Here is a 57,671-nt window from a genome sequence, read left to right on the forward strand (position 1 = left end):
ATCGCCGATGGTAGTGTGGGGTTTCCCCATGTGAGAGTAGGTCATCGTCAAGATTAAATTCCGAAACCCCAATTGCGAAAGCAGTTGGGGTTTTGTTTTGCCCGCAGGAAAGTTTTTGCTCGCGTCAGCGAGCGCGTTGATGGCTACCATGAGCTTTCGTTCAACAGGAGACTCGCAATGGAGCTCAAGTTCAGCCACGTAGATGTACTGGTCAACAATCTCGAAGATGCCTGCGCTTACTACGCGCAGATTCTCCAAGCCAGGATTTCCCGGACACACGTCTGGGAGCGGGGAGGCTTGCATGTGCGGTACGCGGTTGCGTTAATCGGTCAGGAGCGTTTCATGCTGGTTCAACCGCTGGCCGGAAATCTGCGTGAGCTTTTGGACAGCGCAGGTGAAGGCATGATTTATCGGCACTGTTATTCGACACCGGATATCGAAAAGGCCTATGACGAACTGCTGGCCAAGGGCGTACAGCCGGAAGACGAGAACGGCAAACCGCTGACTCGCGAACACCTGCAATCGCCGTCCGGGACGCGCATCATCTGGCTGCCCAAGCGTTTCGGACACTTCTCGATCGAGATTCTCGAGGAGCGTTCACTGGAGGCGTTCATCGCCGACAGTTTTTCTGCTTGTGATTCGTACTGACTACCCCTTATAAAAACGACTTTCACTTGCGAAAGATAAGGGTGCACGAATGAGCAATGCCTGGAACGAGGGGTATTTCACGGATGAAGGCTACACCTACGGGTATAGCAAGGAAATCAATCCGGTTTTCCAGCGTTATTGTTTGCTGCTGCGTGGTTTTTCCACGCTCGAAAGCACCGACGGCTATCACTGCGAACTGGGTTTTGGTCAGGGCGTCTCGATCAATATCCACGCGGCGGGTAATCCGGGATCTTATGTCGGCACCGACTTTCACCCTGGACAGGCGTCCCATGCCATTGGGCTGGCAAGTGACTGGGGCAGCGATGCGCGACTGTATGACGACAGTTTCGAGCAGTTGCTGGCCCGCACTGACTTGCCACAGTTCGACAGCATCAGCCTGCACGGCATCTGGACCTGGGTCAGCCGCGATAACCACAAGCTGATCGTCGAATTCGTCCGCCGTCACCTGAAACCCGGTGGCTTGCTGTATATCAGCTACAACTGCTTCCCGGGCTGGTCGCCGATGGCCCCGCTGCGCCAATTGTTCAGCTTGCACGACCGGTTCGCCACCCAGGCTTCTGCGCGGCCGGATCAGCGCATCGATGAGGCACTCCAGTTTTCCGCAGCACTGCTGGCGGCCAATCCCAAATATGCCCACTCGGCGCCGGGGCTGGAGGCCAAGCTGCTCAGCATCAAAGACCAGAACCGCCAATACGTTGCCCACGAATACTTCAATCGCGACTGGAATTGCATGTACTTCACCGACGTGGTCGATGCCCTGGCGCCGGCCAAGCTCGACTATGCGACGACAGCCGTGCCGCTGGACTCGGTGGACCCGCTCAACCTGACGGCCGAAGGCATGGACTTCCTGGAGGGAATCGAGCATCCGGTCATGCGCGAGCAAGCACGCGACTATTTCGTGAACCAGAATTTCCGCCGGGATCTGTATGTCCGTGGCGCGAATAGGCTGTCCGCTGCCGAGCACCGCGAGCGCATGCTCAGTACGCGCTTCGTGCTGTTGCAAGCTGCCGACAGCGTGCCGGGGAGTGTCACCGGTCCGGCAGGCGCGGCCACGTTGCAGGCCGAGATCTACGGCCCGGTGCTTGCGGCACTGGCTCACGAAGCCTGTGGGCCGAAGAGCCTGCGTCATTTACTGGATCTGCTGCCGGAGTTGAGCTACGCAGATGTCGAGCAAGCCCTCAACGTATTGATCGGTATGAGCGCCGTGGCACCTTGCCAAAGCGAAGCGGCAGAGAAACTGGTGCAGGCACGCTGCAATACGCTCAACCTGCAACTGTGCAAGCGTTCGCTGTACGGCCCGAAAGTCCAGGTGCTGGTCAGCCCGGTTACCGGTGGCGGCGTAACGGTCAGTCGTTTCCAGCAGTTGTTCCTGATCTCCATCAAGCAGGGCAAAAAGCACCCGGGCGAATGGGCGCAACTGGCATGGGGCATTATCGGCGGGCAGGGAGAAGGGCTGCTCAAGGACGGCAAGGTGCTGACCACCGCCGAAGAAAACCTCGCTGAACTGACCGTGCAGGCCGAGGTGTTTGCCGAGTCGTCGCTAGTGATACTCAAGGCGTTGAAAATCGTGCAGGCGTGACTGAGGACGCTTCCACGTTTGATGGCGCCGCCTCGGGCAGCGCCCTCCCGGTTTCTGGTTGTATCTGGGTGGATCGAATGGAATTATCTGATCTTCAGCACGAAAAGGATGCCTCCATAGAGGAGCAGGTCAACACTGATCGATTGCATCAGTTGTTCCGCCAGTCCGTTTCAGCAGTCATTGGCAGCTATCTGGCAGCGCTCATGTTATGTGGGTTGTGCTGGGATCGTTTTGAACAAAGCTGCATTTTCTGGTGGCTCGGCCTGCTGACGGGGTCCACGCTGCTGCGCATTTCGATGTTTGTAGCCTGGTTTCGTTGCAACGAAAGCGAGCGCACACCCAAGCGCTGGGAGCGAAAATACTGGACGACTCTGGTGCTCTCTGCGGGAATCTGGGGCGTGGGGGCATTGCTGATCATGCCGGCCAACGATCTGTTGGCGCAGGCGCTCGTAATGCTGTTCACGGTCGGAATGTCGGTCAGCGCTGTGTCGTGCTACTCGGCTTATCGCTACATGACGCTGGTTTCAATGGGACTGGTGCTGCTGCCGTGTACATTCTGGTTGCTGTTTCAACCTTCGGCCATGCAGGCAGGCATGGCGTTGGCCGTTCTGGTTTTTGCTTCGTTCGTGGTCCGTGCCACGCGCAAAATGTCCGATGCGCTGGAGGCGGCTTTTCGCCTGACCCGGGAAATGGAGCGGGCGCACAACATTTCACGGCTTGCCGCACAAACCGATGAGCTGACGGGACTGAGAAACCGGAGGGCGTTTTTCGAACGCGCGCAACAGCTGTATGACCAGTGTCGAAAGAACCAGCAGAGCCTGTGCGCCGTGATGCTGGACATGGATCATTTCAAACACATCAATGACACCTATGGCCATCAGGTCGGTGATCGCGTTCTACAGCAAATGGGCAGCATCATTTGCAGCTGTTTTCGCGACACCGATGTCCATGGCCGATTGGGCGGTGAAGAGTTCGCCATTCTGTTGCCGGATACATCGCTCGAGGTTGCGGTGGCATTGCTGGAGAACCTGCTTGTCGCCATGCCCAAAGCCATGACCGGGCCGGTGCATCGCATCACTGCAAGTCTGGGCGTCGCCTCGATGAGCAGCGACGACGCAGACTTGCATAGTTTGATGAACAATGCCGACAAGGCTTTGTATCGCGCGAAGGCGCTTGGGCGTAATCAGATTGCGGTAGCCGAGAAGGCCTGGCCGTTATCGTCTGAAGGCGACAACAGGCCAGCTTTCACTAGCCGGTAACGCATCCTTGCGGTGTTTTGCCGGCAAAGCTGTCGACCAGACTCGCCACGACCATTTCCCCCATTCGTGTGCGTGTCTGAAGGGTTGCGCTGGCTCGGTGAGGTTGCAGCACCACTTGTTCGCTGGCAAACAGGGTTTCGGGCACGTTGGGCTCGTCGACAAATACGTCCAGCGCCGCCCCCGCAATCTCGCCGGCCGTCAATGCTGCTACCAGATCGTTTTCATTGACCAGCTTGCCCCGTGCCACATTGATCAGATAACCCTCTTTGCCCAGCGCCTGCAGTACCGATGCATCAATGATCGCCTCCGCCTTGTCGGCAGCAGCGGCGAGAATCAGCGCATCGCTGTCGCGGGCCAATTGCGTGAGATCGGCAATGAACGTGTGGCTGACATCGCTCATCGGTTGCAGATCGGTGTAACTGATCGGGCAACCAAACGCGGCGGCGCGGGTTGCGACCGCGCGACCGACCCGGCCCATTCCGACGATACCGATACGCATGCCCGACACCTGACGTGCCAGGGGCAGGGGGGCCAATGGCGTCGGACTTTGCGGCCACTGCCCCGAACGCACATAGCGGTCACTGGTGCACAGACCCCGGCACACGGCGATCAGCAAACCGATGGCCAGGTCGGCGACATCTTCGGTCAGCGCGCCGATGGTTGCGGTCACACGGATTCCGCGATCCCTGGCATAAGCCAGATCCACCGCATCGGTGCCCACGCCGTTGACGGCCACCACTTCCAGGTTGGGCATCTGCGCCATCAGTGCCTGGCTGATACCGGTGTGTCCACCCGTGATCACGCCGCGAATGTTGGCACCGTGCGCCTGCATATACGCTTGTTTGTCAGCCTGCTGGAAATAGCGCCGAACCGTGAACAGTTCATCGAGGCGCGCGTTGATCTCGGGAATCAGGATCGGGCTGAGCTGCAAGACTTCTGGTTTCATGTAAACCTCACTTGTGCAAAAAGGAACCGCTCAACCACGGCCGGCAAACGGCATGTTCGTTGCCATGACCGTCATGTTCAGGACGTTGGCCGCCAGTGGCAGCCCGGCGATATAGCGCACGGCGTCGGCGACATGCTTGACGTCGACCATCGGTTCCACGGCGATGGTGCCGTTGGCCTGGCGCACACCTTTGGTCATGCGCACCGACATTTCGGTCAGGGCATTGCCGATATCGATCTGGCTGCAGGCGATATTGAATTCACGACCGTCCAGCGCCAGTGATTTCGTCAGCCCCAGCACCGCATGCTTGCTGGCGGTGTAGGCGCTGCTGAACGGGCGCGGAGTGTGGGCCGAGATCGAACCGTTGTTGATGATTCGCCCCCCTTGTGGTTGCTGACGGCGCATCAGTCCGAACGCGCCACGGGCACAGAGAAAGACCCCGTTGAGGTTGGTGTCGATCACGTTGCGCCATTGCTCGAACGTCAGTTCATCCAGCGGTACGGCGGGGGCATTGACCCCGGCGTTGTTGAACACGACGTCGAGGCGTCCGTAGACTTCAGCAATCGTTGAAAACAGTACATCGACGCTGGCTGGGTCGCGTACGTCAGTGGGGACTGCCAGTGCTTCGTGGCCTTCGCTGGCGGCCAGTTCGACCAGGGCCTGCAACGGTTCGGGTCGGCGTCCGGCCAGGACCAGAGTGTAACCGTCGGCCATCAGGCCAAGAGCCACGGAGCGACCGATTCCGCTGCCGGCGCCGGTGACCAGCGCAACTTTCAGAGGTTGAGTGCTCGACATCTTGTTGTTCTCCTGTCTTCGAATCACTTAAAAGTGTCAACCGCGTTCAGGGCCGTGGGCCGACGCGCATTTTGAGTTGCCCGATGCCGTCGATCCCGGCACTGATGAGGTCGCCTGGCTGCAATACGTCAACGCCTGCCGGGCTGCCGGTCATGATCAGATCACCGGCCTTGAGCGTGACTGACCGGGAAATCCGGCTGATGACTTCACTGATGGACCAGATCTGACTGTCGAGCCTGTCACGCTGGCGTTCTTCGCCATTCACCTTCAGCCACAGTTCGCCGTCGAGGCGACCGGCCCGGGTTACCGGGACAATGGCAGTCATCGGCGCGGCGCCGTCGAACACCTTGGCACCTTCCCACGGCAAGCCGTTGAGCTTGGCCTGCCGTTGCACGTCGCGACGTGTCAGATCGAGACCGGCGGCATAACCCCAGACATAAGCCAGTGCTTCGCTTTCCGGGATATTCGCGCCGCCTTCGCCGATGGCCACGACCAGTTCGATTTCATGAGCGAACTCCTCGGACATTGGCGGGAAGGCCACTTCACCGACAGCGTCCACCACGTTGTTCGCCGGTTTCATGAAGAACACCGGCGGCTGGCGCGGCTGGCCCTGGGTGTCTGGCCACGGGTAATTTCGGCCGACGCAAAACACCCGGCCGACGGGAAAGCGTTGCTCACTGCCGACCACGGGCAAGGTCACGGGCAGATCCGGGGTAAAAACGTATTCGGTCATGTTCATCCTGCTGCAAGTCCTGTTGGTTAGGTCAGGGTACGGCGGCATTCGCTGACGAAGTTGGACGAAAGCCGCCTCGGATTGGAGAAAACGGTGGTTCTGATCTCAGCGTGTTTTCAGTTCGATGCGATACAGACGACCGAGCAGCAACGAGTAGGAGAGGGTGCCGATCAACGCCACGCCGCCAATGAACCAGAAGGCCCAGGCGAACGAACCGGTCGCGTGGACAATCGCGCCAATCACGATCGGGGTGACGATGCCGCCAATGTTCGCGGCCAGGCTGGTGATCCCGCCGGTCAGTCCGATCAGTTCCTTGGGGGCGACTTCCGACACTGCCGCCCAGGACGAGGACGCAATGCCTTGAGCGAAGAAAGCAATCGTCAGCACGGCGATGCAGATCATGTTCGAGTCGGTGAAATTCACCAGAACGATGGACATGCCCAGCATCGACCCGACCACCAGCGGCAACTTGCGGGCGAAAGACATCGAATAGCCGCGACGTATCAGCAAGTCGGAAACGATGCCCGCAAGCAGGATGCCGACCGTCGCACCCACGAACGGCATCACGGCGAAGATCCCGGCCTTGATCGTGGTCAACTGGCGCTCTTCGATCAGGTAGGTGGGAAACCAGGTGAGAAAGAAATACAGCGCCGAAGTACTGGCGAACTTGCCGATGCAAATGGCCCAGACCTGACGATAGCTGAACAACTCCGCGATCTGCCGCCAGTTGAACCGGGTGCGCTCCTGGCTGCTTTTGACCAGTCCGCCGCCGGCCTCGATGTACTGCAATTCTTCCTTGCTGACTTTCTTGCAGTTCAACGGATCGCGATACAGGTACAGCCACGCAATACCAAACACGATGCCCAGTGCGCCGGTGCTGTAGAAGACATGGCGCCAGTCGAAAGTCGTGGCCAGCCACAGCAGGGCTCCGGTGAACATTGCCGTTCCCAGATACTGCCCGCAGACGTAAATGCTGCTGGCCAGTCCGCGTTCCCGCGCCGGGAACCACACCGTCACCGCCCGACTATTGGCGGGGAATGCCGGCGCTTCCATCGCACCGACGGCCAGCCGCAGGCCGAACAGTGAAGCGAATCCCGAAGCGAATCCTTGAAACACCGTGACGGTCGACCAACTGATCAGTGATACGCCGTAAGTGAAGCGAGAACCGAAACGGTCGGCGATGAACCCGGCCGGCACCAGAGCGAGTGCGTAAGTCCAGGCGAAGGCGGAAAAGATCAGGCCCATTTCGATCTTGTCCAGGCTCAGGTCCTTGGCCATGAACGGCGCTGCAATCGAGATGTTCACCCGGTCGATGTAGTTGATGATCGTAGCAATCAGCAGCAGGGACAGCATGAACCAGCGTCGCCGCGATGGCAGTCGCTGGGGGATTGCAGCTTCTCGCTCCGGGGCGATCAAGGGCGGGGCGGTCGTTTGCGAGGTGTGAGAATTCGACATGAGTGGACCTCATTATTGTTAGAAGTGTCGAGTGGTTTGCGGACAGCCGAAGTCATTGCCCGCAGTGTCCGGGGCAAAGCTGTTGAGACTGAAACGGGCCGGCGTCAGACGTTCAGGTACGTCTTTGCGCAGACATCATCGAGGGAAGGTCGGGTGGGGCGGGGAGAGGACGAAGCGGATTCATGACGTGCGCACCTTTGTTTTTGTGATAGAAGATGGGGCTGCATGAGAAGTACAGTGGTCGTACAACATGTTTTAATCAATCCGCTGGTTAGATCGTTTTTTCCGCTGAGACGGCAATGAGAGAAACCTGTCCAAAAAATTCAATCTGATGGATGGGTCTATTTTTCTCGGTTTCTAAATTTATCTATCTGTTTTTTATAGAAAATATTCGAAATTTCGCTTTTTTTCTTTTTGGACAGACGTCCCCTGCGTTGAGGATACAAAAAACGTTTTAGATCCATGTCATCGTATGACTGCTTGATGACGCAGCGACGAACCCTCAAGATGAACCTCGCCGCCACCCCGGCAACGCCAGGACAACCTGCCCACGTACCTGTCGAGGTTCCTCTACACATGTCGTCTCAATGCCGTGTTCCCACCTACGTCATGCAGCAACGCAGCGAAATGATGGATTTCTACATTCGTGACAAAATGGGTCGCCGCGCCGAAACCAGTCCGCATCGACACGAGTATTTTCAGATTCAGATCAACCTCGGCGGCGATACGGTGCAGCACATCGGCAGCGCCGTACGTCCGTTCCCGCGCAATGCACTGGCCTTCATCCTGCCGCATCGCGTGCATGTGATTCCGCATCCGGCGGACAGCAATTTCATGGTGATCAATTTTTCCCAGACCTTTCTGTTGCCGCATTTGCAGTGCGATCCGATGGATCTGGAGGAGGTGTCGATTCTCCTGGCCCCCGAACTGTCGCCGTTCCGCTTTCAGGAACATCTGGACTTCATTCTGGGAGACGAGGACTTCAGCAAGGTCTGCGACCTGATCGAGCAGATGCGCACCTTCGACGAGAACCGTCAGTTTGGAACCCGCGAGATGCTCAAGGGCTTGTTGTTACAACTGGTGGGGCGTGTTTGTCTGCTGTATGCCGAGCCCCTCAAGCGCCTTGCCGAGGAAAATGCGGCGCAGGCCAGCCGGCGTGATGCGTTGAGCAGGATGTTCGAATATCTGCGCAAGAACATTGCCGACCCCGATCTCAATCTGATCAAGGTCGCGGCGGCGACCTACCTGTCGCCGACCTATCTCACGCACTGGTTACGCAAGGAAATTGGCAAAACTTTCACCGAACTGGTGCTCGAACGCAGAATGCATGCGGCACGCAATTACCTGCTCAATGGCACACGGCCGGTGGGTGAGGTGGCAAGGCTGTGCGGCTTTGCAGATGAGGCCTATTTTTCCCGGCGCTTTCGTCAGATCCACGGCCAGCCGCCCGGGCAGTTTCGTCGTCGGCAGCTGGATCCGGACACCCCCCAATCGCCGATAGACCCGTAAGGTTTGTCTGCAAAGGAGCAACGTGCGGGTTTTCAGCGCCGTGACCGGGTGCAGAGGCCCCTAGTGCGACGAAACATAGATCGAGGCGGTGGTGGGGGCGGGTAATGCGTAGGTGGCCTTCATCCATTCGATCTCTGCCTGCGGCGTCCTGCCGAAGAAACGTTTGAACTCACGGCTGAATTGCGACGCGCTTTCGTAGCCGACGCTGAACGCTGCGGTCGAAGCGGACATGTCGTTTCGCAACATCAGTAATCGCGCCTGATGCAGGCGCGTCGACTTCAGGTATTGCATCGGCGAGGTGTCCGTCACGCTGCGAAAGTGCAGGTGGAAGTTGGGCACACTCATGCTCGCTTCTCGGGCGAGCTGCTCGACGTCCAGACGCTCTTGATAGCTGCTGTGGATCTTGCGGATCGCCCGCGTCACCTTGCCGAAGTGTCCCTGACGATTGAGCGCGGCGCGCATGGCGCCACCTTGCGCGCCGGTCAGGATGCGGTAGTAGATTTCCCGCAGCAGTGACGGTCCCAGTATCTGCGCCTCGCCCGGCTTGCTCATCGCTTCCAGAAATCGCAACGTGGAAGCGCGCAACGCATCGTCCATCGGTGAGGCGTACATGTGTCTGGGCTGCGACTGGCTCGGGCCGTGGACTTCATCGACTTGCAGCATCAGTTCACTGGCCAGCTGAAAATCCAGCTGCAGGTAGATCGCGAGCATGGGTTCGTCTTCACTGGCGTCGGTTTCCATGGTGAAAGGCACCGGAACCGACACCACCAGGTAGTGTTGGGCGTCGTAAACGTAGATCTCGTCGCCCAGATAACCGCGCTTCCGGCCCTGGCAGAGAATCACGATCCCGGGGTCGTACAACACAGGCGTGCGGGCCAGTGGCCGATTCGAGCGCAGGAACCGCACGCCTTCCAGCGCGCTGAGGTTGTAGCCCTCGACAGGCGCGAGGGTTTCCATGAGACGCACCATGCGCGCGGTGTCCGGATCTGGCTGACTCATCGTGTTTACCCGTTGACTGCTCAATGATCGGTGGAGCGGGTCAGAGTTTCCCACGCGTCCATCTCGTTGAGGGAGCGTTGCAGTTTTTCCCGAACCAGACTCAGAGCGTCACTGCCCAGGAGCAAATGGGCGGGCGGATTGGCGCTGGCGATGATCTGCAACATCGCTTGCGCGGCCTTTTGCGGATCACCGAGTTGCTTGCCGCTCTTTTCCTCTCGTGCCTTGCGCACCGGGTCGAAGCTGGCGTCATAGTCGGCGATGCTGCGTGGCGTGCGTTGCATCGAGCGACCGGCCCAGTCTGTCCGGAACGAGCCCGGTGCGACCGCAGTCACGAAGATGTTGAAGGGCGCCAGCTCTTTACTCAGGGTATCGGAGATGCCTTCGAGCGCAAATTTGCTGGCGCAGTAGTACGCGATGCCAGGCATGGTGATTGTGCCGCCCATCGACGTGATATTGAGAATATGGCCCGCTCGCCTCTGGCGAAAGAACGGCAGAAACGCCTTGGTCACGGCGACCGCGCCGAACACATTCACATCGAACTGCCGGCGCATGTCTTCAAGCGGCGACTCCTCGAAGATGCCTTCGTGACCGTAGCCCGCGTTGTTCACCAACACATCGACCGGGCCGTGGGTTGCCTCGGCGGTTGCGACGACGCTGTCGATCCGGGCGAAGTCGGTGACGTCCAGCACCACGCCATACGCGTTGTCGATGGACAGCGCCTGAAAGGCTTGCAGGTCGGCTTCGTTGCGCACGGTGCCGATGACGCGGTGACCGGCTGCAAGGGCTTCCCTGGCCAACGCATTGCCGAAACCGCTGCTGGCGCCGGTGATGAAGAGGATTTTCGTATTGTTCATGACGAGCTCCGCAATTCAGGTGTGGCGTCATGGTATCGATCGGCAAAACGCGCACCTATGTCGGTTTGTCTTGCAGCGTTGCCTATTCCTATCAATCGCGGTGAACTTTTAGTGCAGCTTTGCGCATCCAAGCAGATACAGAGCAGACAGCTGACATCAGACAGGGACCGACGATGACATTCCTGATATTCCTTCTAGCCTGCGGGGCTGCGGCAAGCGGCGGGCTTTTTTTCAAACCGGGCGACTGGTACGAGTCGCTGGTCAAACCTGCTTTCACCCCACCCAAATGGGCGTTCCCGATTGCCTGGACGATCATCTATCTGCTGCTCGCTTGGGCTGGCTATCGTCTGACCCTGCTGAACGATAGCGAAAGCGTACTGGCGTTGTGGGCTGCGCAGATCGCTCTGAATACGCTCTGGACGCCGGTATTCTTTGGTGCGCGGCGTATTTTCGCGGGGATGGTCATCATCACTTTGCTATGGCTGGTCGTTGCGGCAATGGTGGTTCTGGCCTTGCGACTGGACCTGATCACCGGGTTGATTCTGTTTCCCTACCTTGCATGGCTGTGTGTGGCGGCCGCGTTGAATTTTTCGATCCTGCGCAGTAATCGGTGAGATGAAACCTCAAGTAAACAAACTCGCAACGTGGTCGGTGGACGAACAGGCACTGGAGCAGATGCGTGACTTCAATCGCAAGCTCGCCCGTTTGCCGCGCTTTCGCATTCGTAATCGCGTCATACCCCGAGTGATTCAGGCGCTGCTGCGCGTCGGGCAAATCGCGGGGGGGCTAAAACTGCGCAAACACGGACTGGTAGCCGAGACTTCCCGCCGGCACTGATGTTTGCCGGTGAACTGGATCCGCTCAGGGATGACACGCTTGAGATGGCTGCGCGCTGGGGCCGGTCAGCCGAGGTAGACGTCAAGCTTCTGCCGGAATGTGCACACGGGGTCATTCATTTTCCGACTGCAATGGCTGACAGCGTGCTTGCGCATAGTCATGCGTGGATTTCGGGCCGGATCAAGCTTGCCCCGGCAGTGCCGGCACAGGCTTGATCCGGAAAACATCGTGAGCCTCGCTCACGCCTGATCCATCGCCTCAATCACCCCCTGATCCTCCCCGAGAAACCCGCCACTCTGATGCTGCCACAACCGCGCATAAGTGCCGTTTCTTGCCAGCAGTTCAGTGTGCGTGCCTTGCTCGATGATCCGTCCTTCATCCATGACAATCAGACGATCCATGGCCGCGATTGTCGACAGTCGGTGGGCGATGGCGATGACGGTCTTGCCCTGCATCATTTCATCGAGGCTTTCCTGAATGGCCACTTCGACTTCGGAATCCAGGGCGCTGGTGGCTTCATCCAGCAACAGGATCGGCGCGTTCTTGAGCATCACCCGGGCGATGGCAATGCGTTGGCGCTGGCCGCCCGACAGCTTGATGCCGCGCTCGCCCACCAGCGTGTCGTAGCCGGTATGGCCTTGTTTGTCGCTCAACTGATTGATGAAGCCGTCGGCCTGGGCGTTGGCGGCGGCCCGCTGGATCTGCGCATCGGTGGCGTCCGGGCGGCCGTAGGCGATGTTGTCGCGGATCGAGCGGTGCAGCAGCGACGTATCCTGCGTGACCATGCCGATGACGCTGCGCAGGCTGTCTTGTGTCACGTGAGCGATGTTCTGCCCGTCGATACGAATCTCCCCGCTATCCACGTCATAGAACCGCAGCAACAGATTGATCAGCGTGGATTTGCCGGCACCGGAACGCCCCACCAGACCGATTTTTTCACCCGCACGGATATTCAGACTCAATCCGTCGATGACCTGGCGTTCACCGTTGTAGTTGAACCCGACATTGTCGAAGGTCACCGCGCCGCCGGAAGGCACCAGCGTGGCGGCGTCCGGGGCGTCTTGCACCTTGGGGCCACGGGTCAGGGTGTCCATGCCGTCCTGCACGGTGCCGATGTTTTCGAACAGTGAAGTCATCTGCCACATGATCCAGTGCGACATGCCGTTGATCCGCAGTGCCATGGCCGTGATCGCCGCCACGGCCCCGGTGCCGACTTCGCCCTGATGCCACAGCCACAGTGCATAGCCGCCTGCGCCCATGATCAGCCCGACCACCAAGGCCTGATTGACGATCTCGAACTGGCTGACCAGACGCATCTGGCGGAAGCCGGTCTGCTTGAAATCCTCCATTGCGGCACGCGCAAAGTGCGCTTCGCGCTTGGAATGCGAGAACAGTTTCACGGTGGTGATGTTGGTGTAGGCGTCTGAAATTCGCCCGGTCATCGACGACCGCGCATGAGCCTGTTCCTGCCCGACTTGCCCCAGACGTGGCACGAAATACACCATGGCCAACCCGAACAGCACGACCCAGGCAATGAATGGCAGCATCAGTTTCAGGTCGAAGCCGCCGGCCAGGGCGATGATCGCAATGAAATACACGCCAATGCCGGGGGCAATCTCGATGACGGTGAACAACACTTCGCGTACGGCCAGCGCCGTCTGCATCACCTTGGTGGTGACCCGACCGGAGAACTCATCGGAGAAGAATGAAAGACTTTGCCGCAGCATCAGCCGATGGAAATCCCAGCGCAGGCGCAGCGGCAGATTGATCGCCAATACCTGGTGCTGAACCATGGTGCGCAACGCCACTAGCCCGATGCTGGTGAGCAACACGATGCCGATCCCCCACAGGACGCGACTCTCCTGGCCGTTCGTATCGCCGCCGGCCTGCCAAGTGGAGAGCAGGTCCACGACTTGTCCCAGAAAGGAAAACAGCCAGGCTTCGTAGATCGACACACTGGCGCTCAGCAGCGCCAGCGCGAGCACATAGCCGCGGGCGCCACGCGTGCAGGCCCAGAGGAATCGCCCCAGGCCGACCGGTGGTGGCGGTAATTCGTCGGGAGGGAAGGGGTCGAGTCTTCGTTCAAACACGCGAAGCATTGTGGGTCTCCGAAATCGTCAGGTTGAGGGGATTCTGCCATTTAACGACGGCCTTGAGGGTTTGCAGGTTCCCGGGAATGCCCTCGTTGAGGGAAAACCCTCATTGCCGGCACTCCGTCGCGTTACTAGCATGAGTCTCGGCAATCGACCCATTCGATGGAGAGCACCATGGCTACCACGCAGACTGACGACAAACGCCCAACCCCCGATCCGGCCGAGGACAACGCGTTTTTCCCTTCGCCGTATTCCCTCAGCCAGTTCACTTCGCCCAAATCCGATCTCAGTGATGCCGAGTACCCCAACCGCTACAAGGGCGGGCGCTGGAAGATCCTGATGATCGGAGCGGACGAGCGTTATCTGTTGACCGACAACGGCACGATGTTCTCCACGGGAAATCATCCGGTTGAAACCTTGCTGCCGATGTATCACCTGGACAAGGCCGGTTTCGGCTTCGATGTCGCGACGCTGTCGGGCAATCCGGTCAAGTTCGAATTCTGGGCCATGCCTTCCGAAGATGCCGAAGTGAAGGGCTTCTACGAGCAATATCGCGACCAGTTCAAGCGTCCACTCAAGTTGTCGCAGGTGATCGAAGAAGCGCTGGGCGAGGACTCCGACTACATCGGCGTGTTCATCCCCGGCGGCCACGGTGCGCTGATCGGCCTGCCGGAAAGCGAGGATGTAAAAAAGGTCCTGCAATGGGCCGTCGCCAAGGACAAATTCGTCATTACTCTGTGCCACGGCCCGGCGGCGTTGCTGGCGGCCGGCCTCGGTGAAACAAAAGACTCGTGCATCTTCAATGGCTACCGGATCTGCGCGTTTCCCGATGCGCTGGACGCGACCACTCCCGATATCGGCTACATGCCCGGCCACCTGACCTGGAAGTTCGGTGAGCAGTTGCAGGCACTCGGTGTGGAAATTACCAACCAGGGGATTTCCGGGGCCACACTTCAGGATCGCAAACTACTGACCGGTGACAGTCCGCTGGCGGGCAACGCGCTGGGCAAACTGGCGGCGGCCGCGCTTCTGAAAGCGGTCACCCCGGAGTGAGCCTCGGGCCTGTCGAGACACTCTTGCGCGCCGCCCTCGACATCGAGGCGGCGTCCACGCTGGTGGCGATCCAGAAGGCCGTTCGCAGTTTCACCGTGGCCTATGGTTACGATCGATTCGTTCTGTTCTCCGCCACCTCGGCGTCGGAGGACGTGGTCGAGCGCATTTATTGGGTGGAAGGCGACTGGTTCGGCGACGGCATCGCTGTCGACGCCCGGACCTACGTTCAGCGCTGCCCCGTGACTCGCCACCTGCTGGACAGTCGCGAATCCTTCTTTTGGAGCAAAGTGCAGGAGGAGAGCGGCGAACTCTATCGGGTGGTTCGCGTCCCAAGTGGGCCTGGCGTGCATGGGTTGCAGATCCCGGTCTTCGGCCCGCAGGGGCTTGAAGGTGCCATGAGTCTGGGAGGTGAGCAGATCGACACTTCTGCGCGGATTCGCCTGGCGTTGGGCATGCTCGCCACGGTGGCGTTTTACTCCGCAAGGCGATTGCTCGAAGCGCCGGTGGACGAGACGGCCGGAAAACTCTCGACCCGCGAGCGCGAAGTGCTGACGTGGGTCGCTGCCGGTCGGCGGCAGGCCGACATCGCCGCCACGCTCGGCTTGTCCGGGCGCACGGTGGAGAATCACCTGCGTTCGGCCCGCCGGCACCTGGGCGTGGCAACCACCGCCCAGGCCGTCAAGATTGCCATTCGCAAGGGTGAAATTAAGGGGTGAGGTTCTCACTCTGGCAGTGTCGTGCTTGAACGGGCGTGCAAAACTCCTATGATGCAAAGGGCCTGCGCCGGCTGACTGCAACCGGTGCCGCCCCCTACGTTTTTTAGAGAGATCGATCCTCGTGGAGTCTTTTCCGGACGCATTGCACGAATCACTCACGACCCAATTCGTTTTCGGTCCGTTCTGCGTCTATCCAGGCAAAAGACTGCTGACCCGAAACGGGGTAGCGGTCGACATCGGCGGGCGGGCGCTGGATCTGTTGATCGCCTTGCTCGAGCAACCGGGGCGCGTGCTGTCCAAGTACGACCTGATCGACAAGGTCTGGCCTGACAGCGTGGTCGCCGAAGGCAGCTTGCGCTTTCACATGACCGGCCTGCGGCGGATCCTCGGCGATGGCGAAGAGGATGCGCGGTACATCGCGACCCAGGTGGGCGTGGGTTATGCCTTCGTCGCGCCGCTTGAGAGAAAACAGACAGGTGTCCAATCGACGCCCGTCGCGGCCCGTGCCGCCGAGGGTGTATGCAGTTTACCGCCACGGGCAAAACTGATCGGCCGCGAAACCGATCTGCAACTGGTCATCGACCATATGCAACACCCGAGGCTGGTCACCATCGTCGGTCCCGGTGGTGTCGGCAAGACCAGCCTGGCCATCGAAGTGGCGCATCGCATCGCCGCCCAGGGTTACGAGCGAGTGTATTTCGTCGATCTGGCCCAAGTGGAAGACTGCGCGCTGGTGCCGTCGGCACTGGCCAGGTCGCTGGAAATCCCGGTGCAGGCTGAAGATCCGATGTTCGTCCTGCTCGCGCATTTGCGTGAGCTGAAACTGATGCTGGTGATCGACAACTGCGAACACCTGATCGACGCGGTGTCGATCATCCTTGAACAGATCAGTGAAGCTGCACCCGATGTTGGTGTTCTGGCGACCAGTCGCGAGCCGCTGCGCGTGCGTGGCGAGTACGTTCACTGGCTCAATCCGCTGGAGTTTCCGAGAGAGCCCCGACACCTTTGCGTGGAAGAATTGCTGGCATTCCCGGCAATCAAACTGTTTGTCGAGCGGGCATCGTCGAGTAACGCCGCGCTGTTGCTGGAAGCAGGCGGCGGACAAATGATCGCGGACATTTGCCAGCGCCTGGAGGGCATGGCGCTGCCGATCGAACTGGCGGCGATGCGGGTCGCCAGCCACGGCCTGAAAGCCACCCATGCGTTGCTCGGTGAACGGTTTTCACTGGGCTGGTCGGGCCGCAGGACGGCGGTGCCGCGGCATCAGACGCTGCGGGCGATGCTCGACTGGAGCTATGACTTGCTGTCGCCGCCGGAACGTCTGGCGCTGGAGCGGCTCTCGGTGTTCGTCGGGCCGTTCTCTCAGGAGGCGGCGTCCCAGGTCATTGCCGATTCCCGACTCGACAGCGCTGTGGCGGCAGCCATTCTCGATGATCTGGTGTTCAAGGGACTGGTCGCGGTCGATCACAGCGATTCGACGGACTCATATCGTTTGCTGGAAATGACCCGTGCCTACGCCAGGGAAAAACTGGCGGTGCGGGGAGATCCCGAGGTCAATGCCCTGGCGTTCAGGCACGCGGCGTTTTACATGGACCTTCTCGGGCATCTGGGCATTGCCCCCGACGAGATCTTCCGCAATTCGGCGCGCCTTGCCAGTCAACTGGGCAACGTACGCAGTGCGCTGGAGTGGAGCTTCGGGCCGCAGGGGGACCCTGGTCTGGCGTTGCCTCTGGCCGCAGCGAGCGCGCCGTTGTTCCTGCATTTTTCATTGCTGGTCGAGTGCCGGACCTGGTGTTCCCGGGCAATGGAGCTGCTTGAGCTCGGTTATTACGGCACACCCACCGAAATGGAGTTGCAAGCCGCACTGGGGCTGGTGCTGATGTTCACCCGAGGTAACAGTGAAGCCGCCGAAAAAGCCTTGCTCCGGGCGCAGGACATTGCCGTTGCATTGAACGACTACGGCTCACAGCTGAGGTTGCTGGGCCGGTTGCAGATTTTCTACGAACGTATCGGCGATTTCCCTTCATCGCTGGCCTGGGCGGAACAGGCGGCCGTGGTCGGCAACATTTTGAACGAGCCGGCCGCCATCGCGATTGCTTCGTCACTGACCGGCATCTCCCATCATTTGCTGGGCAATCAGCGTCTTGCCCGTCAAGAGCTGGAAAGCTCTCTGCGCAACAGCTTGCCATCGCATCCCAGCAACACGATTTACTACGGCTTCGATCACCGCAATCGCACCGGCCTGGGATTGGCGCGCGCACTGTGGCTGCAGGGCTATCCCGATCAGGCCAGGCACTGGACCGGGCAGATAGAGAGCGAAGCTTCGGCGTTGCAGCATCCTGTCACTTACTGCATCGCGATGGTCTGGATCCTGTGCATTGATATCTGGACCGGTGATCTGGAGAAGGCGTCAGCCAGTCTGGAACGGTTCAGCGCCATCGCCGAAACCAACGCGCTCGACCCCTACATTGCCGCCGCACATGGATTGCGAGCGGCTATCGCGATCCGTGCCGGGCAGCCGGGGGATGCCGTTGTCATGCTGGAGCAAAGCCTGGCGCGGCTGCGAGGCATGCGCTACGAATTGCTCACGACGTCTTTTGAAATTTCGCTGGCCGAAGGCCTGATTCTGGAGGGGCAACACGCAAAGGCTTTGGCCCTGCTGGACCGCACCATCCACCATTGCCGGCAAAGCGGTGATGCCTTCGCGTTGCCGGAGCTTTTACGCATCAGGGCCGGGACGCTCAAGGCCATCAATGGCGACGATGTTCAGGCAATCCAGGTCATTCTCGAGGAATCCATCGCGCTGAGCCGGGAGCAGGGCGCATGGGCGTGGGAGCTGAGGTCATCGATGGATCTGGCCAGACTCTGGCTTGAACAGGGGCATCCGGATCAGGCCAGGACCTTGCTTGGTGCCTGCCGCGATCAGGCTTCGGAGGGTTTCGACACCCTTGATCTGCGACGGCTGGAAAGCTTCTGGCAGAGTCTGCCCGTCAAGCACGGGTAATCAGGGCTGCCATTTTCACCAGCTCTGCCAGCGAACGGGCTTTCATCTTGCGCATGACCTTGCCGCGATGGGCCTTGACCGTGATCTCGCTGATATTGAGATCGGCGGCAATCAGTTTGTTCAGACGCCCGCTGACGACCGAGGCCATGATTTCCTGTTCACGGGGCGTCAGGGTCTTGTAGTCCGCGAGCAATGAACGAAGGTTCTTTTCGCCTTCCAGCGCAGCGCGGCTGCTTTCAAGCGCATCGGCCATGGCGGTGAGGATCACATCGTCGTTGAAGGGCTTGGTCAGAAACTCCACGGCCCCGGCCTTGAAGGCCCGAACCGTGCGCGGAATGTCACCGTAGCCGGTGATGAAGATGATCGGCATGTTGTAGCGTTCATCCGCGAGAGATGTTTGCAGGTCTAGGCCGCTCAGGTCGGGCAGATTGATATCCAGCACCAGACAACTGGGCACCAGCACCCGGGGCGTGTCGAGAAAGTCCTGTGCAGACTCGAATAGCCGTGGCTGCCAGCCAGCGAAGCGGATCATCAGTTCCAGCGACTCGCGCACGGAAATGTCGTCGTCTACAACGAAAACGACGGGCGTGACATCACTCATCGGTAATGCTCCGTGTGAAAGGGCCAATGCGTCGTTCGAGTTCAACATGTCGATTCCTTTTTTGTTCGGCTTCACGCTCAATCCAGAGGCAGGGCGGCGCTCAGGGCCTTGAGCAGTTGCGCTTCGCTGAAAGGTTTGAACAGGCACTCTATCGCACCGTGACTCAGCAGCTTCGCCTGTTCGCTGGCATCGCTGTGAGCGGTGATGAAAATGACCGGAATGCGGTAGCCGCGACGCAGCAATTCCCTGTGCAGATCAGGCCCCGACATGCCCGGCATGGCCACGTCAAGAATCAGGCAATGAGTCAGATCCAGATAGGGCGATGCCAGAAAGGCCTGCGCCGAGGCGAACGCCTGCACGGCGAAGCCGAACTCCTTGATCAGGTCAGGCAGTGATTCACGAACCGATTCGTCGTCATCGACCACCGATACGAGCAAATGCGTACCCATCAATCATTCTCCACGGTGCGATCGGCGAGGTCGCGGTTATCGGTTTGCAGCAAGTCCGTCGAATGCGGGATGGCAAAGGTAAACGTCGTACCCGGGCCGTCGTTGGCGGTGGCCCAGAGTTTGCCGTCGTGGCGCTCGATGATCGAGCGGCTGATGGACAAGCCGACACCCATGCCCGAGCTTTTGGTGGTGTAGAAGGCATTGAAGATTCGCTCGATGTCCTGCGGATCGACGCCGTTGCCACTGTCCTTCACCGCCAGGTAAACGCTCTCGTCCGCCCCAAGCCCGGTGCTGACGATCAATTGCCGGGGCCGGCCGTGAATCGCGCTCATGGCCTCGGCGGCATTCATGATCAGGTTGAGGATCACCTGCTGAAGCTGGACCCGGTCGCCCCTGACCAGCGGCAGGGCTTCGGCAAATTGCGGGTGCAGCACCACGCCGTTGCGTTGCAGCTCGCCCAGCAGCATGGCGATGACTTCCCGTGCCGCGTCATTCAGATTGACGTTTTCAAGGGTGATGCTTTTTTTTGAGAACAGCGCCCGCAATCGATTAATCACGTCAGCCGCGCGGTTACCGTCGCGAATGGTGCGCCGTGCTGTTTCCCTGGCGCCATCGATATTCGGCGGGTCGGCGCCGAGCATGCGCAGGCAGGTGCTGGCGTTGGTGATGATGCCGGCCAGCGGTTGATTGACTTCGTGGGCAATCGACGCCGTGACCGCGCCAAGGCTGGCGACCCTGGCCAGGTGCGTCAGTTCCGAGCGCGCCTTGCTCAAGACCTCTTCGGCGAGCCGGCGCTGGGTAATGTCCTGCAGGGCGGCGATGTACTCGAAGCCGTCCGGCGCATGGGGGATCGAGTGCGCCACCAACCGTACGTACTTCACCGTGCCGTCGGGCATCAGCAGCCGGTGCTCATGTTCGAAATCACGCCCCTTGCGGCGCTGGCGCTTGATCATTTCCCGATGGCTGGAGATGTCGTCCGGATGTACGCGGCGATAGATCGCATCGAAACCGGGTGGTGTGTCCGGGTCCAGTTCAAGGATGCGATAGACCTCGTCCGACCAGGTGATTTCATCGGTGCTTACTCGCCAGGAAAACGTGCCGGTGGCGCTCAGGCGTTGGGCCTTGGCCAGAAAGACTTCCGCCCGTTTGCGGTCTTCGATGTCGGTGTTTTCGCCATACCAGCGCACGACGCGCCCCGTGTCATCGCGCTGGGGTACGGCGCGGATCAGAAACCAGCGGTAAATCCCGTCGAAGCGCTTCAGTCGGGCCTCGTATTCACCGGCGCTACCCGATTGCAGGATCCCTTGCCAATAACCCGCGAGGCCCGGGGCATCGTCCGGATGAATCGACGCCGTCCAGCCGTTGCCGCAAGCCTGTTCGAGGGACATGCCGGTGTAATCGCACCAGCGTTGGTTGACGAAGCCGACGTTGCCTTCCGGCGAGGCGCTCCAGACAAAACCGGGAACGGCGTCGATGATCCCGCGCAGACGTTCTTCCGACGCGCTGACTTCGGCCAGGGCACTGGCGATCAAGGCCTTGTCCCTGCGGCGCTCATCGATATCGACCTGCAACACGCACCAGCGCGTGATGGTGCCTTCGCTGTCTCTGATCGGCAGGCCGCGCACATGGAACCAGCGATAGACACCGTCGGCGCGGCGAATCCGGTGCTCGTTTTCATAGGGCGTGCCGGTACTGACCGAGTGCATCCAGGCAGCGATGACCGAGGGCAGGTCGTCCGGGTGCACGGTCTCGCTGGCCTGCCAGTTTTTCAGTTCATGGAGTGGGGAGCCGATGTACTCCATGATTTGCCGGTTAACCTGTTCCAATTCACCGGACGGCGTCATGAAAGCGACCATGGCCGGGATGCTGTCGATGATCGAGTCGATCCCTGGCGCCGGCATGACCGCATCACCCGCGCGGCCTGGACCGTCCTCGATGACGCGCTCGCGCTCGTTCGTCATACCGATTCTCATTGTGCAGTCACCGTTGAACAAAGATGCGCCTTCTGATGGCACTCGCCCATCATACTTTGGTGTCGCCTGTTGCGAATATCAGCCGCCGTTGCGCATTGCGATGCGCATCACAGGGCGCCCGGTGCTTTTGTAAGCCACTGTATCTACGGCCTCCCGTGCCACACAAGCATGCAAACCGGACTGTTCGCGAAACCGCGTGGATACATCGCCTGCCCACCATTGGCCCTGGTTTCAACGTCCTTTGACGATTGAATGAATGCAACGTGGCGTATCCGGATCTGCCTCAGAACGGACCGTCCCTGTAACAGGCGAAATCATTATGAAAGCGGTGATCATGCAGGCCTTTGGCGGCCCCGAAGTCTTGACGGTGCAAGACATCCAACTGCCAGAACCGGGACCCGGACAGGTGCTGGTCAAGGTGAAGGCAGCGGGTGTCAATTTCATGGACACGGGCGTGCGACGCGGGCTCGGTGCAGCCTGGGAGCTGCCGATGACACTCGGTGTGGAAGGCGCCGGCATTGTCCTGGCAACCGGTCCGCAAGTGGCGGAGTTCGTTGCCGGTGACCGCGTGGCCTGGCACTACGTGCCCGGTAGCTACGCCGAAAAAGTGCTCGCACCGGTCAGCCAGTTGGTGCCGTTGCCTGACGATATCGACTTCGCCACCGCCGCCAGCTTGATGATGCAGGGCCTGACCGCCAGCAATCTGGTGGACAAGGTGCATGCGATCCAGCCGGGCGACGTGGCCTTCGTCCACGCTGCAGCGGGGGGCGTGGGGCTGCAGCTGACCCAGATGATCAAGCTGCATGGCGGCAAGGTCATCGGCCGGGTTTCGCAGGCCGACAAGGTCGACGCGGTACTCGCGGCGGGGGCTGATTACGTGGTAATCGGACGGGCGCACAACATCGCCGGTCAGGTCCTGCGTCTGACCGAAGGCCAGCGCGTGAACGTGGTCTACGACGGCACAGGGTCGGAGGGCTTTGCAGACTCTTTGAGTCTGCTGGATTACTTCGGCACCCTGGCGCTGTATGGGCCGTTCATGAACCCGATCCCGCCGATCGATATCTTCAGCGTGCCGCGCAGCATCAAGCTGACGTATCCCTCGGTCATGCACTACGTGCGCGAGCGCGAAGTCTTGCTGGAAAAATCCCGGCAATTGTTCGCATGGGTCGGCGCCGGCAAACTGAAAACCGTCATCGGCAAGCGCTATTCACTGGAAGAGGCCGGACAGGCTCATCGCGATATCGAGTCGCGCAACACCACGGGCAAGCTGATCATTGTTCCGTAGTGCGTCGTTGCCCAGTGCCGCGCCAGATCAGCAGGGCCGCCAACACCTGGCTACCGGCGAAAAACGTGAACAGGTGTTGTGCGGTCCATCCGGCATCCAGCAGAAACCCGGCGACCACCGGCGATATGATCGCCCCCAGACGCCCGGTCGCCAGCACCACGCCGACGCCGGTCGTACGGACCGACGTGCAGAACGCTTGAGGGGCCAAAACATACAGAGCCGCGACTGCACCATTGAGCATCAGCCCCAGCGTGACCGCCACGAGTGTCGCCAGACCGGGGACGCGCGTGGCCGGCAGCATCAGTGGCAGCAGGGCGGCGTTGAGCAGCAGAAAACCCGACAGCAAACGTCGGCAACCGTAACGATTGGCCGCCAGACCCAGAAGCAGGGCGCCGAGCATGCCACCCAGCGCCAACAGCATCCCGATCCGGGCGCCTTGTTGGTCGGTAAAGCCATTGTCGACCAACAGGGCCGGCGTCCAGCTCATCACGAAGTAAAAGCAGAACATCAACAGAAAGAGTGCCAGTGCCAGCGATAGAGTCTGTTGCCACTGACCGGGCGAAAACGGCCGGTTAGCGATGTACGGCGACAGTGGAGAAATAGGCGCGTGGTGTTCAAGTGCCAGAAATGACGGCGATTCTCGCAGCCAGAAGACACCGACCAATGCCGCCGCCAGCGTGATGCAACCCCCGGCCAGAAAGACATACCGCCAGCCCATCAAATCATTGAGTACATGCGCCAGCACACCGCCCAGACTGGCACCCATGGCAAAGGCGAGGGATTGCAATGCGATCGCCAGATTGCGTCGCTGCGGGCCAGCGTGTTCGAACGTCAGCACGTTCGCCCCCACCAGCACCGCCCCCGTGCCGATACCGGTCAACAGTCGCAAGAGCATCAATACGTGATGATCCGGACTCCAGAACGACAGCAACATACCCAGGCCACTGAGCAGCAGGCCGGCGAGCAGTAACGGCCTGCGCCCGAAGCGGTCGGCCCTGGGCGCGGCCAGCAGCGAACCGAGCGCCATGCCGACCAGGCTTGCGCTCAACAACAGGCCCAGTTGCGCGCCGTTCAATGCCCACTCCGCCGCAACCCGGCTGGCGGTGAAGGCCATGGCCATCACGTCCAGCCCGTCGATCACGTTGAACAGCATGCACAGCCCGATCACCCACCACTGAGACGAGGTCGATGCCGCACTGCTCAGGCGTTCGAGCGCTGTTTCCCCACGCATCCGCAATCCTTGTTCAGGTCTGTCATTTAATTGGGCCGTTTCCCCGCCGCATTCTGCCCGTTAAGCGCTGCTGAATTCGAGCGCGATTTTGCGCGCCAGGCCTGCGCGTCATACCAAGGTATCGACCGACACCATCGTGTAATCGCCCCGGTGCCAGCGCGGTGGTCTGATCCGATTGGCGATGCCTTTCGAATAATGACTACAAGGAGATTCATCATGGTTGCGGTTTCGTCCGGTCTTACCTGGCGCCATTGTCTGGCGTCATCCATCAAGGGAAGCGTGTTCGGCCTTGCCGTACTCGCTGGCGGCAGCGGCGTCTGGGCCGCGGATCCGTCGCAAGCCATTCGCCCGTACACCATTCATGTGGACGAAGCGAAGCTGAGCGACCTGCGCAAACGCATCGCCGACACCCGCTGGCCGGACAAGGAAACGGTCAGCGACGTGTCCCAGGGAGTGCAACTGGCGCAGGTCCAGGCGTTGGTGAAGTATTGGGGCGACGGCTACGACTGGCGCAAGGCCGAAGCGAAGCTCAATGCCTTGCCGGAGTTCGTGACCACCATCGACGGCGTCGACATCCAGTTCATCCATGTGCGTTCGCGCAATCCCAATGCGATGCCGCTGATCCTCACCCACGGCTGGCCGGGTTCGCAGTTCGAATTCCTCAAGACCATCGGCCCGCTGACCGATCCCGTAGCCTATGGCGGCAAGGTCGAAGACTCGTTCGATGTGGTGATCCCGTCGATTCCCGGCCATGGTTTCTCCGGCAAACCGACCGAACTCGGCTGGGGCCCTGACCGGGTGGCGAAGGCCTGGGATGTGTTGATGAAACGCCTGGGTTACAGCCATTACGTGTCCCAGGGTGGCGATCATGGTTCGGTGATTTCCGATGCTCTGGGTCGTCTGGCACCGCCCGGTCTGTTGGGCATCCACCTGAACATGCCGGCCACCGTGCCGCCGGAACTGGTCAAGCCGATCAACAGCGGCGACCCGGCACCGGCAGGGCTGACTGCGCCGGAGGTGACGGCCTTCAATTCGCTCAGCCAGTTCTTCGGTCGCAACGCTGCTTACGGCGCAATGATGGTGACCCGGCCGCAAACAATCGGTTATCTGCTGGCCGACTCGCCCGCCGGCACGGCAGCGTGGATGTATGAAAAATTCGCGGCGTGGACCGACAGCGGCGGTCAGCCCGAGAAAGTCCTGAGCCGCGATGAAATGCTCGACGACATCAGCCTGTACTGGCTGACCGACAGCGGGGCGTCGTCCTCCCGTTTCTATTGGGAGAACAACAACAATAACTTCAGCGCCGCCGCGCAGAAGACCGCCGACATCAAGGTGCCGGTGGCGATCACCGTGTTCCCCCACGAAATCTACCGTGCGCCGAAAGTCTGGTCGCAGCGCGCCTATCCGTCGCTGGCCTACTTCAGCGAAGTCGGCAAGGGCGGTCACTTCGCGGCATGGGAGCAGCCGCAATTGTTCAGCGAAGAACTGCGCGAAGCCTTCCGGCCACTGCGCGCGGCTGCGCAGAAAACCGCTGCGCAGGCAGCGCGCTGACCCTTCAATGCGCCATCCCTTCAACCCCAAGCCCGGAACCGCCGCCCGGCGGTTCACGAGGGAGACTCGGCATGATTGACTCTAACGCTGTAACCCCATCCCGGCGCGTGCTCGCTGTTTCGATGCTGGCACTTGCGCTGGGCATCGCTTCGGCACACGCCAGCGCCGCCGAAGTGCGCGCCGGCAAGATCGACGCCATTACCCCCGGCACCCACGTTTCCTTCGGCGCGCTGAAACACGTCAAGGCCGGACTGCTGGACGTGTCCTACGCCGAAGTCGGTCCCGCCGACGGTCCGGTGGTCATCCTGCTGCACGGTTGGCCCTACGATATTCACAGCTACACCGACGTGGCGCCGGCGCTGGCGCAGAAGGGCTATCGGGTGCTGATTCCTTACGCGCGCGGTTATGGCGACACGCGCTTCCTGTCTGCCAAAACCGTGCGCAACGGTCAGCCGGCGGCGCTGGCGAAGGATCTGATCGACTTCATGGACGCCCTGAAAATCAAGCAGGCCGTGCTCGGCGGTTATGACTGGGGCGCGCGCACCGCCGACATCGTTGCTGCGCTTTGGCCCGAGCGGGTGAAAGCGCTGGTGGCGGTGAGCGGTTACCTGATCGGCAGCCAGGAAGCGGGCAAGACGCCGCTGCCACCCGCTGCAGAGTTGCAGTGGTGGTATCAGTTCTACTTTGCGACCGAACGCGGTCGCCTGGGCTACGAAAAGAACACCCATGACTTCGCCAAACTGATCTGGCAGCTGGCCTCGCCGAAGTGGAACTTCGACGACGCGACCTACGACCGCAGCGCCGTCGCGTTGCAGAACCCGGATCACGTCGCCGTGTCGATCTTCAACTACCGCTGGCGCCTGGGGCTGATCAAAGGCGAAGCGCAATACGATCCGCTGGAGAAAAAACTGGCGGCATTCCCCTCGATCGGCGTGCCGACCATCACCCTCGAAGGCGACGCCAATGGCGCGCCGCACCCACCGGCCGAGGCCTACGCCAAACGCTTCACCGGCAAATACGAATACCGGCTGATCAGCGGCGGCATCGGCCACAACCTGCCGCAGGAAGCGCCGCAGGCGTTCGCTCAGGCGGTGATCGATGCTGATCATCTCTGATTGTTGGCCGAAGGGGATCCGACCATGAAATTCAACCATTGGGCCGTGTTGCCAGCGGCGATTGCGCTCGCGGCACTGGCGGCCACCGGTGTCGCGTTGGGCGAGGCCGATGACGGCGATGCCTCGCCGATCTACGGCGTGAAGCTGCCGAAAAACTATCGCCAGTGGGCGCTGATTGCTCCTGCTCAGGAGGCCGCGCCGCTGGATGAACTGCGCGCGGTGCTGGGCAATGACCGGGCGATCAAGGCTTACCAGAGCAAGACGCTGCCGTTTCCCGACGGCACGGTGCTGGTGAAGCTGGCGTGGAAACACGTGCAGTCGCCGGAATTCGAGCCGGCCTCGATTCCGGGGGCGGCCACCACCGTTCAGGTGATGGTCAAGGATTCGCGCAAATACGCCTCGACCGGTGGCTGGGGATTCGGCCGGTTCATCAACGGCAAACCCACCGACGAAGCCCAGCACCAGACCTGTTTTGCCTGCCATCAGGCGCGGGTGCAAAACCACGATTTTGTCTTCACCCGATACGCTCCCTGAATCCGTCATACGAGGAACATCCACATGAAAAAAACACTGACTGCGCTGAGTATCGCTGTAGGCCTGTGCCTGGGCGCCAATGCCTTCGCCCAAACCGCCAAACCCACGGTCGTGCTGGTGCACGGCGCGTTTGCCGACGCGTCGAGCTGGAACGGCGTGGCGAAAATTCTCGAGAAGGACGGCTACACGGTGATCGCCGCCGCCAATCCGTTGCGCGGCGTCAAGAGCGATGGCGCAGCGGTATCGGCATTGCTGAGCAGCATCCAGTCGCCGGTGGTGCTGGTCGGTCACTCTTATGGCGGCAACGTCATCAGTGATGCGGCCAACGATCATGCCAATGTCAAAGCGCTGGTCTACGTCAGTGCCTTTGCCCCCGAGGCGGGTGAAACCGTCGCCGGGTTGGCCGGCAAGTTTCCCGGCAGCACGCTCGGACCAACGCTGGCACCACCCGTTGCACTGGCCGATGGTGGCAAGGACTTGTACATCCAGCAGAGCAAGTTCCACGATCAGTTCGCCGCCGACGTCCCTGCTGCACAAGCGGCCCTGATGGCCGCGACCCAGCGCCCGGTCACCGAAGCAGCGCTGAACGAGCAGGCCGGAACGCCTGCCTGGAAACACATTCCGTCGTGGTACATCTACGGTGACAAGGACAAGAACATCCCGCCCCAGGCGATGGCGTTCATGGCCAAGCGTGCAGATGCCAAGGCAGTCGAAGTGGTGAAGGGCGGCTCTCACGTGGTGATGGTGTCGAACCCGGCACCGGTGGCCCGATTGATTGAAAAAGCCGCTGCGGCCAACTGAAAACCTGCGACGTGCCAAGGCGCGTCGCAGGTCTGTCACCCCCGGCTCAGGCAGCGGACACCTGCGGCGATGTTGCCGGTGCCAGCCTGAGCAGTGGGGTGATGCCGAGCATCAACAGCAGTACCGCGAACAGCAAGGTGTACGCCGGGCCAAAGTGTCCGGCGTATTCGCGCAGGGCACCGAACAACAGCGGCCCGAGCGCGGCGATCAGGTAACCGATGAACAACATGAACACCGTCCACAATCCGGCCTGTTCGCTGGTGCTGGCGTGATCCAGCGGCAAGGTCATGGCCACGGTGAAGCCCATGCCCAGCCCGATGGCCGCGAGCACCACATACAGCATCGGCCAGTACGCCGGCAGGAACGCCATGCCGCCCACCCCCAGCAGGGCCAGCAACGCCGACAATCCGAGCAAACCGCGCCGGTCGTGGGCCTTGCCCGGAATCAGTCCCGCACCCACGCTGGCGACGGCGAACACTGCAGTAAAAATGCCCAGCAGAACGCCTGGGGAAACAATCGACGTGGCCGCTTCTACCGAGGCAGGCGCCATCCAGGCGAAGAGGGCGTAGACCACGAATTGCCCGGCACCGAAATTCAACGCGATCAGCCACGCCTGCGGATTGCCCCAGGGCAGGCGTTTGCTCGGGTTCGACGGCGATTTCACGGCGGGTGCCGGTGTCGCAAAACGGCGTGCCATCCAGACCCAACTGGCGATGGCGGTGAGGCACAGCACGCTCCAGACTCCGGCACTGACCCGCCAGTCCCGCGCCAGCTCGGCAATCGGCGCGCTGAGCACCGCCGCGAGGGTTGCGCCCAGACTCAGGCCGCCGGCGTAGATGCCCATGAACAGCGCCGGTCGTTGCGCAAAGTGGGTCTTGATCCACGCGCCGGTCATCGCGCCGGCGACGGCAATCCCGATGCTGGCGAAGAACGTACTGCCGAGCAGGAAGAATGCATTCGGCGAGATCGCCCGTAGCAAGGTCGAGGCGCCCAACAGTGTCAGCGCAACAACCACACTGCGATCGATTCCGAAGCGCCTGGCCAGGCTCGGAACCACCAGCGCGAACACGCCCATGCAGACATCGGGAATCGAGGTCAGCAGCGCCGCCTGGGTGTAGCTCAACTGGAAGTGCTGCTGGATCAACAGCAGAATCGGCCCCACCGAAATGATCGGCGGCCGCAGGGCGATGGACAGGATCAGCAGACCGATCACCGCCGTGACGCTCTGCTGGTGGCCGGAGAGATTGCGGGTGATTGCCATGGGAAAGGCCTCATTGATGAACAATGAGCGCAAGGCTAACAATGGGCCGGCCATGGAAAATGCCAGGATTTGTCGCCAAAGTGACAATCGGCGCATTACCACGATCAACGTCTGTTTTCAGGAGAAAACACTCGATGAAACAAGAGGTGCGCAAGGTCGTCGCAAAGCGAGAATCCTCGCCGCGCAGCGAACGTTATCCCGACTATCAGGATGTGCCGCGCGTAATGACCGTGCTGGTGCGCGATCAGGCCACCGGCGAGTACAACGAACCGCACGTGCATCGGCACGGGCAGTTGCTGTATGCCTCGAACGGCGTGATGCGGGTGGTCACCGAGCGCGGGTTGTGGATCCTGCCGCCGAAGCGGGCGCTGTGGATTCCGCCCGGAATGATCCACGACCAGTTGATGCTCAGCGCGGTGAAAATGCGCTCGATCTACATCGAGCCGCAGGTCTGCGCCGGGCTGGGCCCACACTGCAAAGTGCTGGAGATCCCCGGACTGTTGCGCGAGTTGATTCTGGCCCTGGCCGACCAGCCGATCGAATACCCGCAGGAAGGGCGCAACGCGCACATCGTGGCGTTGATACTCAGTGAACTGCAGGCGGCGCGGACGTTGCCGATCGAAGTGCCGTGGCCGGTCGACAGGCGACTGGTCACGGTCTGCGAGGCGATTCTGCAGGACCCCGGACAAGACCATTCGATCGGTTATTGGGCAGACCGGGTGGGCGCCAGTTCGCGCACGCTGATTCGCTTGTTCGTCAATGAAACCGGCCTGAATTTCCGCCACTGGCTGCAGCAGGTGCGGTTGGCGACCGCCATCGACCGGCTCGACAAGGGGCAATCGGTGGGCGTTACCGCCCGTGACCTGGGCTACGCCAGCCAGAGTGCCTTCAGTGCGATGTTCAGACGGGTGATGGGCGAATCGCCCCGTGAATTTCTCGTTCGCGATTAGGGCATTCCGGCGACTCCGATACCTTTGTATTCTGTCGTCGAAGGGAGGCGGGTGGTATCAATGACACTGCTGTTGCAGGTGCACTGAACACCCAGCCTCGTTCCGCGAGGAACCTTCGAAGAGTGAGAATCCTGATGCTTTTATACCTATCGACCTGGTCCGAAATCGCCCAATTCCTCGAACGCAGCCGCACCATCGTCATCCCGATCGGTTCCAACGAACAGCACGGGCCGACCGGCCTGCTGGGCACCGACTGGATGTGCCCGGAAATCATCGCCCATGAAGCGCAGAAAAACGCCGACATCCTGATTGCTCCGACCTTCAACATCGGCATGGCGCAGCATCACCTCGGTTTCCCCGGCACCATCTCGCTCAGGCCTTCGACCTTCATCGCCGCCATCGCCGACTGGACCCGTTCGCTGGCCGCCCACGGCTTTGAAAAGATCTTTTTCCTCAATGGCCACGGCGGCAACATCGCGTCAATCGAAGCGGCGTTTTCGGAGCTGTACGCCGAAGCGAGTTTCGCCCGACGCAAAGCCGGGTTCGCCCTGAAGCTGTGCAACTGGTGGGATCTGGAAGGGGTCAACGAGCTGGCGCGCGACCAGTTCCCGACCGGCCACGGCATTCATGCGACCCCATCGGAAATCGCTGTGACCCAATGGGCCTACCCCGACTCCATCAAGTCGGCCGACTACTCGCCGCAGATCGCCAATTGGGGGCCGATCCGGGAAGCGGCGGATTTTCGCGCCCGTCACCCGGACGGCCGCATGGGCTCGGACCCGGCCCAGGCTTCGCCGGAAAAAGGTCGGCAACTGGTGGAAATGGCCGCTCGCGGTCTGGTGCAGGAGGTGCAAGCCTTCAGCCGCGAATCATTGCCCGACTGAACCGTCACCCTGATCAACGCCCGGATGTTCCGGGCGTTGCTGTTTCAACCCCTTAGGAATCTCGACATGTGGACTATCAAGCACAGCTACATCGATGGCGCGTTCGTGCCCGTTCAGGGCAGCGAAACGATCGAATGCATCAACCCGGCGACGGAGTCCGTCATCGGGACGGTGACTCTGGCCAATCGCGATGATGCCAGGCAAGCCATCGCCGCCGCACAGCGAGCGCAAGTCACGATGGGCCGCACCTCGAAAGCCGAGCGCATCGACATGCTCAGGCGCCTTCAGGCAGCGGTGCTGGAGAGCACCGAAGAAATTCGCGATACCGCCATCGAGGAATACGGCGCACCGTTGGCCCGTGCGCAATGGGTCAGCCAGTACGCGTCGCAGTCCTTTGCCAACACAGCGCAGGTGCTGGAGAACTACGATCTTGTCCGGCCTGTGGGCCGGGCAATGGTCGTGATGGAACCGGTCGGGGTGTCGGCATTGTTCGCACCCTGGAACAGCACCGCCGGTACGGTGTGCAGCAAACTGGCGGCGGCGATTGCCGGCGGCTGCGCCTCGGTCATCAAGCCGAGCGAACTCAGCCCGTTGCAGACCCAGGTGCTCGCGCTCGCCTTGCACCGTGCGGAACTGCCAAACGGGGTGATCAATATTGTCTCGGGCCGTGGCGGCGAAGTGGGCGACGAGATCAGCACCAGCCCGCACATTGCGAAGATTTCGTTCACCGGCTCCACGGCAACGGGGAAGCTCATCGCCCGCGCGGGTATCGAGACCATGAAGCGGGTGAGCCTGTCGCTCACCGGCAAGTCGGCATCCATCGTGCTCGACGACGCGGATCTTGACGTGGCCATCCCCATGGCACTGAATGCCGCCTTCATGAACAACGGTCAGGCCTGTGTGGCCGGCACGCGGCTGTTGGTGCCGCGCACGTTCTTGTCGCAGGTGATCGAACGGGTAAAAGCCCTGGTCGACGCGACAGTGGTCGGTGATCCACAGAACCCGGCGACCGCCATCGGCCCGTTGGTCAACCAGGCGCAGTTTGATCGCGTGCAGGGCTTTATCCGGCGCGGGCTGGAGCAGGGCGCGCGATTGATCGTCGGCGGCGAGGGCCGGCCTGTTGGCCTGAGCCAAGGCTACTTCGTGAAACCCACGGTATTTGCCGACGTCAGCAACGACATGGACATCGCCCGGGAAGAGATTTTCGGCCCGGTGCTGTCGATCATTGCCTATGACGATGAAGAGGACGCGGTCCGCATTGCCAATGCCAGCGTCTACGGATTGCAGGCCTATGTGTTCACCCGCGAGGTGGAGCTTGGCCGACGCATCGCTGCGCGTCTGGAGGCCGGTTCGGTGTTGATCAACCGGATCGCGCCGGAACTGCTGGCGCCGTTTGGCGGGGTCAAGCAGTCGGGGATCGGCAGGGAATTTGGCGTGTCCGGGCTGGAGGCGTTTCTTGAAGCGAAAAGCATCGTGGAGGACTGACAAAGGCAGCAGGGCAAACAGGATTAATCCTGCTTGCCCTGCTTTCGTCATTGCGGATCAGCCCAGCGCTTCGATGGCCTGCGCAACACCTGCACCGTACGCCGGATCGGCGCGGGTGCAGTTATCGATATGGCGTTGCCGGGTCTGAGCGCTGGCGCCATGGATCGAGCGCGCGGTGTTCTCGAACAAAACCTGTTGCTGGGCGGGCGACATGGCCCGGAACAGCGCGCCCGGTTGCGAGAAGTAGTCGTCGTCCTCGCGGTGATTCCAGTGTCCAGCGCTGCCTTTCAGGGCCAGCGGTGGTTCACTGAAATCCGGTTGCTCGGCCCACTCGCCATAGCTGTTGGGCTCGTAGCCGATGGTGCTGCCCGCGTTCGCATCGGTGCGCATCTGGCCGTCCCGGTGATAGCTGTTGACCGGGCAGCGCGGCGCGTTGACCGGGATCTGATGATGATTGACGCCGACGCGATAGCGCTGCGCATCACCGTAGGAGAACAGGCGGGCCTGGAGCATTTTGTCCGGTGAGAAGCTGATGCCGGGCACCACGTTGGCCGGGTTGAAGGCCGCTTGTTCGACGTCGGCGAAGTAGTTGTCGGGGTTGCGGTTGAGTTCGAGGATGCCGACTTCGATCAGCGGGTAATCCGCGTGGGGCCAGACTTTGGTCAGGTCGAACGGGTTGATCGGGTAGGTCTCGGCGTCCAGCTCCGGCATCACTTGTACGTAGAGCTTCCATTGCGGGAAGTGGCCTTCTTCGATGGCGTTGTACAGGTCGCGCTGGGCGCTTTCGCGGTCATCGCCGATCAGGGTCGCGGCTTGTTGATCGGTCAGGTTTTCGATGCCTTGTTGGGTCTTCCAGGTGAACTTCACCCAGAAACGCTCGTTCGCCGGGCTGATGAAGCTGAAAGTGTGGCTGCCGAAACCGTGCATGTGGCGGTAGGTGCGCGGCAGTCCACGGTCGCTCATGACAATCGTGACCTGGTGCAGCGCTTCGGGCAGCAGTGTCCAGAAATCCCAGTTGTTGCGGGCGCTGCGCATGTTGGTGCGAGGGTCGCGTTTGACCGCGTGGTTGAGGTCGGGGAATTTCAACGGATCGCGCAGAAAGAACACCGGCGTGTTGTTGCCCACCAGGTCCCAGTTGCCTTGCTCGGTATAGAACTTGATGGCGAATCCACGGATGTCACGCTCGGCATCCGCCGCGCCGCGCTCACCAGCCACGGTCGAAAAGCGGACGAACACATCGGTGGTCTTGCCCACGCTGGAAAACAGTCTGGCCTTGGTGAAACGGGTGATGTCGTGGGTGACGGTGAAGGTGCCGAACGCGCCGGAACCCTTGGCGTGCATGCGCCGCTCGGGGATGACTTCCCGATCGAAGTGCGCAAGTTTTTCCAGCAACCATACGTCCTGCAACAGCATCGGGCCTCGCGGGCCGGCGGTCTGTACGTTGTTGTTATCAACCACTGGCGCGCCGGCGGCGGTCGTTAGCTTGTTCATGCGCAACTCCTGGCTTTTGTCGGTTATCCCGTCATCACATCAAAAGCCCCGGGCGCTATCTATTGCACCATGGTGTCGCCGGATAGTACGAAGGTGTGGTTGGAATGGATTGCGTTTTGGTGTCGGCAAAAGACGGATCAGGCGAGGGTGATGCTGACCTTGATGTTGTTGCGCGTGGCCTTGGAGTAGGGGCAGTTCTGGTGCGCTGCGTCGATCAGTTGTTGCGCCACTTGCGGCTCGATCTCCGGCAGCGACACCGCCAGTCTCGCCTGCAGGAAAAAACCGTGCTCCCCGTGGACCAGGTCAATTTGAGCATCGACCCCGGCCGTTGCCGGAAAACCGATCTTGCGCGCGTTGCAGGCATGGCGCAGCGAGCCGAGGAAACAGGCCGACCAGCACACGGCGAACAATTGCTCGGGGTTGGTTCCGGTGCCGGGCGCACCCGGTGGCGACAGCTTGAGATCCAGTCGGCCATCGTCACTGCGTCCTGTGCCCTCGCGGCCGCCTGTGGTGCAGGTATGCGCGGAGTAGAGGGTTTTTTCGATATCGATCATGGGCATTCCCTGAAGAGCATTTCACAGCGAGAAGGACGGTTCATGTTGCCCGTGTGGTTTCATGACATTCACGTACGGACGCACCCGCCAGTGCGTCGGCCGTGGCCACGGCGTCAGTGCCGCGATGGCCCAGGCTGTTGAGCAGAGTGGAGCGTGCGATCTCGATCAGCCAGGCCCGAAATGGAAAGCTGGGGTCATGGGCGGCCTGTTCCTGATAGAGCGCCCTGAAGGCTTGCTGAACGAGGCCGCCGGTGTCTTCACGACGGATCCGGCCGGCCTGCACCTGACCCTCGTAAAAGGCGATGAGCAACGGCGTCACCGTCGCGAACAGCTGTTGCGCTTCACCTCGGCCATGCCTGACGGCGCCCGCGACCAAGGCATACAGTTCGTCGTTGCCGAGCCGGTCAGCCTCGCACAGGCAATTGTCGCGATAACCTTCAGCCATGGTCGAATCCCTCACAGAACCATCGTTCGACTGAGCGAGGCGACCGTAACGGTTCGCGGGTGGCCTGGCGTTCAGCGGTAAGATTCAAGCCTGCCTTCACTGCCGAATGACTGCCAGTTATGCGTTGTTAGCGCTTGTTAGCGCTCGTCCGGTGCAGTACTTGGTGTGGTGATTTTTCCGTCGGCCGATCAAGACTCTGCGGTGGTTTCCCATGCCCTGTGTCTGGAAGAAATGGCGGGGCGGTGTATGAGCATTTATGACATCCCTGTCTCTTTGCCATCGTCACAATCGCGTAGGAGACGTCTGATATTTATTTCGCAGATTTCCTACATTTTGTTTGCCTCCCTAACAAAAAACGTGGTTATTATCCGCCGGCGCTTCGGGTCACAAACCCGGCGCCAGAAGATTGCCGCGTGTCTACAGGCCCGGCAGTCGCAGCCGATCGGGACCACCCTGGCGCTGTCATCCCCGCGCAGGTTGTTCCTCGTCGTTGACCCTCAAATGGAAGTCGAGGTTTCAATTGGTCACGCGGTTTGCAATCGTCGATGCAATGAACGGGGCGACGTCTGTCGCCAATGATCCGGCCCACTTTCCAGTTGCCTGCGCCGACCGCGCGGCGGCGTTTTTCTCCAGCCTGTCTCCCCCCGAATTTCTCCGTGTGCCCGCGTTCAACGTGAGTCTGCACGCGCGCGCCGCGCCATCCTCCTGAATTCGAATGACCGTGCCGGCAACTGATGCCGGGGCCTGACTGGCGGGGCATTTCTGTCCCGGCCTGATCACAAAAATAATGTAGTCATGGACGGTAGCCTCCAATGCTCGACAACACTTCCTTGCGTGGGACGAATCCCGCGCAGCCCGACTTTTCCTCGTTGAAACCGTTCGATGCAGACCTGTGCGTGCACGGCCTGTTTGAGGCGCAGGTGCTGCGCAACCCCGACGCCATCGCCGCACGCTGGCAGCAGGAGGCGCTCAGTTATCGTGAACTGAACACCCGCGCCAACCGGCTGGCCCATCACCTGCGCCATCTCGGGGTCGGGCCGGACGTGCGGGTCGGGCTGTGCCTGGAGCGTTCGCTGGAGATGTTGATCGGCGTACTCGCGGTGCTCAAGGCCGGTGGCGCCTATGTGCCGCTGGACCCGGCCTATCCGCAGGCGCGGCTGGCGCACATGCTGGCCGACAGCGCACCGCCGGTGGTGCTGACCCATGGCTTGGCGCGCGAGGCATTGCGGGCGGCGCTCGAACAGTTGGCGACTGCCCCCGCGATATTAGATCTGGCCGACGACTCTGATTGGTCTTCGCTCCCGGCAGACAACCTCGTTCCTCACTCTATTGGCCTGACACCCCGTCACCTGGCTTACGTGATCTACACCTCGGGCTCCACCGGCACCCCGAAAGGCGTGATGGTCGAGCATCGCGGACTGGTCGCCGTGAGCGCCGATTGGTCGCAGCTCTATGGCTTGGGCGGGCCGATCAACCACCTGCAAATGGCCGGTTTTTCCTTCGACGTGTTCAGCGCGGACCTGATCCGTTCGCTGGGTTTTGGCGGCACGCTGGTACTCTGCCCACGGGACACTTTGATGGACCCACCAGCCCTGTATCGCCTGATGCGCGAGGCGCAGATCGGTTTCGCCGACTTCGTGCCGGCACTGCTCAATCCGCTGCTGGCGTGGGTGGAAGAGACCGGCCATGACTTGTCGTTCCTGCGCACCGTGGTCTGCGGCTCGGACATCTGGACCGCCCACAGCGCGCGGCAATTGCGCAAACTCTGCGGTGAGCGGGTGCAGATCGTTCAGGCCTATGGCGTGACCGAAGCGAGCATCGACAGCACCTGTTTTGAATTCACTGAAAACAACCAGATCGACACGGTGCTGCCCATCGGCCGGGCACTGCCCAATACCCGGATTTATCTGCTTGATGCTGACGGCGCACCGGTTGCCGAGGGGCGCGCGGGCGAGTTGTACATCGGTGGCGTCGGCGTTGCGCGCGGTTATCTGAACCTGCCACAACTGACCGCCGAACGTTTCATCGATAGCCCGTTCGAGGCGGGCGAACGCCTTTACCGCACCGGTGACCTGGCGCGTTACCGGGCCGACGGCCAACTGGAATTCCTCGGCCGCAACGATTCCCAGGCCAAGTTGCGTGGCCTGCGTCTGGAACTGGGGGAAATCGAAACCCGACTGGCGGACATTCCGGGCATTCGAGAAAGCGTGGTGTTGCTGCGCCAGGACAGTCCCGGTGAGCCGCGTCTGGTTGCCTACTACTGCGAAAAACCAGACGCAGCGCTGAACCCGCGTTCACTGCGCGAACAGCTGCAAGTCAGCCTGCCGCACTTCATGGTGCCGACAGCATTCGTGCGGCTCGACGCGTTGCCACTGACCGCCAACGGCAAGGTTGATCGGCCAAATCTACCGGCGCCGAACGTCGATGCATTCGAACAGCAGGAATACCAGGCCCCACAGGGCTCGCTGGAAACCGCGCTCGCCGCGATCTGGGCCGACGTGCTCGGCGTCGAGCGGGTCGGGCGTCAGGATCAGTTCTTCGCCCTCGGTGGTCACTCGCTGCTGGTGATGCGCGTGCTGGCGCAGGTTCGTCACACGCTGGGGCTGGAAGTCGCGCCTTCGACGCTGTTTGCCGCGCCAGTGCTGGAGGAGTTCGCCGAACGTCTGCAAGCCAGTCAGGCTGCGGCTCGCCCATCCATTACGGTCCTTGAACGCTCGGGCGCGCAAACGTTGTCGTCTGCTCAGCAGCGCCTGTGGTTTCTGGCACAAATGGAGGGTGGCAACGCTGCCTATCACATGCCGTTGAACCTGCGTTTGCACGGTTCGCTGGACGTGCCGGCACTGGAACGCAGCTTCAATCAACTGGTGGCGCGCCACGCTGCGCTGCGCACCACCTTCATCGCCATTGAAGGGGAAGGGCGTCAACTGGTCTCGCCGCCGGCGCACAGCATCCGGCTGACGGTGACCGATGTGCAGGGGCACGATGCGCAAGAACGCCTGAGCCGCTTGATTGACGAGGAGGGCAGCAGACCGTTCGATCTGAGTCGGGGCCCGCTGATGCGGGTCAGCCTGGTGCGGCTGGCGGCGGATGACCATGTGCTGTTGCTGACCCAGCACCACATCATCTCCGATGGCTGGTCGATGGGCGTGCTCACCCGCGAGTTGGGTCAGCTGTACGCAGCGGCGTTGCTGGATCGCGACGATCCGCTGCCGCCCTTGCCGGTGCAGTACGTGGATTACGCGGTGTGGCAAAAGCAATGGCTGTCCGGCGACGTGCTGGAGCAGCAAAGCCGTTACTGGCGCGAGACCCTCACGGGCGCACCGGTATTGCTGGAATTGCCGACCGATCACAAGCGCCCGCCCGTGCAGGATTACCTCGGTGGTTTTGTCCCGCTGGTCTTCGACGCCGCTCTGACCGCACGGCTGAAAGCCCTGGGCATGCAGCAAGGCACCACGCTGTTCATGACTCTGTTGGCCGGTTTTTCGCTGTTGCTGTCGCGCCTGTCGGGGCAGAACGATGTGGTGATCGGCGTGCCATCGGCCAACCGTACGCAGCAGGAGCTGGAAGGGCTGATCGGTTTCTTCGTCAACACCCTCGCGCTGCGCATGACTCAGTCAGGTACGCCGTCGGTGGCGCAATGGCTGCAACAGGCGCGGCGGGTGGCGCTTGAGGCTCAGGAACATCAGGACTTGCCGTTCGAGCAAGTGGTGGAATTGCTCAATCCGCCACGCAGTCTGGCTCACAGTCCGCTATTTCAGGTGCTGTTTGCCTGGGAGCAGGATCAGGACTCCGATCTGCTGCTGACCGGGCTCGACGTCACGCCGGTCGAGAGCAGTCATCACGTGGCCAAGTTCGATCTGCAACTGGCGCTCAGTGAACGCGACGGGCAGATCGTCGGTGGTCTGGAATACGCCTCGGGCCTGTTCGAGCGCCGCACCGTCGAGCAGTTCGGCGAGTACCTGCGTCGGGTGCTGACGCAGATGATCGAGGACAGCCAGCAGTCGCTGGCCAGAATCAAGCTGCTGAGCGCCGAGCAACATCAGCAGATCGTCCATGAGTGGAACCGCACCGCGCGGGATACGTCGTCACTGCCCGGTTGCGTGGCGCGTTTCGAAAGCCTCGCCCGGCAAACGCCCAATGCGGTGGCGGTGCTCGCCGACCGCGAACAACTGAGCTATGGCGAACTGAATCGCGCCGCCAATCGCCTCGCGCATTACCTGATCGAACAAGGCGTCGGCCCCGAGCATCGCGTCGGCCTGTGTCTGGAGCGCTCGCCGCAAATGGTCATCGGCCTGCTGGCGATCCTCAAGGCTGGCGCGGCGTACGTGCCGTTCGACCCGGCTTACCCGAGCGAGCGTCTGGCGTTCATGTTTAGCGATGCGGCGCCGACCCTGCTGCTGACGCAATCGAGCCTGATGGCCGGGCTGCCGGCCAGCGAGGCGAAAATCTGCCGCCTGGACACCGACGCATCGCAATGGGCGCAACACTCGACTGATGATCCGCACGTCAATGTGAGCCCGGAAAACCTCGGCTACGTGCTCTACACCTCCGGCTCCACCGGGCGACCCAAAGGCGTCGCCCACAACCGTCGCGCGCTGGACAACCTGATCGCCTGGCAGCTCGATCAAGCGACTGCACCGCAACGCGTGCTGCAATTCGCCTCGCTGAACTTCGACGTCTCTTTCCAGGAAATCTGCAGCACGCTCTGCCAGGGCGGCAGCCTGTTGCTGATGACCGAAGACAGCCGCAAGGATCTGGCAGCGCTGCGCCCGACCCTGGTGGCCGAAGGCGTGCAGCGGGCGTTCCTGCCATTTGCCGTGTTGCAGCAACTCGCCGGCCTGACCGAGGCCGACGCCCCGATGCCGGCCGGCGGCTGCGAGATCATCACCGCCGGTGAAGCCTTGCAAATCAATGACGAGCTGCGCGGTTTTGTCCGTGGGCTCGGTGGCGCGCAATTGCACAACCAGTACGGGCCGACCGAAACACATGTGGTCAGCCAGTTCAGCCTCGACTGCAACCAGGCCGAATCCTGGCCGGACGCGCCGCCCATCGGTCGTCCCATCGCCAACGCGCGACTGTACGTGCTGGACGAGCATCTGAATCCGGTCCCGGTCGGTGTGGCGGGCGAGTTGTATATCGCCGGCGCCTGCCTGGCCCGTGGCTATCTGAACCGTCCGGACCTGACCGCCGAACGCTTCCTGCCGGACCCGTTCACCAACGAGCCGGGCGCGCGAATGTACCGCAGCGGCGACCTCGCGAAGTTCCAGGCCGACGGCAACGTGCAATATTTGGGACGCCTCGACCAACAGGTGAAACTGCGCGGCTTCCGCATCGAACTCGGCGAGATCGACAGCTTGTTGCATCAACAACCTGGTGTGCAGGAAGCCGCTGTGTTGCTGCGTGAAGACGTGGCCGGGGACAAGCGTCTGGTGGCCTACGTGGTCGGCACCGCGACCAATGAATTCCTGCGTGCCGAACTGCAACGCCAGTTGCCCGAACACATGATCCCGAGTGCCTGGGTCCGGCTCTCGCAACTGCCGCTGACCCGCAACGGCAAGCTCGACCGCCAGGCGCTGCCGGCGCCGGAGCGCAGCGCCAGGGCGACTTACGAGGCGCCGCGCAACGACACCGAACGGCAGATGGCGGAGATCTGGGCCGAAGTGCTCAAGTGCGAACGGGTTGGCATCCACGACAACTTCTTCGACCTCGGCGGCCACTCATTGCTGGCGACGCGGATGATCTACGCGATCAACCAGCGCATGGGCGCGCAACTGTCCTTGAGCAGCTTGTTCCAGACGCCGGTATTGCTGGATCTGGCGGCGCAGGTTTCGCTTGAAGAGCAGAGCGTTGAACCGGCATTCCTCCAGATCGAGCCGGATCGCGCTAATCGACATGAACCATTCCCTCTGACCGATATCCAGCAAGCATACTGGTTCGGTCGCGAGGCCACGGTCAGCCTCGGCGGCGTCAGTGCCCACGGCTACGAAGAGCTGCGCATTCCCGAATTCGACGCCGAGCGTTTCGAGCTGGCGCTGAATCGCATGATCATGCGCCACGACATGCTGCGCGTGGTGTTCCTCAGTGACGGCACGCAACAGGTGCTGGCGCAGGTGCCGACTTATCACATGCCCCGCAGCGATCTGCGCGGTTTACCCGCCGACGTGGCGCAGCGCACGCTGGAAGCGACCCGCGAACGCCAGTCCCATCAGGTGCTGGACGCCAGTCGCTGGCCGCTGTTCGAGTTCAGCCTGTCGTTGCTCGATGACGGCATTACCCATCTGCACATCAGCCTCGATGCGCTGATCGTCGACGCCGCGAGCACGCAGATTCTCGCGCGCGAACTCATGGCCTTCTACGTCGATCCGACGCTGGAGCTGGCGGAACCGGGCCTGACTTTCCGCGACTACGTACTTGCCGAACAACAGCTGCGCAACGGCCGCCGCTACGAGCAGGCGCTGGGTTACTGGCGTGAACGGGTGACGACGTTGGCCCCCGCGCCGGACCTGCCGCTGGTGCGCCAACCTGAAAGCATCGCCAACCCGCACTTCACTCGCCGCGACCGCGACATGTCGGCCGAGCAGTGGACGCAACTCAAAGCCGTCGCCAAACAATTTGCGGTGACGCCATCGGTGATGTTGCTGACTGCGTTCAGCGAAGTGCTGGCGCTGTGGAGCCGCACGCCGCGTTTCACCTTGAGCCTGCCGCTGTTCAACCGCATGCCGTTGCACACCGATGTCGACGAAATCATCGGCGACTTCACCTCGCTGGTGCTGCTGGAAGTCGGCATCGACGGGGCGCTCAGTTTCACCGACAAGGCCCGCGCCGTGCAGGCGCAGCTGTGGCGCGACATCGACCATTCGGTGGTCAGCGGCGTGCGGGTGCTGCGCGAATTGTCCCAGGCCCGGGGTGTGCAGCAGACGGCGATGCCGATCGTGTTCAACAGCACGCTGTCCGAGGCGGCGCCGGAACTGGCCGAATTCAACCTGGCCGATGCGTTGAATGCCAAACACATGCACAGCATCACCCAGACCCCGCAGGTGTGGCTCGACCACACGTTGCTGGAGCTGGAAGGACGGCTGTTGTTCAACTGGGACAGCATCGACGAGCTGTTCCCGCAAGGCATGATCGAGCAGATGTTCGTCGCCTATAACACCCTGCTCGACAGCCTGTGCGAGCCGGCGGCCTGGGGCGCAAACACGCCACAACTGCTGCCGCAGGCGCGGTTGCCGGCACCGGTCGACAATCAGCAAACGCTGCCATTGATGCACGAATTGTTCGAACGTCAGGCCTTCGCCACACCAGATGCATTGGCGGTAATCGGCGCGCGACAACTGACATACGCCCAGTTGCGCAACGAAGCCCGGCAACTTGGCGCGCGGTTGCAAACGCAGGGCGTGCAGCCGAACCGCTTGGTCGCCGTGGTGATGGAGCGCGGCTGGGAGCAAGTGGTGGCGACCCTGGCGATTCTGTATGCCGGCGGCGCTTACCTGCCGATCGAACCGACCCAGCCAGCGGAACGATTGCGGCATATTCTGGAGCGGGCCGAGGCGAGTCTGGCCCTGACCCTACCGGCGCTGCTCGACAAGATCGAATGGCCGGCGCGGGTCACGGCCATTACCGTGACCGATGAAGTCTCAAACGATGCATTGCCACTGCAACCGGTGCAGGTGAACGAAAGCGACCTCGCCTACGTGATCTACACCTCCGGCTCCACCGGTCAGCCGAAAGGTGTGGTGATCGATCATCGCGGCGCGGTCAACACCTTGCTCGACATCAACCGGCGCTTTGCCGTCGGTCCGAACGACCGCGTATTGGCGATCTCGTCGCTGAGCTTCGACCTGTCGGTCTATGACTTCTTCGGCACGTTGGCGGTGGGCGCGGCGGTGGTCATCCTCGACCCGCAACTGACCCTCGATCCGGCGCACTGGCTCGAATTGATCAAGCGTCATCAGGTCAGCCTGTGGAACTCGGTGCCGGCGCTGCTCGGCATGTTGGTCGAGTACGTGGAAGGCGAGGGCGGCACGTTGCCTGCCAGCCTGCGGGTGGCGATGCTGTCCGGCGACTGGATTCCGTTGACCCTGCCCGAGCGGGCCTGGGCGTTGCAGCCGGATTTGCAGTTGATCAGTCTGGGCGGCGCCACCGAAGCGTCGATCTGGTCGATCTATTATCCGGTGCAGCACGTCGATCCGACCTGGCGCAGTATTCCCTACGGCAAGGCCCTCGATCATCAGCGTTTCTACGTGCTGGATGAAGCGCTGCAAGTGCGCCCGACCTGGGTCGCGGGCCAGTTGTACATCGGCGGCATCGGTCTGGCGAAAGGTTACTGGCGCGACGAAAAACTCAGCGCAGGCAGTTTCTTCGATCATCCACTGACCGGCGAGCGGCTGTATCGCACGGGCGACCTCGGGCGCTTGCTGCCGGACGGCAACATAGAATTCCTCGGTCGCGAAGACAATCAGGTCAAAGTCCAGGGCTACCGCATCGAGCTGGGCGAGATCGAAGCCGCGCTCAATCGCCATCCCGGTGTGCAGAGCGCGGTGGTGCGGATTCTTGGCAGCACGCTGGGCGAGAAGCGTCTGGCGGGTTATGTGCTCAAGGCCGATCCGGCGTTGCAGGCCAGCGATTTCAGCGCGTACCTGAGCGACAAACTGCCGGCCTACATGATTCCGTCGTCGTTCACTTTCGTTGAAGCGTGGCCGTTGTCGTCCAACGGCAAGGTCGACAAGAAACGCCTGCCGGAACCGGAGCAAATCGAGGAACAAGGGCCGGCGCTGGAAGTCGAGGGCCCGCAGGAACAGCGGCTGGTGGAGATCGTGCAGGACGTGCTCAAGCGCGATTCCATTGCCGCCAACGCCAATCTGCTGAACCTCGGCGCAACGTCGATCGATATCGTCCGGATCAGCAACGCCTTGTCCAGTGCCTTGCAGTTCCGCCCGCACGTGGCGCAACTGCTGGCCCAGCCAACGTTGCTTCATCTGCTCGGCATGTATCGACAGAATCGGGCGCGTCAGGATCTGCTAGGCAATGTTCAGCAGGCTCCGGAGCCCGTGCAGGACATCATCGAGGATCCACAGCAGCGGGCGCAGTTCAAGGCCGAACAGCGTGGGCGCCGCGACTTCGCTCAAGCCTTGCCGGCCCTCGCGCTGGATCTGCCGCAGGACCCTGCCTTCGCCCGACGTTTGAGCGATTACCGCTCGGTGCGTCAATACGATCTGCAACCGATCACCACCCAGGCCTTCGCCCATGTACTGGCGGCGCTGGCCCAGGGGCAACTCGACGGCGAAGTGAAATACCAGTTCCCGTCGGCGGGTGGCCTTTACCCGATTCAGGCGTACCTCTACGTCAAAGCGGATCGCGTGCTCGGCGTACCCGGTGGCGCGTATTACTACGACCCTCGCCAACATCGTTTGCTGGCGCTCCAGAGCGGACTGCTCGACCCGGACACCTACGACTATTTCGTCAATCGCCCGGTGTACGAAAACGCCGCGTTCTCGCTGTTCTTTATCGCCGACATGGCCGCGATCCGCCCGCTGTACGGCGAGCGCAGCCGCGACTTCTGCCACATCGAAAGCGGCGCCATGGCCCAGTTGCTGAGCATGACCGCCGTCGAACACGGTCTGGGCCTGTGCGGCATCGGTTCGGTCGAGGAGCAACAACTGACGGCGCTGTTCGACCTCGGGCCGAGTCACGAATTGATCTACTCGATGATCGGCGGGTTGCGCACGGACGATGAACAGCACCGCGCGCCGGTCGAGGCATTTGCCATCGAACCTGTGACCGCAAGCCTGGACGACGAAGACATGGAGGAGTTCGAAGTATGAATGCCGATCAATTGCTGGCGTTGTTCGCTCGCCATGGCGTAGTGCTCGAAGTGGACGGTGACAGACTGCGCTGCAAGGCGCCGCGCGGGTTTCTCACCGAAGAACTGACCCAGGCGCTCAAGCGTCACAAACAGGAACTGATCGCCTTGCTCGGCGGGCACGATGACGCGTCGATTCCGCGCCGTGCTGGCGCGCACGCGTCCTGGCCGTTGTCGTTCTCGCAGCGGCAACTGTGGTTTCTCGATCAACTGGAACCCGGCAACCCGTTCTACAACGTGCCCACGGCGGTGACGCTCAAGGGACGGCTGGACGTGGCGCAGTTGGAACGAGCGCTGAACGAATTGGTTGCTCGCCACGAAGTCCTGCGCACGACGTTTTGCAAGGTCGACGGTGAACCGCGTCAGGTGGTGCATCCGTCGATGCGGCTGTCGTTGTCGGTGACGGATTTGCGCCAGTTGCCTGGCAACGAGCGTGAGCAGCAAGTGCGATTCGCCGTCGAACAGGACGCCCGGGCGCCGTTCGATCTGGCCACCGGACCCTTGCTGCGGGCGTCGCTATTGCGTGTGGCCGACGACGAGCATCTGTGGCTGTACAGCGTGCATCACATCATCGCCGACGGCTGGTCGATGGGCGTGATCCTGCAGGAGGTGGCCACGTTGTACGGCGATTATGTGCGGGGCGAAACCCCGTCACTTGCGCCGCTGCCGGTGCAGTACGCCGACTATGCCTGCTGGCAGCAACAACGTGTGGGCGGTGCGGTGCTGGACGCTCAGCTCGATTACTGGCGTCGTACGCTGGGCGACGCACCGCTGTTGTCGACCTTGCCCGCCGACCGGCCGCGGCCGTTGGTGCAGCGTTATGTCGGCGCCACTTTCAGCTCCTCGGTCGATGGCGGCACCTTGCGCGAACTCACGGCGCTGGCCCGGCAGACCCAGGGCACGCTATTCAACGTGCTGCTCGGCGCTTTGGCGGTGTTGCTGTGGCGCCACAGCGGTCAGCAGGATCTGTGCATCGGCACACCGTTCGCCAACCGCAATCGCCCGGAAGTCGAGCCGCTGATCGGCCATTTCGTCAACACGCTGGTGCTGCGTCAGCGCCTGAATCCGCAGCAGACCTTCGCCGAACTGTTGCGCGAGGTGCGCGGCCAGATGCTCGACGTCCACGCCCATCAGGACGTACCGTTCGACCGCGTGGTCGAAGCCGTGAACCCGCCGCGCGATCCCGGTCATTCGCCGTTGTTCCAGGCGATGCTGGTGTTGCAGAACACGCCGGGCAGCGCGGTGCAGATGCCGGGTCTGGAACTGGCGCCGTATGGCACCAGCAGCGCCACGGCCAAGTTCGATCTGGCGTTCGAATGGGTCGAGCGGGAAGGGCGGCTGGACCTGCTGGTGGAATACAACACCGACCTTTACGACGTCGCGACCATCGAACGCCTGAGCGGACACTACCGTCACTTGCTCGAACAGATCGCCGCTGATGCCAAGCAACCGATCAATGCCTTGCCGTTGATGAACGAAGCTGAGCGTCAGCAGGTGCTGGTGGACTTCAACCGCACCGCGCCGCTGACGCAAGCAGCGCCCTGCGTGCATCAACTGGTCGAAGCGCAGGCCGCGAGCAACCCTCAGGCCTGCGCGGTGGTGTTCGAGGGCGATTCCCTGAGCTACGCCGAACTCAATGCCCAAGCCAACCGGTTGGCGCGGCATTTGCGCACGTTGGGCGTCGGCCCGGACGTGCGCGTGGCGGTGTGCATCGAGCGTTCGCTGGAATTGCCGGTGGCGCTGCTGGCGGTGCTCAAGGCCGGTGGCGCCTACGTGCCGCTGGATCCGGATTATCCGCTGGGACGCCTGAGTCATATGCTCGGCGACAGCACGCCGGCGGTGTTGCTGACGCTTGGCTCGGCGCATGCAATCTTGCGTCAGGCCGTGCAGGGTTCGAACTGGGAAGCGCCGATCCTCGACCTTGAACAAGATGCCGCGAGCTGGGCGTCGTTGGCGGCGGACAATCTTGATCCGCGCCATGTCGGCGTCACCCCGGACCATCTCGCCTACGTGATTTACACCTCGGGCACCACCGGGCTGCCCAAGGGCGCGATGGTCGCGCATCGTGGCTTGAGCAATCTGCTGCTGTGGTGTTTGCAGGTCTGCGGCGAGGCGGGGGCGATGCTGCACAAGATCCCGTTCGGTTTCGATGCCTCGGCCTGGGAGACCTTCTGGCCGCTGGCAACTGGCGGACGGCTGGTGATCGCACGGCCCGGCGGGCATTACGAACCGGCGTATCTGGCGCGTGAGGTAGGCGAGCAGCAGGTCACGGCGCTGGTGTTCGTGCCGGCGATGTTGCAGCTGTTTCTGGAGGTGGACGAGGTCAGCCAGTGCACGTCGCTGACCGATGTGTTCAGCGGCGGCGGTGAACTGCCGCCAGCCCTGGCCCGGCGTTTTCAGGAGCGCCTGCCCCATGCGCGACTGCACAACGTCTACGGCCCGACCGAAACCACGGTGATCAACAGCATCTGGACCCTGGAGCCCGGCGCCGAGGTGCCGGCCCGGCAACTGCCGATCGGTCGGCCGATTGCCAACAACCGTTTTTACGTACTCGATGACCGCGATGAGCCGGTGCCGGTGGGCGTTACCGGGCATCTGCACATTGGCGGCGTGGGCGTGGCCCGGGGTTATCTGGGGCTGGCGCAACTGAGTGCCGAGCGCTTTATCGACAACCCGTTTGTGGCAGGCGATCGGCTCTATCGCAGCGGCGATCTGGCGCGTTATCGCCCGGACGGCCAGCTGGAGTTTCTCGGTCGCAACGATTTTCAGGTCAAGTTGCGCGGCGTACGCCTGGAGCTGGGCGAGATCGAAGCCCGGCTCGAAGCGTTTCCCGGCATTCGCAGCGCCGTGGTGTTGATGGTCGGTGAAGCAGCGCAGGATCAGCGGCTGGTGGCTTGTTGCGTGGTGGCCAACCTCGTGGATGAAGCGGCGGTGCACGCCCATCTGGCGACAACCCTGCCCAGAGCGGTGATCCCCGGCAGCTATCTGTGGCTCGACGCCTTGCCGCTGACCGCCAATGGCAAAGTCGACCGTGCCGCGCTGACGGCATTGGCGGATGAAGAGATGGTCAACCGTCAGGTCAACCTGAGCAGCCCGCGCGACCACATCGAACTGGCGCTGTACCAGATCTGGAAAAGCCTGTTGCTGGCGCCGCAGATAGGCATTCGTGACAACTTCTTCAATGTCGGCGGCACCTCGATCGCCGCGATCAAAATGGCCCATGAAATCAGCCAGCAGTTTGCAGTAGAAGTGCCGGTGCGCGTGGTGCTCAGCTACCCGACCATCGAAGCGCTGGGTGGTTGGCTGCGGGTCGGGGCCAATCCGGCGCTGGCCCAGAGCAACTTGATCGAATTCCGGCGCGGCAGCGGTCAGCACAACGTGGTGTGCATTCATCCGGCGGGCGGCACGGCGTTCTGTTACCTGTCGCTGGCCAAGGTGCTGCCGGATGAAACCGGCGTGTACGGGGTGCAATCGCCGGGGCTGAATCCGGGGGAGAGCACCGAGCCGACGGTCGAAGCGATGGCCGAGGCTTACTTGCGCCAGATCGAACCGCTGACGCAGCAACCGCTGATCCTCACCGGGCTGTCGTTCGGCGGCCTGGTGGCCTATGAAATGGCGCGGCGGTTGACGGCGGCGGGGCATCGTCAGGTGACGGTGGTGCTGCTCGACACCCAGGGCAGCGACGATCCGGGTTTTCGCGCGCAGATCGGCACCGTGGACATGGCCGAGTTTCGCGACAAACTGGTGCGTTTCAATGGCATGTACCCCGGCATCGAAGACGCGCAGGTCGAACGCTACTTCAACATCTACAACCACAACCGCCTGGCCATGGCCGCCTATGAGTGCGCGCCGCGCGCCGGTCGCGTGGTGCTGATCCAGGCGCGAGAAGATTTCAGCCGCCATCAATTGCATGAACTGCGCGGCTTCTGGCGTCGCCGCGCAGGCCACGGCTATCTGGCGAAACTGGTCAGCGGCGGGCACTGGGACATGCTCGAAAGCGCGGAAATCCATCGGGTCTCGCAAATCATCCGTCGGGAGCTGCAACGCTTCGACGCGCAGGAGGCGAAATGATGAGTGCATCCAATGACAGGCCATTGCTCGCGCGTTTTGCCGAGCAAGTGCGGCGCAATCCGCAAGCCCCGGCAGTGATCGATCAGTCGCTCACTCTGACTTATGCGGAACTGGCCAGCGCCAGCGAACGTATCGCCCGAGGATTGCTGACGCGTGGTGTCGAGCCCGGCCAGTCGCTGGCCTTGTGCATGCCGCGTTCATGGCAATGGCTGGCGGCGATTCTCGGTGCGCTGAAAGTCGGTGCGGTGGTGGTGCCGCTGGATCGGGCCAGCCCGCGCAAACGTCGGGAGTTGATGTTGGCGGATGCGGCGTGTGTCGGCCTGATTACCCTGGATGAAGAACCGCATTGGTCGCCCTCGTTGTGGCAAACCAGCGTCGAGGCCTTGCTCGATCAGCCGGACGCTCCGCCGCAAACACTGGCCGAAGATTTTGCCGAGGTGATGTTCCTTTTCTACACCTCGGGCACCACCGGCACGCCGAAAGCGGTCGAGGTGGGCGAGCGCGGCTTGCTGCGGCTGGCGCACACCGACGGCTATATCGAGATTCGCCCGGCGGACCGGTTTGCCTGTCTGTCCAATCCGGCGTTCGACGCCTGCAGTTTCGAACTGTGGGCGCCGCTGCTCAACGGTGGTTGCTGCGTGATGATTGCCGACGAGGACGTGCTGGACGCGCGACGTCTGGCGGAAGTGCTTGAGCGAACGCGGGTCGACAACCTGTTCATGACGGTGTCGCTGTTCAACACGTTGATTGCCGAGTGGCCGTCGTGCTTTTCCAGCGTGCGGCAGGTGCTGATTGGCGGTGAGCAGATCAGCGCCGCTGCCGTGCGCGGATGGTATCGGGTCAATCCTGAGAGCCGCTGCCGGATTTTCAATGTTTACGGCCCGACCGAGTGCACCACGTTTGCCTTGTGCTGGCCCATCAGCCGCGACTTTGCCGGTGACTCGGCGCCCATTGGCCGACCGTTGCCGGACACCGGTGTGTGGGTGCTGGATGAGCAACAACGGCCGGTGCCGGCGGGCGAGGTGGGTGAGCTGTATTTGAGTGGCAGCGGTGTCGCACGGGGTTATCGCAACCGGCCCGAAGAAACCGCCCGCCAATTCGTTCGTTTGCCCGACCTCGACGAGGGTGCGCAGGTGCATTACCGCACCGGTGATCTGGTGCGGCGCAATGCCGAAGGCTTGATCGAGTACCTGGGGCGGGTCGACCGGCAGGTGAAGATTCGCGGCTTCCGGATCGAACCGGGGGAGGTGGAGCAACGGCTGCTGGAGTATCCGGGCGTGGCGCAGGTGTACGTCTGCACGCGGCGGCAGGCGGCGGAGGATCATCAGTTGCTGGCGTTCATCGTGCCTCGCGGGGATCTGGACTATCACGCCTTCGAAAACCATCTGCGGGCACAACTGGCGCCGTATATGCGGCCGCATCAGTTGTTTCTTCTGGAGCGTCTGCCGCTGACGGCCAATGGCAAAATTGATCGCGACGGGTTGCTGGCGCAGGGGTTGAGTCCGTGGCACCCAGTCCTGGCGGCTACGGATAACGACAATGCTTCACCGGCGCTGGAGTGGTTGCTGAGTCAGGCCCGCGCGCTGCTCGGCCAACCCGCCCTGAGCGCTCAGGATGACTGGCTCGGCAGCGGCGGCGATTCGCTCAAGGCCATGCGCCTGCGTTCGGCAATCCGTGTTCGTTGGCAGCGCGAGATCGCTATCGACGCGTTGCTCAACGAGTCTTTCTCGTTACTGGCCGAACAACTGACCGATGAACGGAATCACTATTCGATTTATCCACCAGCACCCTCAATCAGCAGCGCCAAACGCCTGCCGGCCACTGCCGAACAGCGCCGCCTGTGGCTGTTGCAGCAACGCTCGCCGGCCTCGACCGCCTACAGCGTGCCGCTGATTCTGCATCTGGCGGCGGGCGTTAATGTCGCGGCGCTGGCGGAGGCCGTTGGGCGTCTGGTGCTGCGCCATCCGGGATTGCGCACTGCATTTGCGGCGGGTGCCGACGGGCTAGATCAAGTCATCGCCGATCAGGGTTCGACCTGTCGCACCTTCGCAGTCGGGCATTTCACCGAGGACAACTGGCAGGCCTTCGCCGAACTGGTGTTCGCCGCGCCGTTCGACCTGACCACGCCCAACCTGTTTCAGACCTGGCTGTTGCCGTTCGCCGATGGCAGCTGCCGATTGTTGCTGAACTTGCATCACATCATCGTCGATGGCTGGTCGGTGAATCTGTTGTTTGACGATCTGACGCAGCTTTACACCGATGTCCTGCAAGGCCACGACAGCCCGCCGTCAGCTGCCCGATTGACGACGCTGGAGTTTGGCCAGTGGCAACGGCAGTGGAGCGTCGATCCGCATTATCGCGACCAGCGCCGCGCACTCGCCGAGTTACATCGTCGCCAGGAAGAACCGTCGCCTGCATTGATGCCGATGCGCGAAATCAGCCCCGACGCGCGGTTGCACCGGGAACCCTTGGGCACCCTGCGCAGCGCGGCCCTCGAACGTTTTTGCACGCAACAACGACTGACCCGTTTCGAAGTGCTGTTCAGTGTCTTCGCCTGGAGCCTGTACGCCCTGACCGGGTGCGAGCGGCCACGGATCGCCAGCCCGGTGTCCAACCGGCCGCTGGCGGAGTTCGAAGACACCGTCGGCATGTTTGCCAACACGGTGCTGATCCCCACCGTCGTTGAAAACGCATTGCCCCTGAGCGAGCAGTTGCGCAAGCAGACCGCCACCGTGCGCGAAGTGCTGGCGTTGCAGGACGTGGCGCTGGCGGATCTGGTGGAAGACCTGCGGCTGTCGTCGAGCCCGTTGCTGTTCGATTTCATGTTTGTGCTGGAGAACACCGATTACGCGGCGCTGACCGATTCCAGCCTGCGCGCCACGCTGGAATTCAACGAGAAGCTGCACGCCAAGTGCCCGCTGACGTTGTTGATGGTGGGTAGCGGTTCGCAACTGGAATGCTGGTGGGAATATCAGTGCAGCTATTTCGATGCCAAACAGATGGGGGCGGTGAACGCGCTGTTCCGCCGAGGTCTCGATTTGTTGCTGGAAAGCCCGACGGCCAGGCTCGATGATTTGCTCGGTCCATATCGACGCAGCCTGCCACCGGCCAGCGAAGGTCCGCAGATTGCGCTGCCGTTCAACACATTGGCGGACGGGTTCGAGCATCAAGTGCATTGCTCACCTGAGGCGATTGCGCTGGTTCAAGGGCAGCACCGTCTCACCTACAGCGAGCTGAATGCGCAGGCCAATACTCTGGCGGCTACCCTGATCGAGCGTCATCCGGTGCCAGCCGGGAACGCGCCGCCGCATGTCGTGCTGTTCCTCGATGCCTCGGTGGAACATATCGTCGCCTTGCTGGCGCTGGCCAAACTCAACCTGACCGCCGTGCCGCTGGATCCTGCTTATCCGGTGGCGATCCAGCGTCAGGTGCTGGAACAGGCACAGCCGCATTGTGTGCTGTTCAGCGACACGACGGCGGCCGCGCTGGACGACCTGAACGCCGGACGATTCGCCACGCATCGGATCGATCTTCACGCCGATGCCGAAGCGTTCGAGCGTCCGCGCCACGCCGGCGAGCGGCCGCTGTACACGCTGTTCACCTCCGGATCCACCGGCACGCCCAAAGGTGTGCAAGTGTCAGAGCGCACCCTGTGCAACCTGCTGCAATGGCAGCGCACCGAAGGGCAGTTGCCAGCGAAAGCGGTAACGCTGCAGTTCTCGATGCTGTCGTTCGATGTGTCGTTCCAGGAGATTTTCAGCACCCTGTGCGGCGGCGGTTGTTATCACCTGATCACGCCGCGCTGGCGTCAGGATGCCGAAGCGTTGCTGGATTACATGGTCGAGGCGCGGATCGAGCGGCTGTTCCTGCCGTACGTGGCCCTGCAGCATCTGGCGCAAACCGCCGTGGCCCGTGGCATTTATCCGTCGGCGTTGCGTGAGGTGATCACGGCCGGCGAGCAGTTGCTCTGCACCGACGCATTGCGCAACTGGTTCGGCGGCATGCCGCAGGCCTCGCTGTTCAACCACTACGGTCCGACCGAAACCCACGTGGTCAGCGCCTTGCGCCTGCCGCCCGTGGCGCGGGACTGGCCGTTGCGCGCGCCGATCGGCCATGCCGTCGGCAATGCGCGGTTGCTGCTGGTCGATGAGCATGACCGCCCGGTGCCGATCGGCAGTCGCGGCTATCTGCTGGTGGCCGGGCCGATGGTTGCCCGTTGCTATCTGGCAGATCCTGCCCTGAACGCCGCTCGGTTTGTCGAGCTGGCAGACGGCTGTTTGTACTACCGCACCGGCGATCTGGCGTGGGCCGATGCCCAAGGCTGCCTGCATTACCTGGGACGGGACGATCAGCAGATCAAACTCAGCGGCCATCGTCTGGAGCTGGGGCAGATCGAGGCGGCGCTGATGCAGGTGCCGGAAGTGGTCAACGCGGTGGTGGCGGTTCAGGCCGATCCGCCACGGCTGATCGCCTGGCTGCAACTCGATGGCCAACCTGCAACGTCGCAAGCGCTGGATCGTCAGGTGGCGCGGTTGCTGCCAGCCCATGTGCGGATCGATGAATACCGACGGATCGACCGCTGGCCACGCACCCCCAGCGGCAAGATCGACCGCAAGGCCTTGCCGAACCTGGGCGAGGCGTTGGAGCGGCGCAGCACGCCACAACCGGTTGTTCAATTGAGTGCGCTGGAGCGGCAACTGGGCGAGTTGTTTCAGGTCGTCATCGGTCGTGACATCGAGCCGGAGCAGACCTTCTTCGAGGCCGGCGCCACCAGCCTCGGCCTGATGCGTTTGCATGGCCGTTACGCCGAAGAGCTGCCGCACAAGGTGACGATGGCCGACCTGTTCGAACACGTCACGGTGCGGCGTCTGGCGGCGCACCTGTCGAAGGCGCCGGCGGCAGCGGCGCAGCAGGTACGGCAAACTGATGCAGGTCACCAGCCGATGGCGATCATCGGCATGGCGGTCAATGTGGCCGGGGCACAGAACCTGTCGGAGTTCTGGGCGATGGTGCAAGGCAATGAGTTGGGCATCGAGCACTTTGCTGCCGACGAGGGGCTGGTCGGCGCCCGCAGTCAGTTGGCGGGCATGCTCGATTTCGATCCCGAGTACTTCGGCATCAGCCGCCAGGAAGCGCGCCTGATGGACCCGCAACAGCGGCATCTGCTGATGGCCTGCGTACAGGCCCTGCAACACGCGGCCATCGTCCCTTCGGCGGACGGTCCGCGCATCGGTCTGATCGCCAGTTGCGGCGAAACCACGTACTTCCAGCAAATGCTGCGCGAAACCGCCGACGACGATTTGCCGGACGGTTTTCAACTGGCGCTGCATCACGACAAGGATTTTTTGGCGACCAAAGCCGCGTATCACTTGGACCTCAACGGCCCGGCCCTGAGCGTGCAAGCCGCTTGCGGCAGTTCGCTGATCGCCGTGCACCTGGCCAGTTCGATGTTGCGGCAGGGCGACAGCGACGTGATGCTCGCGGCCGGGGTGCTGATCGATCCGACCCTGACCGAGGGTTACCGCCATCGCTCGCAGCACATCTTCTCCGCCGACGGTCTGTGTCGTCCATTCAGCGACGACGCCAGCGGCACCCTCGGTGCCAGCGGTTACGGGGTGGTGGTGCTCAAACCGTTGGCCAAGGCACGGGCCGATGGCGACCGGATCTATGCGCTGCTCGAAGGCTCGGCGTTGAACAACGATGGCCGGGCCAAGATGAGTTACACCGCACCGTCAGTGGCGGGACAGAGCGCGGTCATCCGCGACGCCTTGAACCGGGCCGGGTTGACCGGTGCCGACATCGGCTACATCGAGGCCCACGGCACCGGCACCTTGCTGGGCGATCCGATCGAAGTCGCGGCGCTGACCAAGGCTTTCGGCGAGGCGCCGGCTGGCAGTTGCGCGTTGGCTTCGGTGAAAAGCCAGATCGGACATCTGGGCGCGGCGGCGGGGGTGGTCGGGCTGATTCGTGCCAGTCTCGCGGTGTTCCATGGCGTGCTGCCACCGAACCTCGGTTTTGGCCGGATCAACCCGCAGATCGATCTGGAGCATTCGCCGTTCTACGTGCCGACCACGTCACGGCCATGGCCGCAAGGACGGCGGCGACTGGCCGGTGTCAGCAGTTTCGGGATTGGCGGGACCAATGCGCATGTCATCGTTGGTGCTGCACCGAAGGCTCAGGAAGGGGTCGAGGAAACGCTGCCGTTGCTGATGATTTCGGCTCACAGCCGAGCGGAGTTGCTGCGCGATATCGCGTTGATTCGCGAATATTTGCAAACCAATCCGGAGCAGCACACCGCATTGCTGCGGCACTTGCAATCAGGTCGTCGGCAACTGCGCTGGCGCTTCGCGATGGTCTGCCAGCCGGGTGACGACATTCCGTTGCAGCCAACAGCGATCAAGGAGGTCACGGTCTCAAGTGCGCATTTGATCTCGCGTGATCAATCACCGCAGGAACTGCTGGACGCCTGGTACGAAGGCGTGATTATCCAGTGGCCGCAACGCTCGGCACCACCGCCCTGGGATTTGCCGCCGTCGTCGTTCGATCTTCAGCCGTATCGTTTCCAAACCGCTGTAGCTGCCGAAACTGATGCGCCAGCCCTTGAGCGACAACCGCTAGCGGACTGGTTTCACCAGCGCCAGTGGGTACGCACCCAACGTCTGAGCGCGACAGCGACGGCGGGATCCCGTGAGGTGCTGATTCTGTGCAGCCATGAGGTGCCGGAATCGACCTTGCTGGCGAGCCTGAACACTGTCTATCGACGCGTGATTCAAGTGCGCGCCGGTAATGGCTTCAAACGCTTGAGCCCGGACCGTTTCGAGCTTGATCCTCTGGACACCGAAGCCCTGACCCGGTTGCTCGCCGAAGTTGCAGAATCTGTCCTCGGCGAACTCGACTGGCTGCATGCCTTGCCGTTGGCGGTGTCGGGCGCGGTCAACGAGCAATCGCTGGATCTGGCGCAATGGGCCTGTCTGGACACGGTCAGCGCGCTGATGCAGGCCTGGGGGCAGACCGCGCGCACGACCCGTCTGCGCTTGTGGTTGATGTCGTGGCAGGCCTGCCCGGTGGACGGCGAAGTGCAACGTCCCGAGCTGGCAGCACTGGCCGGCATCACCGAAGTGGTGCCGCAGGAGTACCCGGTGCGTTGTCACTGGCTGGATTTGCCGTCGTCGCGAATTGAAGCGCAGGCCGGCGAGTTGGCAGCGTTGCTTGCCGATCCTGTTTCGTTGCCTCGGCGAATGGCGGTGCGCGACGGTTACTTGTGGCAGCCACGCTTGCTACCTCAGCCATTGACCGGCCCAACAACCACAACTGGACTTCTCCCAGAAGACGGCACGTTTCTGGTACTGGGCGGCAGCGGTGGCATCGGTCGGACCTTGTGCGAACACCTGCTAAAGGCACCCGCGCGCCGTGTGGTCCTGATCTCGCGCCAAGGGCAATTGCCTGAGTCACTGGCGGCTTACGCGTCGCGGATCGATTGCATCAAGGCGGACATCGCCGACCTGCCGCGCTGGCCGCAGATCCTCGATCAACTGGCCGTTCGTTACGGTCGCCTGAGCGGGGTGATTCATACGGCGGGCGTCGGTGCGGGCAGCCTGATTCGTCACCGCGATGCCCGGCAAATGGCCGAGGCCATGGCGGCCAAGACTCGCGGCATGCTGGCGGTCGAGGCCTTGATCGATCACCTGAAGCCGGGTTTTGTCCTGTACTGCTCGTCGATGTCGGCACTGTTCGGTGGCGCGGGGCATCTGGATTACGCGGCGGCCAGCGGAGTGCTCGACGGTTTCACCCGCTATCGCCCGAACCCCGCCGACACTTGCCTGCGTTTGGGGATCAACTGGGACATCTGGCGCGACATCGGCATGGCCACCACCAGCAACGGTGCAGACGCCGCGCACCTGGAGCATCTGACGGTAGGGTTGTCGGCCGAAGAGGGCTGTCGGGTGTTCGATCTGGCGATGGCGACGCAGTTGCCGCAACTGCTGATCTCCACCACCGGCATTGACACGGCGCGGCGGTTTTATCCGGTTCGCCACGGTGCTGTGGCCGCAGTGGTCGAGGCGCCGAAGGGCGTGGATCTTTCGACGCGTTTGCGTGAGTGCTTGTGCAAGTGGCTCGGTGTGGCCGAGCTGGCAGATGACGACTCGCTGTACGACCTCGGCGCGGATTCACTGACGCTGCTCGATCTGATCGACGAACTGCAAGCAGCCACCGGTGAGGTGTTCCAGCTGTCGCAATTCAGCCACAAAGTCAGCCTGAGCGAGGTGCTGGGGCTGGTCTCGACCGCCGCGGTTGAAGAGGCGGCCGCCGTAACACCACACGGCTGGCACGACGCGGTGCGGATTGATCAGTGGCATGCCGGTGACGGCCGCGACTGGCTGTACCTGATCCACCCGGTGGGCGGCGATGTTCAGGCCTATCGGGAACTGGTCTCGGCGCTGCCGGCGGAACTGGGCGTGTGCGTGATCGCCGACCCGGCGCTGCGCCTGCCGCAGTTGCCGAACATCAGCGTAGGCGAACGTGCACGTTGGTATCTGGAGGCGATCAGGGCCCATCTTCCGCACGGCAGCACTTGGCGTCTGGCCGGTTGGTCGTTCGGTGCATGGGTGGCGCAGGCGCTATGTCATCAG

36 protein-coding genes and 1 pseudogene (1 of these 37 running past the window's edge) are annotated in these 57,671 nt (G+C 62.0%); 21 read left to right on the forward strand and 16 right to left on the reverse strand.

Annotated features, from left to right (window positions below):
* Positions 1-258: hypothetical protein (locus CAF63_RS28900; protein ID WP_218191769.1), on the reverse strand; the 258-nt coding region annotated here is incomplete at its 3' end.
* Between CAF63_RS28900 and CAF63_RS20135 the strand changes: the two genes are divergently transcribed.
* From CAF63_RS20135 to CAF63_RS20145, 3 genes are all read left to right on the forward strand, one after another.
* A complete protein-coding gene (locus tag CAF63_RS20135) occupies positions 178-648 on the forward strand; it encodes a VOC family protein (RefSeq protein ID WP_085688101.1) in 471 nt (156 codons plus the stop codon). The two genes, CAF63_RS28900 and CAF63_RS20135, sit on opposite strands and share 81 nt — an antisense overlap.
* 49 nt (positions 649-697) lie before the next feature.
* Positions 698-2,248 (forward strand): class I SAM-dependent methyltransferase, encoded by a 1,551-nt coding sequence (locus CAF63_RS20140; protein WP_085688103.1) that lies wholly within the window; start codon positions 698-700, stop codon positions 2,246-2,248.
* A 77-nt stretch (positions 2,249-2,325) separates the two neighbouring features.
* Positions 2,326-3,507 (forward strand): GGDEF domain-containing protein, encoded by a 1,182-nt coding sequence (locus CAF63_RS20145; RefSeq protein ID WP_085688105.1) that lies wholly within the window; start codon positions 2,326-2,328, stop codon positions 3,505-3,507.
* Here CAF63_RS20145 and CAF63_RS20150 read toward each other — a convergent pair.
* From CAF63_RS20150 to CAF63_RS20165, 4 genes are all read right to left on the reverse strand, one after another.
* A complete protein-coding gene (locus tag CAF63_RS20150) occupies positions 3,497-4,453 on the reverse strand; it encodes a 2-hydroxyacid dehydrogenase (RefSeq protein WP_085688107.1) in 957 nt (318 codons plus the stop codon). The two genes, CAF63_RS20145 and CAF63_RS20150, sit on opposite strands and share 11 nt — an antisense overlap.
* 30 nt (positions 4,454-4,483) lie before the next feature.
* A complete protein-coding gene (locus CAF63_RS20155) occupies positions 4,484-5,248 on the reverse strand; it encodes an SDR family oxidoreductase (protein ID WP_085688109.1) in 765 nt (254 codons plus the stop codon).
* Between the two features lie 46 nt (positions 5,249-5,294).
* Positions 5,295-5,987, reverse strand: coding sequence for a fumarylacetoacetate hydrolase family protein (locus tag CAF63_RS20160; RefSeq protein WP_085688111.1), 693 nt, complete (start codon positions 5,985-5,987; stop codon positions 5,295-5,297).
* Positions 5,988-6,086: 99 nt separating this feature from the next.
* Complete coding sequence (locus CAF63_RS20165) at positions 6,087-7,436, reverse strand: MFS transporter (RefSeq protein ID WP_085688114.1); 1,350 nt, start codon at positions 7,434-7,436, stop codon at positions 6,087-6,089.
* Between the two features lie 576 nt (positions 7,437-8,012).
* Here CAF63_RS20165 and CAF63_RS20170 point away from each other — a divergent pair.
* Complete coding sequence (locus CAF63_RS20170; RefSeq protein WP_085688116.1) at positions 8,013-8,945, forward strand: AraC family transcriptional regulator; 933 nt, start codon at positions 8,013-8,015, stop codon at positions 8,943-8,945.
* A gap of 60 nt (positions 8,946-9,005) precedes the next feature.
* On the opposite strand, the gene CAF63_RS20175 is transcribed toward CAF63_RS20170, so the two are convergent.
* Together CAF63_RS20175 and CAF63_RS20180 are read right to left on the reverse strand one after the other, a co-directional pair.
* A complete protein-coding gene (locus CAF63_RS20175; protein WP_085688117.1) occupies positions 9,006-9,944 on the reverse strand; it encodes an AraC family transcriptional regulator in 939 nt (312 codons plus the stop codon).
* A 20-nt stretch (positions 9,945-9,964) separates the two neighbouring features.
* Positions 9,965-10,798, reverse strand: a complete 834-nt coding sequence (locus tag CAF63_RS20180) for an oxidoreductase (RefSeq protein ID WP_085688118.1) — start codon at positions 10,796-10,798, stop codon at positions 9,965-9,967.
* A gap of 173 nt (positions 10,799-10,971) precedes the next feature.
* Here CAF63_RS20180 and CAF63_RS20185 point away from each other — a divergent pair, with 173 nt between their 5' ends.
* From CAF63_RS20185 to CAF63_RS20195, 3 genes and pseudogenes are all read left to right on the forward strand, one after another.
* Complete coding sequence (locus CAF63_RS20185) at positions 10,972-11,412, forward strand: TspO/MBR family protein (protein ID WP_085688119.1); 441 nt, start codon at positions 10,972-10,974, stop codon at positions 11,410-11,412.
* A gap of 1 nt (position 11,413) precedes the next feature.
* Positions 11,414-11,635: a hypothetical protein gene (locus CAF63_RS20190; RefSeq protein WP_085688120.1), complete on the forward strand. Its 222-nt coding sequence runs from the start codon at positions 11,414-11,416 to the stop codon at positions 11,633-11,635.
* Positions 11,617-11,850 (forward strand): annotated as a pseudogene (locus tag CAF63_RS20195) (alpha/beta hydrolase); the annotation flags it as partial. The gene CAF63_RS20190 and the pseudogene CAF63_RS20195, both read left to right, overlap by 19 nt.
* Before the next feature lie 24 nt (positions 11,851-11,874).
* On the opposite strand, the gene CAF63_RS20200 reads toward CAF63_RS20195, so the two are convergent.
* Positions 11,875-13,734, reverse strand: coding sequence for an ABC transporter ATP-binding protein (locus tag CAF63_RS20200; protein WP_085688121.1), 1,860 nt, complete (start codon positions 13,732-13,734; stop codon positions 11,875-11,877).
* Between the two features lie 168 nt (positions 13,735-13,902).
* Here CAF63_RS20200 and hchA point away from each other — a divergent pair, with 168 nt between their 5' ends.
* The 3 genes from hchA (at position 13,903) to CAF63_RS20215 (ending at position 18,501) form a co-directional block, all read left to right on the forward strand.
* Positions 13,903-14,781: a glyoxalase III HchA gene (gene hchA, locus CAF63_RS20205; RefSeq protein ID WP_085688122.1), complete on the forward strand. Its 879-nt coding sequence runs from the start codon at positions 13,903-13,905 to the stop codon at positions 14,779-14,781.
* Between the two features lie 23 nt (positions 14,782-14,804).
* Positions 14,805-15,497: a PA1136 family autoinducer-binding transcriptional regulator gene (locus tag CAF63_RS20210; RefSeq protein WP_256574535.1), complete on the forward strand. Its 693-nt coding sequence runs from the start codon at positions 14,805-14,807 to the stop codon at positions 15,495-15,497.
* Positions 15,498-15,618: 121 nt separating this feature from the next.
* Positions 15,619-18,501 carry a winged helix-turn-helix domain-containing protein gene (locus CAF63_RS20215; protein WP_085688129.1) on the forward strand — a complete coding sequence of 961 codons (2,883 nt, stop codon included), beginning with the start codon at positions 15,619-15,621 and terminating at the stop codon, positions 18,499-18,501.
* On the opposite strand, the gene CAF63_RS20220 is transcribed toward CAF63_RS20215, so the two are convergent.
* From CAF63_RS20220 to CAF63_RS20230, 3 genes are all read right to left on the reverse strand, one after another.
* Positions 18,488-19,102, reverse strand: a complete 615-nt coding sequence (locus CAF63_RS20220; protein WP_085688131.1) for a response regulator transcription factor — start codon at positions 19,100-19,102, stop codon at positions 18,488-18,490. The two genes, CAF63_RS20215 and CAF63_RS20220, sit on opposite strands and share 14 nt — an antisense overlap.
* A gap of 77 nt (positions 19,103-19,179) precedes the next feature.
* Entirely contained in the window at positions 19,180-19,551 is a 372-nt protein-coding gene (locus CAF63_RS20225; RefSeq protein ID WP_085688133.1) for a response regulator, read from the reverse strand.
* The gene (locus CAF63_RS20230; protein WP_256574536.1) at positions 19,551-21,512 is read right to left on the reverse strand and encodes a PAS domain-containing sensor histidine kinase; all 1,962 of its coding nucleotides are present in this window, start codon (positions 21,510-21,512) and stop codon (positions 19,551-19,553) included. The genes CAF63_RS20225 and CAF63_RS20230 overlap by 1 nt, the downstream gene beginning before the upstream one ends.
* A gap of 331 nt (positions 21,513-21,843) precedes the next feature.
* On the opposite strand from CAF63_RS20230, the gene CAF63_RS20235 reads away from it, so the two are divergent.
* The gene (locus CAF63_RS20235; RefSeq protein WP_085688137.1) at positions 21,844-22,809 is read left to right on the forward strand and encodes a quinone oxidoreductase; all 966 of its coding nucleotides are present in this window, start codon (positions 21,844-21,846) and stop codon (positions 22,807-22,809) included.
* On the opposite strand, the gene CAF63_RS20240 is transcribed toward CAF63_RS20235, so the two are convergent.
* Entirely contained in the window at positions 22,796-24,040 is a 1,245-nt protein-coding gene (locus tag CAF63_RS20240; RefSeq protein WP_085688139.1) for an MFS transporter, read from the reverse strand. The two genes, CAF63_RS20235 and CAF63_RS20240, sit on opposite strands and share 14 nt — an antisense overlap.
* A gap of 216 nt (positions 24,041-24,256) precedes the next feature.
* On the opposite strand from CAF63_RS20240, the gene CAF63_RS20245 reads away from it, so the two are divergent.
* The 4 genes from CAF63_RS20245 (at position 24,257) to CAF63_RS20260 (ending at position 28,041) form a co-directional block, all read left to right on the forward strand.
* Positions 24,257-25,591 (forward strand): epoxide hydrolase family protein, encoded by a 1,335-nt coding sequence (locus CAF63_RS20245; RefSeq protein ID WP_085688141.1) that lies wholly within the window; start codon positions 24,257-24,259, stop codon positions 25,589-25,591.
* A gap of 71 nt (positions 25,592-25,662) precedes the next feature.
* A complete protein-coding gene (locus CAF63_RS20250; protein WP_085688143.1) occupies positions 25,663-26,706 on the forward strand; it encodes an alpha/beta fold hydrolase in 1,044 nt (347 codons plus the stop codon).
* Between the two features lie 24 nt (positions 26,707-26,730).
* A complete protein-coding gene (locus CAF63_RS20255; protein WP_085688410.1) occupies positions 26,731-27,240 on the forward strand; it encodes a cytochrome P460 family protein in 510 nt (169 codons plus the stop codon).
* A gap of 24 nt (positions 27,241-27,264) precedes the next feature.
* Positions 27,265-28,041, forward strand: coding sequence for an alpha/beta fold hydrolase (locus CAF63_RS20260; protein WP_085688145.1), 777 nt, complete (start codon positions 27,265-27,267; stop codon positions 28,039-28,041).
* 46 nt (positions 28,042-28,087) lie between these two features.
* On the opposite strand, the gene CAF63_RS20265 is transcribed toward CAF63_RS20260, so the two are convergent.
* Complete coding sequence (locus CAF63_RS20265) at positions 28,088-29,302, reverse strand: CynX/NimT family MFS transporter (RefSeq protein WP_085688147.1); 1,215 nt, start codon at positions 29,300-29,302, stop codon at positions 28,088-28,090.
* Between the two features lie 134 nt (positions 29,303-29,436).
* Here CAF63_RS20265 and CAF63_RS20270 point away from each other — a divergent pair, with 134 nt between their 5' ends.
* From CAF63_RS20270 to CAF63_RS20280, 3 genes are all read left to right on the forward strand, one after another.
* Positions 29,437-30,252: a helix-turn-helix transcriptional regulator gene (locus tag CAF63_RS20270; protein WP_085688149.1), complete on the forward strand. Its 816-nt coding sequence runs from the start codon at positions 29,437-29,439 to the stop codon at positions 30,250-30,252.
* Positions 30,253-30,386: 134 nt separating this feature from the next.
* A complete protein-coding gene (locus CAF63_RS20275; protein WP_039771048.1) occupies positions 30,387-31,136 on the forward strand; it encodes a creatininase family protein in 750 nt (249 codons plus the stop codon).
* Between the two features lie 66 nt (positions 31,137-31,202).
* Positions 31,203-32,621, forward strand: a complete 1,419-nt coding sequence (locus tag CAF63_RS20280) for an aldehyde dehydrogenase family protein (RefSeq protein ID WP_085688151.1) — start codon at positions 31,203-31,205, stop codon at positions 32,619-32,621.
* Positions 32,622-32,678: 57 nt separating this feature from the next.
* On the opposite strand, the gene CAF63_RS20285 is transcribed toward CAF63_RS20280, so the two are convergent.
* The 3 genes from CAF63_RS20285 to CAF63_RS20295 form a co-directional block, all read right to left on the reverse strand.
* Positions 32,679-34,112 (reverse strand): catalase, encoded by a 1,434-nt coding sequence (locus CAF63_RS20285; RefSeq protein ID WP_085688153.1) that lies wholly within the window; start codon positions 34,110-34,112, stop codon positions 32,679-32,681.
* A gap of 137 nt (positions 34,113-34,249) precedes the next feature.
* Entirely contained in the window at positions 34,250-34,666 is a 417-nt protein-coding gene (locus CAF63_RS20290; protein WP_085688155.1) for an organic hydroperoxide resistance protein, read from the reverse strand.
* A 40-nt stretch (positions 34,667-34,706) separates the two neighbouring features.
* Positions 34,707-35,111, reverse strand: coding sequence for a hypothetical protein (locus tag CAF63_RS20295; RefSeq protein ID WP_085688158.1), 405 nt, complete (start codon positions 35,109-35,111; stop codon positions 34,707-34,709).
* A gap of 812 nt (positions 35,112-35,923) precedes the next feature.
* Between CAF63_RS20295 and CAF63_RS20305 the strand changes: the two genes are divergently transcribed.
* The 3 genes in view from CAF63_RS20305 to CAF63_RS20315 are tightly spaced (each overlapping or abutting the next) and all read left to right on the forward strand, a layout consistent with a single transcriptional unit that may run on beyond the window.
* The gene (locus CAF63_RS20305; protein ID WP_085688162.1) at positions 35,924-44,932 is read left to right on the forward strand and encodes a non-ribosomal peptide synthetase; all 9,009 of its coding nucleotides are present in this window, start codon (positions 35,924-35,926) and stop codon (positions 44,930-44,932) included.
* Positions 44,929-49,041 (forward strand): non-ribosomal peptide synthetase, encoded by a 4,113-nt coding sequence (locus CAF63_RS20310; protein WP_085688164.1) that lies wholly within the window; start codon positions 44,929-44,931, stop codon positions 49,039-49,041. Before CAF63_RS20305 ends, CAF63_RS20310 begins: the two co-directional genes overlap by 4 nt.
* Positions 49,038-57,671, forward strand: partial view of a non-ribosomal peptide synthetase gene (locus tag CAF63_RS20315; protein WP_085688166.1) — the 5' portion only. It continues 465 nt past the right edge of the window; the window shows 8,634 of its 9,099 coding nt (coding positions 1-8,634); its start codon is at positions 49,038-49,040; its stop codon lies off the right edge, out of view. The genes CAF63_RS20310 and CAF63_RS20315 overlap by 4 nt, the downstream gene beginning before the upstream one ends.

Source organism: Pseudomonas sp. B20(2017) (genome assembly GCF_002113125.1).
In the GTDB taxonomy this organism is placed as follows: domain Bacteria; phylum Pseudomonadota; class Gammaproteobacteria; order Pseudomonadales; family Pseudomonadaceae; genus Aquipseudomonas.

Coding starts and splice junctions, on each gene's coding strand:
- CAF63_RS20135 (WP_085688101.1), top strand. CDS start 178: ATGGAGCTCAAGTTCAGCCACGTAGATGTACTGGTCAACAATCTCGAA.
- CAF63_RS20140 (WP_085688103.1), top strand. CDS start 698: ATGAGCAATGCCTGGAACGAGGGGTATTTCACGGATGAAGGCTACACC.
- CAF63_RS20145 (WP_085688105.1), top strand. CDS start 2,326: ATGGAATTATCTGATCTTCAGCACGAAAAGGATGCCTCCATAGAGGAG.
- CAF63_RS20150 (WP_085688107.1), bottom strand. CDS start 4,453: ATGAAACCAGAAGTCTTGCAGCTCAGCCCGATCCTGATTCCCGAGATC.
- CAF63_RS20155 (WP_085688109.1), bottom strand. CDS start 5,248: ATGTCGAGCACTCAACCTCTGAAAGTTGCGCTGGTCACCGGCGCCGGC.
- CAF63_RS20160 (WP_085688111.1), bottom strand. CDS start 5,987: ATGAACATGACCGAATACGTTTTTACCCCGGATCTGCCCGTGACCTTG.
- CAF63_RS20165 (WP_085688114.1), bottom strand. CDS start 7,436: ATGTCGAATTCTCACACCTCGCAAACGACCGCCCCGCCCTTGATCGCC.
- CAF63_RS20170 (WP_085688116.1), top strand. CDS start 8,013: ATGTCGTCTCAATGCCGTGTTCCCACCTACGTCATGCAGCAACGCAGC.
- CAF63_RS20175 (WP_085688117.1), bottom strand. CDS start 9,944: ATGAGTCAGCCAGATCCGGACACCGCGCGCATGGTGCGTCTCATGGAA.
- CAF63_RS20180 (WP_085688118.1), bottom strand. CDS start 10,798: ATGAACAATACGAAAATCCTCTTCATCACCGGCGCCAGCAGCGGTTTC.
- CAF63_RS20185 (WP_085688119.1), top strand. CDS start 10,972: ATGACATTCCTGATATTCCTTCTAGCCTGCGGGGCTGCGGCAAGCGGC.
- CAF63_RS20190 (WP_085688120.1), top strand. CDS start 11,414: ATGAAACCTCAAGTAAACAAACTCGCAACGTGGTCGGTGGACGAACAG.
- CAF63_RS20200 (WP_085688121.1), bottom strand. CDS start 13,734: ATGCTTCGCGTGTTTGAACGAAGACTCGACCCCTTCCCTCCCGACGAA.
- hchA (WP_085688122.1), top strand. CDS start 13,903: ATGGCTACCACGCAGACTGACGACAAACGCCCAACCCCCGATCCGGCC.
- CAF63_RS20220 (WP_085688131.1), bottom strand. CDS start 19,102: ATGAGTGATGTCACGCCCGTCGTTTTCGTTGTAGACGACGACATTTCC.
- CAF63_RS20225 (WP_085688133.1), bottom strand. CDS start 19,551: ATGGGTACGCATTTGCTCGTATCGGTGGTCGATGACGACGAATCGGTT.
- CAF63_RS20230 (WP_256574536.1), bottom strand. CDS start 21,512: ATGACGAACGAGCGCGAGCGCGTCATCGAGGACGGTCCAGGCCGCGCG.
- CAF63_RS20235 (WP_085688137.1), top strand. CDS start 21,844: ATGAAAGCGGTGATCATGCAGGCCTTTGGCGGCCCCGAAGTCTTGACG.
- CAF63_RS20240 (WP_085688139.1), bottom strand. CDS start 24,040: ATGCGTGGGGAAACAGCGCTCGAACGCCTGAGCAGTGCGGCATCGACC.
- CAF63_RS20245 (WP_085688141.1), top strand. CDS start 24,257: ATGGTTGCGGTTTCGTCCGGTCTTACCTGGCGCCATTGTCTGGCGTCA.
- CAF63_RS20250 (WP_085688143.1), top strand. CDS start 25,663: ATGATTGACTCTAACGCTGTAACCCCATCCCGGCGCGTGCTCGCTGTT.
- CAF63_RS20255 (WP_085688410.1), top strand. CDS start 26,731: ATGAAATTCAACCATTGGGCCGTGTTGCCAGCGGCGATTGCGCTCGCG.
- CAF63_RS20260 (WP_085688145.1), top strand. CDS start 27,265: ATGAAAAAAACACTGACTGCGCTGAGTATCGCTGTAGGCCTGTGCCTG.
- CAF63_RS20265 (WP_085688147.1), bottom strand. CDS start 29,302: ATGGCAATCACCCGCAATCTCTCCGGCCACCAGCAGAGCGTCACGGCG.
- CAF63_RS20270 (WP_085688149.1), top strand. CDS start 29,437: ATGAAACAAGAGGTGCGCAAGGTCGTCGCAAAGCGAGAATCCTCGCCG.
- CAF63_RS20275 (WP_039771048.1), top strand. CDS start 30,387: ATGCTTTTATACCTATCGACCTGGTCCGAAATCGCCCAATTCCTCGAA.
- CAF63_RS20280 (WP_085688151.1), top strand. CDS start 31,203: ATGTGGACTATCAAGCACAGCTACATCGATGGCGCGTTCGTGCCCGTT.
- CAF63_RS20285 (WP_085688153.1), bottom strand. CDS start 34,112: ATGAACAAGCTAACGACCGCCGCCGGCGCGCCAGTGGTTGATAACAAC.
- CAF63_RS20290 (WP_085688155.1), bottom strand. CDS start 34,666: ATGATCGATATCGAAAAAACCCTCTACTCCGCGCATACCTGCACCACA.
- CAF63_RS20295 (WP_085688158.1), bottom strand. CDS start 35,111: ATGGCTGAAGGTTATCGCGACAATTGCCTGTGCGAGGCTGACCGGCTC.
- CAF63_RS20305 (WP_085688162.1), top strand. CDS start 35,924: ATGCTCGACAACACTTCCTTGCGTGGGACGAATCCCGCGCAGCCCGAC.
- CAF63_RS20310 (WP_085688164.1), top strand. CDS start 44,929: ATGAATGCCGATCAATTGCTGGCGTTGTTCGCTCGCCATGGCGTAGTG.